The 57,671-nt window shown below is 37.9% G+C and carries 48 protein-coding genes (1 of these 48 cut by a window edge); 19 read left to right on the top strand and 29 right to left on the bottom strand.

Going from position 1 to position 57,671, the window contains the following annotated elements; genetic code table 11:
* Nucleotides 1-148: 148 nt before the first annotated feature.
* Both EGI26_RS20725 and EGI26_RS20720 read left to right on the top strand, forming a co-directional pair.
* A complete protein-coding gene (locus EGI26_RS20725) occupies nucleotides 149-1,573 on the top strand; it encodes a LuxR C-terminal-related transcriptional regulator (RefSeq protein ID WP_255080990.1) in 1,425 nt (474 codons plus the stop codon).
* 130 nt (nucleotides 1,574-1,703) lie between these two features.
* Entirely contained in the window at nucleotides 1,704-2,654 is a 951-nt protein-coding gene (locus EGI26_RS20720) for an ion channel (protein WP_255080989.1), read from the top strand.
* A gap of 154 nt (nucleotides 2,655-2,808) precedes the next feature.
* Here EGI26_RS20720 and EGI26_RS20715 read toward each other — a convergent pair whose 3' ends face one another.
* The 11 genes from EGI26_RS20715 to EGI26_RS20665 form a co-directional block, all read right to left on the bottom strand.
* Nucleotides 2,809-3,402: a 2OG-Fe(II) oxygenase gene (locus EGI26_RS20715; RefSeq protein ID WP_255080988.1), complete on the bottom strand. Its 594-nt coding sequence runs from the start codon at nucleotides 3,400-3,402 to the stop codon at nucleotides 2,809-2,811.
* A gap of 374 nt (nucleotides 3,403-3,776) precedes the next feature.
* Complete coding sequence (locus EGI26_RS20710; protein WP_255080987.1) at nucleotides 3,777-4,607, bottom strand: AraC family transcriptional regulator; 831 nt, start codon at nucleotides 4,605-4,607, stop codon at nucleotides 3,777-3,779.
* Nucleotides 4,608-4,646: 39 nt separating this feature from the next.
* Nucleotides 4,647-5,195, bottom strand: a complete 549-nt coding sequence (locus tag EGI26_RS20705) for a cupin domain-containing protein (protein WP_255080986.1) — start codon at nucleotides 5,193-5,195, stop codon at nucleotides 4,647-4,649.
* Nucleotides 5,196-5,404: 209 nt separating this feature from the next.
* On the bottom strand, nucleotides 5,405-6,439 hold the full coding sequence (locus tag EGI26_RS20700) for an IS110 family transposase (protein ID WP_255080985.1): 1,035 nt from the start codon (nucleotides 6,437-6,439) through the stop codon (nucleotides 5,405-5,407).
* 461 nt (nucleotides 6,440-6,900) lie between these two features.
* The gene (locus EGI26_RS20695; RefSeq protein ID WP_255080984.1) at nucleotides 6,901-8,391 is read right to left on the bottom strand and encodes an FMN-binding glutamate synthase family protein; all 1,491 of its coding nucleotides are present in this window, start codon (nucleotides 8,389-8,391) and stop codon (nucleotides 6,901-6,903) included.
* A complete protein-coding gene (locus tag EGI26_RS20690; RefSeq protein WP_255080983.1) occupies nucleotides 8,388-9,512 on the bottom strand; it encodes a glycoside hydrolase family 130 protein in 1,125 nt (374 codons plus the stop codon). Before EGI26_RS20690 ends, EGI26_RS20695 begins: the two co-directional genes overlap by 4 nt.
* A gap of 81 nt (nucleotides 9,513-9,593) precedes the next feature.
* Complete coding sequence (secDF, locus tag EGI26_RS20685) at nucleotides 9,594-12,533, bottom strand: protein translocase subunit SecDF (RefSeq protein ID WP_255080982.1); 2,940 nt, start codon at nucleotides 12,531-12,533, stop codon at nucleotides 9,594-9,596.
* A gap of 113 nt (nucleotides 12,534-12,646) precedes the next feature.
* Nucleotides 12,647-12,988 (bottom strand): hypothetical protein, encoded by a 342-nt coding sequence (locus tag EGI26_RS20680; protein WP_255080981.1) that lies wholly within the window; start codon nucleotides 12,986-12,988, stop codon nucleotides 12,647-12,649.
* A gap of 76 nt (nucleotides 12,989-13,064) precedes the next feature.
* Complete coding sequence (locus EGI26_RS20675; RefSeq protein WP_255080980.1) at nucleotides 13,065-13,550, bottom strand: hypothetical protein; 486 nt, start codon at nucleotides 13,548-13,550, stop codon at nucleotides 13,065-13,067.
* A gap of 3 nt (nucleotides 13,551-13,553) precedes the next feature.
* Nucleotides 13,554-14,750 carry a tRNA preQ1(34) S-adenosylmethionine ribosyltransferase-isomerase QueA gene (gene queA, locus EGI26_RS20670; RefSeq protein WP_255080979.1) on the bottom strand — a complete coding sequence of 399 codons (1,197 nt, stop codon included), beginning with the start codon at nucleotides 14,748-14,750 and terminating at the stop codon, nucleotides 13,554-13,556.
* Nucleotides 14,750-15,250, bottom strand: coding sequence for a hypothetical protein (locus EGI26_RS20665; RefSeq protein ID WP_255080978.1), 501 nt, complete (start codon nucleotides 15,248-15,250; stop codon nucleotides 14,750-14,752). The genes queA and EGI26_RS20665 overlap by 1 nt, the downstream gene beginning before the upstream one ends.
* Before the next feature lie 120 nt (nucleotides 15,251-15,370).
* On the opposite strand from EGI26_RS20665, the gene EGI26_RS20660 reads away from it, so the two are divergent.
* A complete protein-coding gene (locus EGI26_RS20660; protein ID WP_255080977.1) occupies nucleotides 15,371-15,919 on the top strand; it encodes a cob(I)yrinic acid a,c-diamide adenosyltransferase in 549 nt (182 codons plus the stop codon).
* A 195-nt stretch (nucleotides 15,920-16,114) separates the two neighbouring features.
* On the opposite strand, the gene EGI26_RS20655 is transcribed toward EGI26_RS20660, so the two are convergent.
* The 3 genes from EGI26_RS20655 to EGI26_RS20645 form a co-directional block, all read right to left on the bottom strand.
* Nucleotides 16,115-16,750 (bottom strand): carbohydrate-binding family 9-like protein, encoded by a 636-nt coding sequence (locus tag EGI26_RS20655; protein ID WP_255080976.1) that lies wholly within the window; start codon nucleotides 16,748-16,750, stop codon nucleotides 16,115-16,117.
* A gap of 97 nt (nucleotides 16,751-16,847) precedes the next feature.
* Nucleotides 16,848-17,000, bottom strand: a complete 153-nt coding sequence (locus EGI26_RS20650) for a hypothetical protein (protein WP_255080975.1) — start codon at nucleotides 16,998-17,000, stop codon at nucleotides 16,848-16,850.
* A 75-nt stretch (nucleotides 17,001-17,075) separates the two neighbouring features.
* Entirely contained in the window at nucleotides 17,076-17,708 is a 633-nt protein-coding gene (locus EGI26_RS20645; protein ID WP_255080974.1) for a hypothetical protein, read from the bottom strand.
* Nucleotides 17,709-17,964: 256 nt separating this feature from the next.
* Between EGI26_RS20645 and EGI26_RS20640 the strand changes: the two genes are divergently transcribed.
* From EGI26_RS20640 to tyrS, 4 genes are all read left to right on the top strand, one after another.
* The gene (locus EGI26_RS20640; protein WP_255080973.1) at nucleotides 17,965-18,543 is read left to right on the top strand and encodes a sigma-70 family RNA polymerase sigma factor; all 579 of its coding nucleotides are present in this window, start codon (nucleotides 17,965-17,967) and stop codon (nucleotides 18,541-18,543) included.
* The gene (locus EGI26_RS20635; RefSeq protein WP_255080972.1) at nucleotides 18,536-19,945 is read left to right on the top strand and encodes an outer membrane beta-barrel protein; all 1,410 of its coding nucleotides are present in this window, start codon (nucleotides 18,536-18,538) and stop codon (nucleotides 19,943-19,945) included. The genes EGI26_RS20640 and EGI26_RS20635 overlap by 8 nt, the downstream gene beginning before the upstream one ends.
* Before the next feature lie 142 nt (nucleotides 19,946-20,087).
* Complete coding sequence (locus EGI26_RS20630) at nucleotides 20,088-20,726, top strand: outer membrane beta-barrel protein (protein ID WP_255080971.1); 639 nt, start codon at nucleotides 20,088-20,090, stop codon at nucleotides 20,724-20,726.
* A 6-nt stretch (nucleotides 20,727-20,732) separates the two neighbouring features.
* Nucleotides 20,733-22,046, top strand: a complete 1,314-nt coding sequence (gene tyrS / locus EGI26_RS20625) for a tyrosine--tRNA ligase (protein ID WP_255080970.1) — start codon at nucleotides 20,733-20,735, stop codon at nucleotides 22,044-22,046.
* A gap of 136 nt (nucleotides 22,047-22,182) precedes the next feature.
* Here the strand turns inward: tyrS and EGI26_RS20620 are convergent, their stop codons facing one another.
* From EGI26_RS20620 to EGI26_RS20585, 8 genes are all read right to left on the bottom strand, one after another.
* The gene (locus tag EGI26_RS20620) at nucleotides 22,183-22,839 is read right to left on the bottom strand and encodes a hypothetical protein (protein ID WP_255080969.1); all 657 of its coding nucleotides are present in this window, start codon (nucleotides 22,837-22,839) and stop codon (nucleotides 22,183-22,185) included.
* 102 nt (nucleotides 22,840-22,941) lie between these two features.
* Nucleotides 22,942-23,739 (bottom strand): AAA family ATPase, encoded by a 798-nt coding sequence (locus EGI26_RS20615; RefSeq protein WP_255080968.1) that lies wholly within the window; start codon nucleotides 23,737-23,739, stop codon nucleotides 22,942-22,944.
* Nucleotides 23,736-25,664 (bottom strand): 1-deoxy-D-xylulose-5-phosphate synthase, encoded by a 1,929-nt coding sequence (dxs, locus tag EGI26_RS20610; RefSeq protein ID WP_255080967.1) that lies wholly within the window; start codon nucleotides 25,662-25,664, stop codon nucleotides 23,736-23,738. Before dxs ends, EGI26_RS20615 begins: the two co-directional genes overlap by 4 nt.
* Nucleotides 25,665-25,728: 64 nt before the next feature.
* Nucleotides 25,729-26,628: a rhomboid family intramembrane serine protease gene (locus EGI26_RS20605; protein ID WP_255080966.1), complete on the bottom strand. Its 900-nt coding sequence runs from the start codon at nucleotides 26,626-26,628 to the stop codon at nucleotides 25,729-25,731.
* A gap of 33 nt (nucleotides 26,629-26,661) precedes the next feature.
* Nucleotides 26,662-27,321 carry a rhomboid family intramembrane serine protease gene (locus EGI26_RS20600; RefSeq protein WP_255080965.1) on the bottom strand — a complete coding sequence of 220 codons (660 nt, stop codon included), beginning with the start codon at nucleotides 27,319-27,321 and terminating at the stop codon, nucleotides 26,662-26,664.
* Nucleotides 27,322-27,375: 54 nt separating this feature from the next.
* Nucleotides 27,376-29,232, bottom strand: coding sequence for a DNA mismatch repair endonuclease MutL (gene mutL / locus EGI26_RS20595; RefSeq protein ID WP_255080964.1), 1,857 nt, complete (start codon nucleotides 29,230-29,232; stop codon nucleotides 27,376-27,378).
* A 105-nt stretch (nucleotides 29,233-29,337) separates the two neighbouring features.
* On the bottom strand, nucleotides 29,338-29,802 hold the full coding sequence (locus EGI26_RS20590; protein ID WP_255080963.1) for a hypothetical protein: 465 nt from the start codon (nucleotides 29,800-29,802) through the stop codon (nucleotides 29,338-29,340).
* Nucleotides 29,803-29,873: 71 nt separating this feature from the next.
* The gene (locus EGI26_RS20585; protein ID WP_255080962.1) at nucleotides 29,874-31,265 is read right to left on the bottom strand and encodes a POTRA domain-containing protein; all 1,392 of its coding nucleotides are present in this window, start codon (nucleotides 31,263-31,265) and stop codon (nucleotides 29,874-29,876) included.
* A 132-nt stretch (nucleotides 31,266-31,397) separates the two neighbouring features.
* Here EGI26_RS20585 and EGI26_RS20580 point away from each other — a divergent pair, with 132 nt between their 5' ends.
* The 6 genes from EGI26_RS20580 (at nucleotide 31,398) to EGI26_RS20555 (ending at nucleotide 36,351) form a co-directional block, all read left to right on the top strand.
* A complete protein-coding gene (locus EGI26_RS20580; RefSeq protein WP_255080961.1) occupies nucleotides 31,398-32,732 on the top strand; it encodes an MFS transporter in 1,335 nt (444 codons plus the stop codon).
* Between the two features lie 153 nt (nucleotides 32,733-32,885).
* Nucleotides 32,886-33,710, top strand: coding sequence for a phosphosulfolactate synthase (locus EGI26_RS20575; protein WP_255080960.1), 825 nt, complete (start codon nucleotides 32,886-32,888; stop codon nucleotides 33,708-33,710).
* Nucleotides 33,711-33,713: 3 nt separating this feature from the next.
* A complete protein-coding gene (locus tag EGI26_RS20570) occupies nucleotides 33,714-34,361 on the top strand; it encodes a VTT domain-containing protein (protein ID WP_255080959.1) in 648 nt (215 codons plus the stop codon).
* Nucleotides 34,358-35,095 (top strand): shikimate dehydrogenase, encoded by a 738-nt coding sequence (locus tag EGI26_RS20565; protein ID WP_255080958.1) that lies wholly within the window; start codon nucleotides 34,358-34,360, stop codon nucleotides 35,093-35,095. Before EGI26_RS20570 ends, EGI26_RS20565 begins: the two co-directional genes overlap by 4 nt.
* Nucleotides 35,096-35,265: 170 nt before the next feature.
* Complete coding sequence (locus EGI26_RS20560) at nucleotides 35,266-35,568, top strand: ferredoxin (RefSeq protein ID WP_255080957.1); 303 nt, start codon at nucleotides 35,266-35,268, stop codon at nucleotides 35,566-35,568.
* Nucleotides 35,569-35,643: 75 nt separating this feature from the next.
* Nucleotides 35,644-36,351, top strand: coding sequence for a YjjG family noncanonical pyrimidine nucleotidase (locus EGI26_RS20555; RefSeq protein ID WP_255080956.1), 708 nt, complete (start codon nucleotides 35,644-35,646; stop codon nucleotides 36,349-36,351).
* Here the strand turns inward: EGI26_RS20555 and EGI26_RS20550 are convergent.
* Complete coding sequence (locus EGI26_RS20550; protein ID WP_255080955.1) at nucleotides 36,341-37,036, bottom strand: acetolactate decarboxylase; 696 nt, start codon at nucleotides 37,034-37,036, stop codon at nucleotides 36,341-36,343. The two genes, EGI26_RS20555 and EGI26_RS20550, sit on opposite strands and share 11 nt — an antisense overlap.
* A gap of 85 nt (nucleotides 37,037-37,121) precedes the next feature.
* Here EGI26_RS20550 and EGI26_RS20545 point away from each other — a divergent pair, with 85 nt between their 5' ends.
* A complete protein-coding gene (locus EGI26_RS20545) occupies nucleotides 37,122-37,739 on the top strand; it encodes a protein-tyrosine-phosphatase (protein WP_255080954.1) in 618 nt (205 codons plus the stop codon).
* A 115-nt stretch (nucleotides 37,740-37,854) separates the two neighbouring features.
* Here the strand turns inward: EGI26_RS20545 and EGI26_RS20540 are convergent, their stop codons facing one another.
* From EGI26_RS20540 to EGI26_RS20515, 6 genes are all read right to left on the bottom strand, one after another.
* Nucleotides 37,855-40,830 (bottom strand): PVC-type heme-binding CxxCH protein, encoded by a 2,976-nt coding sequence (locus EGI26_RS20540; protein ID WP_255080953.1) that lies wholly within the window; start codon nucleotides 40,828-40,830, stop codon nucleotides 37,855-37,857.
* Nucleotides 40,831-40,906: 76 nt separating this feature from the next.
* Nucleotides 40,907-43,588: a PQQ-dependent sugar dehydrogenase gene (locus tag EGI26_RS20535; RefSeq protein ID WP_255080952.1), complete on the bottom strand. Its 2,682-nt coding sequence runs from the start codon at nucleotides 43,586-43,588 to the stop codon at nucleotides 40,907-40,909.
* A 348-nt stretch (nucleotides 43,589-43,936) separates the two neighbouring features.
* Nucleotides 43,937-45,016 (bottom strand): phosphotransferase enzyme family protein, encoded by a 1,080-nt coding sequence (locus tag EGI26_RS20530; protein WP_255080951.1) that lies wholly within the window; start codon nucleotides 45,014-45,016, stop codon nucleotides 43,937-43,939.
* 24 nt (nucleotides 45,017-45,040) lie between these two features.
* Nucleotides 45,041-47,149, bottom strand: a complete 2,109-nt coding sequence (locus EGI26_RS20525) for an FN3 associated domain-containing protein (RefSeq protein WP_255080950.1) — start codon at nucleotides 47,147-47,149, stop codon at nucleotides 45,041-45,043.
* 8 nt (nucleotides 47,150-47,157) lie between these two features.
* Nucleotides 47,158-48,609 (bottom strand): DUF1501 domain-containing protein, encoded by a 1,452-nt coding sequence (locus EGI26_RS20520; protein WP_255080949.1) that lies wholly within the window; start codon nucleotides 48,607-48,609, stop codon nucleotides 47,158-47,160.
* Nucleotides 48,610-48,612: 3 nt separating this feature from the next.
* Nucleotides 48,613-50,940, bottom strand: a complete 2,328-nt coding sequence (locus tag EGI26_RS20515) for a PSD1 and planctomycete cytochrome C domain-containing protein (RefSeq protein WP_255080948.1) — start codon at nucleotides 50,938-50,940, stop codon at nucleotides 48,613-48,615.
* Between the two features lie 381 nt (nucleotides 50,941-51,321).
* Between EGI26_RS20515 and EGI26_RS20510 the strand changes: the two genes are divergently transcribed.
* The 5 genes from EGI26_RS20510 to EGI26_RS20490 form a co-directional block, all read left to right on the top strand.
* Nucleotides 51,322-51,801, top strand: a complete 480-nt coding sequence (locus tag EGI26_RS20510; RefSeq protein WP_255080947.1) for a biotin/lipoyl-containing protein — start codon at nucleotides 51,322-51,324, stop codon at nucleotides 51,799-51,801.
* 1 nt (nucleotide 51,802) lies between these two features.
* Nucleotides 51,803-52,807, top strand: a complete 1,005-nt coding sequence (locus EGI26_RS20505) for a methylmalonyl-CoA mutase family protein (protein ID WP_255080946.1) — start codon at nucleotides 51,803-51,805, stop codon at nucleotides 52,805-52,807.
* On the top strand, nucleotides 52,804-54,270 hold the full coding sequence (gene accC, locus EGI26_RS20500) for an acetyl-CoA carboxylase biotin carboxylase subunit (RefSeq protein ID WP_255080945.1): 1,467 nt from the start codon (nucleotides 52,804-52,806) through the stop codon (nucleotides 54,268-54,270). Before EGI26_RS20505 ends, accC begins: the two co-directional genes overlap by 4 nt.
* Nucleotides 54,267-56,390 carry a methylmalonyl-CoA mutase gene (gene scpA, locus EGI26_RS20495; protein WP_255080944.1) on the top strand — a complete coding sequence of 708 codons (2,124 nt, stop codon included), beginning with the start codon at nucleotides 54,267-54,269 and terminating at the stop codon, nucleotides 56,388-56,390. The genes accC and scpA overlap by 4 nt, the downstream gene beginning before the upstream one ends.
* 96 nt (nucleotides 56,391-56,486) lie before the next feature.
* On the top strand, nucleotides 56,487-57,671 hold the 5' portion of the coding sequence (locus EGI26_RS20490) for an acyl-CoA carboxylase subunit beta (protein ID WP_255080943.1). The gene runs 357 nt beyond the window's last position; only the first 1,185 of its 1,542 coding nucleotides appear in the window; its start codon is at nucleotides 56,487-56,489; its stop codon lies off the right edge, out of view.

Raw genomic sequence — 57,671 nt, 5'->3', positions numbered from 1 at the left:
CAATTAAAATTGTATTACAAAAGAACTCACGGAATGACCTTTTGTCAATACCTCAAATGCGGTATTTTAGTCGAAAAAATCTCAATTAATGCCTTTAATGAAGTTTTTTAAGATTATTTTATTTTTTTGGATGTTCTTTTTGTCGTCAATGACTGACGCACAAAAAGTATTTGAATTTCGAGATTTTCGAGGAACTTTAAAGTACACTGGAGAGGTGGCATATTTGATAGATACAACGTTTAAAATAAATTCTTGCCAAATAGATAAGCTATCGAATCTTCCAATATCAGAAAAAGTGATTCCTGATCTAGGCTGGGGGAAGTTTAGAGGTTGGATAAAATTGAATGCAAAGTCTAGTAAAAATCAGCAGCTTTTTCTTCAAATTCACAATCCGGTTTTTGACGAAATCAATGTCTATGTTTTTCAAAAGGGAAAGATAATTTCTGGTTCTCAAACCATCATGAAGGGAACACTTTTAAGGCCAAATTCGCTCAGACTTTTAACTGTCCCGATAGTTTTGGAGAAAGACAATGTTTACCAAATATATGTATCGGGCATCTCAAAGTTTAACCCCGTAAAATTTCCGATTAGGTTCTTGGATCAACGAGGCCTTGATGAGTTCAGAGATTCAGAAAACCTCTACAATGGGCTTATGTTGGGGTTTATGACTATTTTGATAATTCTGAATATACTGATTTTTATTTTTTTTAAAGTCCGAGTATTTCTCTTTTTTTCTTTATCCAATATTTCATTTCTCTTTTTGTATTTATACTTAGAGGGTTATCTTTTCGGTCAGAAATACTCGGAACTCTTTTTTGAAAATCCATATTTCAACTTTCAGTATCTTATTTATTATGGTTTTCAGTTATTCAATTTCTACTTTGTGTGGTCTATTTATAGGCTTTATTTTTTGAATAAATCTTCTTGGGTCTTGACCTATAATATTCTTATTTCGGTGTGTTTAATACAGGTTTTTTTGATGTTTTTTTCTCCTCTTTGGGAGGTTTATCTTTGTCACAACCAAATAGTAGATATTGGCTCATTTACTCGCTTAGGTGCTTTACTACTCAATATATTCATGCTGGCTTTGATCTTAAAAACGTGGCGTGAAAAACCTTTTTCTGCATGGATGCTCATCGCAATTTTGCCGGGTTGGCTTAGTTATGTTGTTCCAAGGTTTGCCGCAGTTTTTTTGCACGATAGTTGGGTAACTTTGCCGTTTTTGTACTCTGTAAGTTCTATCTGGAATGTACTTTTCATTACGATAGGCTTATTTTTGGAGCTTTCTAAAAACTATAAATCAAAAATAGAACAAGAGTCTGCAGGAAAAGTTGAAGTTTTGACAGAACCAATTTCACAGCCAAAATCACAACATGTTTTGCAATTGTCAAAACGCGAAACTGAAATTCTCAAAGCATTTGCAAATGGCTTTTCTTATCAAGAAATTTCTGATGCCATGTTCATAAGTCCACATACTGTTCGGACGCATATCAAAAACATTTATAATAAGTTGGAAATCAATTCCAAAGCAGAGGCTGTTCGATGGGTAATTGAGCATCTAGAGGTTTTATAAAACTTAATTGTCGAGTTATTTGTTGGTCAAACTATACGCAAATAATCCATTTGAAAAAAAAGCATTTCCTTTTTTGGCAATATACCAGCCCCGAATGGATTTCATCTTAAAGCCATTGCATTAAATATATATGAAGAAAATAGACCTAGTAGAAAAAGAGAAACAAAGAGAAGATACTGGATTTGGAACCACGGCAACTTCAACTTCAGCACGTTTGGTTAATAATGAAGGCAATTTTAACGTCAAAAAAATCGGACAGTCCTTTGAAGCCCGTGTAAATCTTTACCATAAGCTCATTACGATGTCGTGGGGCAAATTTGCGTTCATGTCTTTGGGTTTTTATTTGACGGTCAATCTTTCTTTTGGTATTGTTTACTACCTCATTGGTATTGAAAACCTCATGGGAGTAAACAAGGACCATGGCTTATCGGATTTTTGGGAAGCATTTTTCTTTTCGAGTCAGACGCTCACTACGGTGGGCTATGGCAGGGTCAGTCCTGTGGGTTACATTACCAACATCATAGCTTCTGTGGAAGCATTTATGGGTCTATTGTCTTTTTCGGTTCTTACGGGTCTGCTTTATGGTAGATTTTCGAAACCAATTCCTCGCATTCAATATTCTGAAAGAGCTATAATTGCACCATATTTGGATATTAATGGCCTCATGATTCGTTTGGCTAATGAAAAAAGTAATCAATTGATTAATGTAGAAGCGAGTGTGATTTTTTCAAGAAACGAAACCGTTGATGGATTTGTAAAACGAAAATATTATGGCTTAGATTTAGAGAGAAGTAAGGTGAAATTTTTTGCCATGGCCTGGACTTTGGTGCATCCCATTACAGAGAAGAGCGTACTTTTTGGTGAAACTTTGGATAGTTTGCAAGCTGCCGATGCCGAGATTTTAGTGGCCGTTGAAGGAACCAACGATACATTTGCCGACCCTATTTACAGCCGAAGGTCGTTTTTATACAATGAAATAGAAATAGGCAAGAAGTTTTTGCCAATGGTAGAGCCGCAGGAGGATTATTACCTTTTAGATCTCAACAAGCTATCGGATACTGAAAATGCAAAATTGAATTAAGAAAGGTTATAGAACCTGTGAAAAAGTAAAAATCGAAGAGGACTGTATTCGAAAAAGTAAAAAATAATTACAGACCACCCAAATAACCCACTTCGGCTTTACTTAGTGTCACACTACCACTAGTAATCAACCAATAACCATTAAACACTCCACATTAATCCACCCTAAACCAGCCAGTTATGCTCATTCTTTGTGAATGACTAAGAAGGACTTCATGTTCCAGTTCGCTGCTTTTAAAGAATACGCTTTTGCCGTTGGTAGGGGAAATTTTTTGAGAAGAATCTTGAAAATAAACGCACAATTCACCGCCATCGGCGAGTTTCCAATTGGTGTTTAGATAGAAAATCATCGTGAATTGTCGGCTGGCGTTTGACTTAAATTGGTCGAGATGTTTTTTGTAGAAACTGCCTTTTTCGTATAGGGCGTAATGGAACTCATAGCTTGTAATGCCTGTGAAGCAGGTTTGATTTAGAAATATCACAAAAGCATCCATGATGTCAAAGAAAGCATTTTCGTGTTGGTTGTCATGCATTCTATCTAGCCAAAAAATTTTGTCGGAGCGTACGGCTGTGTTGAGATTTGTCTCACTTCCACTGCCAGTTTTGGCCGAAATGAGTTGGTTGTCATTAAAAAGTTTAACAAGATTGGCTTTAAGGTTTTTGGACAATGCCAGACTCAGAAAGTTTTCTGAAATACCCACTTTGTCAATCAAATAACCATCAATAAGGGCATCAAAAACCTTCTGCATACTATTAAACCTTAAAAGAGCGATATTGGCAGGATTGCCATTGGTAAAGGTAGGTGGAATATTAGTTTTTTTGTGTTTTTTGGAGATATATTGCTAGAAATGTGTTTAGGTTTCATTTTTGTTGCTCATCAGAGAAATTACTTTCGGTAGACCAAATATCCAAAGGTAATTAGGTTTACAATTTGAATAGAATAAATAGCTTTCAAATGTCAATTCTCAAAAATTACCTTTATAAGTTTCTGTATGCAAATGAGTGTTTGAATAATCGGACATCTTCATTTTTTCAAGCGGTATTGTAGCGGTTAACAGGTGGAGTTTTATATTTTCAAACTCCTTCTGCACTATACGTAGGGTTTTTTGATGATATTTACTTTTCAAACTTCTACTATTCCAAACTTCCTTTCCGGCGATTGGGTGTCTTGCAGGTAAAAATTTGCGGGAGTCATTCCGGTGAATTCTTTATAGTCTCTTACCAAATGTTGGTAGTCGTAATAACCGCAATCTAAGGCAATACTTAGCCAATCCTTATTTGGGAAAGCATTTTTCATTCTAAATGCCTTGTCGAATCGGATGATTCGGGCAAAGGATTTGGGGTTAATACCTATACGTTCATTAAAATTTCGTTCAAATTGTTTTGAGCTCAAACAGGATTCTTTTGCCAACCAATCTAGCGAATAGTGGTTTTTGGATTCGAGCATGGCTATGCCAACTTTATCAATGGGTCGGATGTCATAAGAAGATTTCCTGACCATATTTATCAGGAAATCTTCTACCAAATCAATCATTTTTGGATAATCCTCTATATCACTAAGTCTTTGATTTAGGTTTCTTACTTCATTTCCTAAAACCGCCTCTGCATCGAAATATTGATTGTTCAAGTCTATAGTTGGAATACCTGTCATACGATACAAACCACCAGGTTGAAAAACCACTTGAACCATCAAAAACTCTTTGCCTACATGTCTGTGACTGACCACATTTTGCTGCCCAATGAGGGCTGACCGTACAGGTGAAGGCTTTCTTCCATCTTCGTAGCTCACTTTTTCGGTGTCTCTCGGATAAAAGCTCAACGTAACTTCTGGCCTTGGTGGATAGGCTTTTGCAGGAGGCAAAGTACTGTCGGTAAACAATAAATGCATAAACCTATAAAGTCTTACGTAAGGTTTCAAAGCTAAACTGGGCTGTAAATCATAAAAGAAAGGCATAAGATATGATTTTCAATTGATTATCAAATTTAACTTTTTTTAGATAGAAATAGGTGGGCCGACTACTTTCATTCCATGAGCCTGATGAATTTCCTGAATAAGGGCTTCAGTTGGTGGGCCTTTGAGTTCATTCATTTTCTTAAAAAACTCCTCCATTTGCCCTGAAGGTTGGAGGAAATACACCAATTTGCCTTTGTCAGAAACTTGTATCCATGTATGCGGAACTGCCCTTGGCAAAAATATAGTATCTCCAGCTTTGAGGATCATTCTTTCAGAATCTAACTGAAAAATGTATTCGCCTTCAACTACATAGAATATTTCGTCTTGCTCATAATGTACGTGTAGAGGCGGCCCAATCTTCTCAAAACCCACATATTCCAATACCGTCAGTTGACCGTCGGTATCTTTGGATGATATTTTGACGTCGTTTGGATTTACTCCTCGGTATTTTATTGGCTGGTTAAATCTATCCTTGCCAGAATCAACTTTAAAACCCTTTTTGTTTCGGGTTTTTGCATTTGCTTTACCTGTTGCCAGCACTATGGGCAAATAAACCAAAGTGTTCTGAATAAAATTTCTGCGTTTCATGTCTTTGTAAATTAAATTGGTTTAAATAATTCTTCTTTACAAAGTTTGGGCTTTGGCTGAATAGTTTAGTGGTAAAAAATGGACATGTTTTCGGGGGTGTTATTTTTTAAACACATAGCACATAGATTCTGTGTTAATTTCCGAAGAAATAATTATTTTTTTATCTTTGTTTTATAAAGTCGGTCACTGAACCAGACTGTGTAGCGTGTTCAAACTATAGCAGTTTGCACGCTATTTTTATGGTACTCTTTATCATACACCGTTCCGTTTTTAAATAATACATAAATTAGCTCTAGTATTTTTCTTTGTATTGCCACTAAGGCTTTCATTTTTATTCCATGCTTTCCGACCAATCTGGCATATACATTTTTAAAATGCTCATCCCATCTAACCGCTGACAATGCTGGTAAATAGACAGATTTTCGCAAATTACGGTTACCTTTTTTGGATATCCTTGGTTTACCCTTGACCGAAGTTCCAGACTGCTTCTCTTTTACATCAAGTCCTGCATAACTCGCTAGCTGCGACTTGTTTCGAATCAATTCAAACCCATTCGTTTCGGCCAAAACAGTCACTGCCGTTAAACTACCAACTCCAGGTATTGTGGTTATTCTTTCAATTGTTTTTTGTATTTCAATGTCAGTTTTTGTGATTTCTTCAATATCTATTTTAATCTCTTTTTCTTGAGTGCTTAAAAACTTAATCCTTGACTCCATCCGTTCTAAGCTTCTTTGATTTGGCTCAGCTTCCGACTTTTCTGCATGAATCTGATTTTTAATAATGCTTCTTTCTTGTACGATTTGGTCTCTTTCTCTGGTTAATTGTTGCAATTTTTTATACACTTTATTGGGTTTAGTCCATAAATCCAATTTCCTTTCCAATCCAAACTGTGAAATTGCCTGTGAACAGCTTTTATCAGTTACTGTTTTTGATTCCAAAGTTCGCATGTAATTGCTGATTTTATTTGGTAATACTACACATACTTCATACTGTTTTTCATCCAAATGATATGCCAATTTTTCATGGTAAACTCCAGTTGCTTCCATTATATATTGAATAGATACTTGACTATCTGCCAATTTCTCTACCCAACTTAATAATGCCAAAATTCCAGAATTACTATTCTTAAAAACCTTGTAACCAGTAAATTCTATTGACAAATCCCCAAATAACTGCCCAAATGTCACTACCAATTCATCTAATGCTACGTCAATTCCTACTGCTTGTTTTAATACTTTTTTCATTATTCTAAATTTTAATAAATATCATAGTGAAAATCTCCCTTCGTCTTTTCTCCTAGTTGGATATTCTGGATATTAAGCATGGCCCAATTCCTTACATTCTGTTCAGACTCTAAAAGATAAAAAAGAATGAGGTAATTTCTATGTGAGAATATGTTTCAATGAACTATTTAGACATATATTTACTCTCATCCTTTTTCACTATAATTGCACAAATTTATAAATTGAAAAATTATATCTTTGACGCTACAAACATAGGAGTTCTCATAGATTTTTGGGTTTAGATAATAATTTTTAGCATGCGATTGATAGTTTTACCACAGAGGCTTCAGAGTTTTTCACAGAGTTCCACGGATCATTTTAGATGATTAAAACTGAAATGCATACAAGCAATTCGTCACTAATGCGAATAAACTTATATTCTCTATGCTCCCTATGCCTCTATGTGTTTTAATAAAAAAACCTCAAAATCCCCCAAACGCCACCTCCGTCTTCTGATATCCATAGGCTTGGCTGAGTGGGATGGTGCGGTTGTTGTCGCCCATCGATATTTCGATGTCTTCCATCGTAAACTGTGAAGGGTGTTCGTATCCGCAGGCGTGGGAAAGCTCTAAGATTTCTTTATTGATGGTTTTGAGGTAATTATAAAAACGCACACTTTTCAGTTCGGGATTCAAGCCTGATTCTAGCCATTTGTTGTTGGTGGCTATACCAACTGGGCAAGTATTGGTATGACATTTTTGAGCCTGAATACAACCAATGCTCATCATGGCTTCTCTGGCTACATTTATCATATCAACCCCCATCGCAAACGCCATGATGGCTTTTTCTGGTAGTCCAAGTTTGCCAGAGCCTATGAAAACTATCTTTTTTTCTAATCCGTATTTTTGAAATATCTTGTAAATATGAGAAAATGCATACACCCAAGGCAAAGAAACATGGTCGGCAAATGCTCTTGGAGCGGCACCTGTGCCACCTTCGCCGCCATCAATTGTTATAAAATCTGGTCCTTTACCGGTTTCATTCATTTTTTGAGCGAGCGTTTCCCACATATCCAATTTTCCAACAGCCGACTTCAATCCAACAGGTAGGCCAGTTGCGTTGGCCATGGTTTCTATAAAATCTACCATTTGCGGAATATCCATAAAGGCCGTGTGATATGCAGGTGAAATCACGTCTTTTCCTATTGCTACTCCTCTAATGTCTGCTATTTCTTTTGTCACTTTTTTGCCGGGCAACATCCCGCCTTTACCAGGTTTTGCTCCTTGCGAAAGTTTTAGTTCCAACATTTTTATGCACGGATTATTGGTTGTGAGTGTCTTTAGCTTTTCCAAGCTGAAATTCCCATTTTCATCTCTTACGCCAAAATACCCTGTACCGATATTCAGTACTACGTCACCACCTTTGGCGTGATACGAGGAGAATCCGCCTTCGCCTGTATTGTGGTAACAGCCTGACATTTCAGCTCCCAAATTGAGCGAAGTGATGGCAGCACCCGATAAGGAACCATAGCTCATGGCACTGATATTGACCACCGATTGAGGATGATATGGCTTTTGTCTGTGAGGTCCCACTATTTTGGCAGAAGGGCAATAGGATGTTTTTTTGAAAGACGGATGCTTGTCGTCCAGTCGAAACGGCATCATGGCGGGTTTGATGAAAACATAGCCCGGCTCATGAATATCTTGATCCGTACCAAAGCCTTGCATGTTGTTTTCGGTCTTGGATGAAGCATAAATCCAAGTTCGTTGTTGGCGGTTAAAAGGTAATTCTTCTCGGTTGTTGGCTACTATGTACTGTCGCAATTCCGGGCCAAAACTCTCCAAAAAGTATCTAATATGCCCTACCAATGGGAAATTATGTTGAATTGTGTGTGTTTTTTGAAAAATATCTCGAAGGAAAATCAAGAATAAAACTACCAAAACATAGCCCCACCAAGGAAAATCGAAATTCATTGTTTTTTGTTTTTTTGTGATGAAATAGCCAAACCTACGAAGGAATCAGCTGTGCCGTAATAAAGATACCACTTGTTTTTAAAGAAAACCAAACCCTCTGCAAAAGTAGTTCCCGCTTTGTATTGTCCAGTGACTTCATGTGGCAAACTTGGAACTAAAAACGGTTTATCCGAACGTTTAAGTACGGTTTTCAGGTCTTTTGGGTCAAAAACAACTCTCCCGACTGTATAAGTTCCGAGTGGAAATTCAGACGATGCATTTTCTGCAAAATCACTATTTTTTCCATTGTAAACCAATACCACACCTTCGTCGGTTATCATAGCCGGCGGACCGCATTCTGTTAGATTGCTGTCAAAAAAGCCCTTTCTGGTTTGTATTACAAAGCTCAATTTTTCTGAATTATCTAGTTCTGGATACCAGTCATATAGATTTTCCGACCACGCCAAGTTTACGCCATGTTCACCCCAGTACATCCAATATTTGCCATTGATTTTGGCTGCAACATAGTTCTTTCCTTCAAGTTTGGTTAATATAGAACCAGATTTTGAAGCCATGTTTTTGAATTTCCCCTCATAAGCTGTAGCAAATGCTGGCCCTTTTTTCTCCCAAGTGATTAAATCTTTAGAGAAGGCGATAGAAAGTCTTGGGGTGTCATAATTCCAAGCTGTATAGGCCATCACATACATTCCATCGACGGTCTGTACTACTCTTGGGTCTTCACAACCACCGGGCGAATCGTAAATAGAAAAATCGTCGTTTGTAGGATATAAAACAGGTTTAGGGTATTTTTTAAAATTTACACCATCTGTACTTTCGGCCAAGCCAATTCGGGAAGTTCTGCCACCCAAATGTGCTTTTGGATTATCTTCAGCTCTATACAGCAGCATTATTTTCCCATCTTTCACAACCGCTGCTGGGTTAAAAACATCGGCTCTTTGCCATTTTATACTTGTTTTTTTAATTGGGCAATCAAACTCAAAAGTAGAGTCCGCTTTTAATATAGGATTGATTTCTGTTTTTTTGAAAGCATCAAAATCAATGTGTGAAATGCTCGTTTGTGAAGTTTTGCAAGACCCAATTGCGAAAAACAAGGCCAGCAGCATGAAGTTTTTGAGTTTCATAAGGTTTTTTTTTGAAACCTCTAAAAAACAAAAAAAGCTCGGCATAACCGAGCTTTCTCTGAAAAAATAAGTTTCTTAATCTTATTTCTTTATATCTACAGATGGAACCGCTTTCATTGATTCGCCATCACTTTCAAGGCGTCTTTGCATGGCATCAACCACTATTGGAGCAGCAATAAACAACGATGAATAAGTACCTACAATTACACCAATAAACATGGCGAATATAAAGCCTCTGATGGTTTCACCACCGAATATCAATAGTATCAACAATACTAACAACGTAGCCACACCAGTTACGGCCGTTCTACTTAAAGTACTGTTCAAGGCGTTATTGATAGTTGTTTCGATTGGCTCTTTACTTGAACCTTTCTCACGAAGGTATTCACGAATACGGTCAAAAATCACGACAGTATCACTCATTGAGTAACCCATCAAGGTCAGCACCGCTCCCACAAATGCTTGGTCAATGTCAAGCGAGAATGGCAAAATACCGTTCAGGATAGAGAAGATACCCAATATAACCAATACGTCGTGGAATAGGGCTACTACTGCACCAAATCCAAAGGCTACGCTTCTAAATCTGATATAGATATATATAAATGTTAATATCAAAGCATAAAGAATCGCTTTCAATGATGACCAAATGGTGTCATTGGCGATGGTTGCACCTACTTTAGAGAAGGACATTACTTTGCCTTTGTTGCCATTTACTGAGGCCACTGCTTTATTCAAATCAGCAGAGATTTGTTTTTCTACTTCAGGCTCAGTGTTGTCTATTTTAAATGCCGATGTTACCATTACTTGGTCAAATCCTCCATAAGTTTTCACTTCAGCGTTAGAGCCTGGGAACACGCCTTCTACTACTGTTCTTACTTCTTCAGTGTTTACCGTTTTTTCAAACTTCACAACGAAAGTTCTACCGCCTTTAAAGTCAACACCCAATCCAAATCCTCTTATGCCGATAGAAACAGCACCTGCCAAAATAATAGCAGCAGAAATGATATAGAATATTTTTCTTTTCTTGATAAAATCAATGTTAGAATCTTTGAAAAGTTTCTCTGTCCACGCAGTTTTGAAGTTGATGGTTTTACCTTTCTTGATGTTGTAATCAAACAACAATCTCGAAACAAATACCGCACAGAATAACGAAGTAAATATACCGATCAACAAAGTCGTAGCAAATCCTTTTACTAGACCAGTTCCGAATATCATTAAAATAACGGCTGTTATCAAGTTGGTTACGTTAGAGTCAATGATAGATGGCATAGCGTTTTTGAAACCATCACCTACAGCAGTAATAAAGCTTTTTCCCGAAGTCAATTCTTCTTTGATACGCTCATAAATAAGTACGTTGGCATCTACCGACATACCCACCGAAAGTACCAAACCTGCAATTCCTGGTAAAGTCATAGTTGCACCAAAAGATGCCATAACACCTAAAAGCAATATCAAGTTGACCAAGAGTGCAGCATTAGCAATCCATCCAGCTTTGCTATAGTACACCATTACGAAAATCAAAACGGCTACAAGGCCCAAAAGTGATGACAAAACACCCGCACTCACTGCCTTAGCACCTACCGAAGCACCTACAGTGGCTTCTTCTATAATGTTAGTTGGGGCTGGTAATTTACCGGCTTTCAATACGTTGGCCAAATCCTGTGCTTGTTCTACGCTAAATCCACCTGAAATACTTGAGCTACCACCACTGATTTCTTGATTGACATTTGGTGCAGAATATACATAATTATCCAAAATGATAGCAATACTGTTTCCAACATTAGCACCTGTCATAGTTTTCCACTTTCTGGCACCAAGGGCGTTCATTTGCATGGTTACGTCTGGTTTTCCAGTCATTGGGTCATAATCTTGTTTTGCGTTTGTAATCACATCGCCTTCAATTGGAGCGTTTCCGTGATCTTTAACAGCATAAACAGGTACAACTTCTTCTTTTGTAACAGGATTTTCAACTGGGCTAACATCATACATGAAAGTCAAGTTGGAAGGGAAAATTCCTTGAGCATCTGGACGTTTTAAAACGTCGTTTAGTCTTGAAGTATCTTTTGATCTTACAGCCAAACCACCTGTTGGCGATGCTACGAAGATGTTAGCCAATGAGTTAGCATTTGCTAATGAATCTGTTCCGGTAGAATCAGTTTTGGTTTTCAAAGCCGAAGCCAAACTGCTTTTTGAAGTATCTTTGGCAGCTATTTTGTTCTCAGCAGACTTTATTTTTGACTCAAGGTCTATTTTGTTCAACAAAGCTGACAATGCCTCCATAGAAGGATTGATTTCTTGCAGGCTGTACACCTCACAAAACTCAAGTTTTGCAGCTCCCGATAATAATTTTCTTACCCTTTCTGGGTTGTCAATACCTGGAAGTTCTACCTGAATACGGTTAGTTCCTGGAATTTTAGAAAGATTAGGGTTGGCTACACCAAATTTGTCAACCCTAGTTTGAATAACTTTGTATGAGCGGTCAAAAGCTCCGTGAACCTCAGCTTTTACATATCTGATAACTTCTGCATCAGATGAGTTGAGGTTTAGAACGTCTCTGTTTGAAGTATTAGAGAAAATAGAGGCTAATTTGGTGTCTTTGGCTAATTTTCTATATTCGGTTACAAACAAATCCACGAAGTTTGTACTGCTGGTTACGGCTGCCTTTTTGGCTGCATCAACTGCAATGGCTACTCTTGGGTCACGTGAACCTTTGGCCAATGTTTTTATGATTTCGGTAGGAGAAACCTCCAATATCACGTGCATACCACCTTGAAGGTCAAGTCCAAGTCCAAGCTCTTGCTTGCTCAGTTCCTCTAGCGTTGACCCCAAGAACACATCTTGTTTCCACAATGAGTCTAAGTATCTCTGTTTTTTGCTAGCGTCTAATTTGCCATCTTTGCCTGTTGCATAAGCCGAGGCCTCTTTTCTGATGTCGTTAACTTTCCATGTTCTTACCAAGTAATAAACACTTATTAGAGAGAAAACAACAAATAGTACTAATATACCTAATCTGTTTTTCATAAATAATGATTGTATCCTTTTCCCAAAAGAGGATGTTTAATTGAAAATATAGCACACAGGGACATTGTGCTTTTTATGGTTTAAAAGCTAAGAATTACTATGAAAGATGAATTTCAGGGTGCGTTTATGGCAATATGATGCTCAAAAAGCTTGTCGAAATAAGAATTTCTAAAAAATAAGAAGAATGGCTTTACAAACGGAGCATTTTGCTCGTAGCCAATTATAAAGTTTTGATCAAATACCAACTGGAATTCTTCAAAAGAGAAATCGTAAGAAGGAACTACTGATTCGTGGCTGATTTGCTGAATTACAGGAGTTTCTTTCTCTTTTTTATCCTTTTCGGAAGATGCGGACTGAGGTTGAGGAACATAACTAGCCGAAGCCACGTGTGCTGAAAACACACTCACGAGCATTAAAAGCCCGATAATCTTCGATATGATGTTGTTTTTTCTCATTTTGGAAGCACAAAAGTACAAAACCTTCAAAGAAAAAGTCAAGAAATGTGCCAAAAATTAATATTTCTTAGGTGGTTTACTTTTTTATTGACTTTACCAAAGCTTTTTTGGGCATCATTATGAGGCCCAAGTCTTTGCGACAGTTTTTATAAACCAATGAACTTACCTGAATAGGGAAACTGTATAAATAAAGTGTATCGTTGACTTTCTGGATATTGTCTCCAATGGTCTGTTTTTGTTCTTTACTGTATTTATAGGCTTCTAATATTTCTCCTATTTTACCATTTTTCAGGGTTTCGGCGGTTACTAAACTTAGGTCTATAAGTTCAACCTCAGTACCGTCCACGCTGATTTTGTCGCCACATTCTATATTGAGGTTGCCATTGAATTTCTCAGAAATGGATTTTCCCAATGTATTGGCCATATCAATAATTTCTTCTTGGTTGACTTTTTTTATTTTGTAGTCCGCCATCAGCTGTTTCACCTCAGCGGTGTCCACACGTTTTACTTGTCCGCAAGAGAAAAGGCCAAAAATCAAAAACAAGGTGACTATATTTTTCATAAACTATGGTATTAAAAGACTTGAATCTCCAAAACTCAAGAATCTGTAATCGTTATTTAGTGCTTCAGTGTATATTTTCTTCCAGTTGTTTTCTCCCACAAAGGCCGCCACCAACATCAGAAGAGTGGAAGACGGCTGGTGAAAGTTGGTAATTAGTCCTTTGCAAATCTTGAATTTATAGCTCGGAAAAATCATGATTTCGGTTTGACCAATTATCTCTTTCAAATCGTTCATTACAAAGTATGAAAGTACGGTTTTTAAAGCATCTAATGTTGATATTTCTGTTCTTTCTTCATAAGGAAATAATTTTTCTATAAAGAAATTGCTCTTTGGGTTTTCAATGAGTTTTACACCAAACCAATACAAACTTTCCAGCGACCGCATGGAAGTTGTACCGACTGGAACCACGAACGAATGGTTTTCTATTAAAGTCTCCACGAATTCACGAGAAAACACCAACTGCTCGTTGTGCATAGGGTGCTCCAGGGCGTTTTCGGTTTTTACGGGCATAAAAGTTCCTGCTCCAACATGCAAGGTAAGAAAGCTCTTTTGGATACCTTTATTACTAATTTTTTCGAAAACGGCATCTGTAAAATGTAATCCCGCCGTGGGAGCCGCCACCGCACCTTTGTTTTTTGAATATACGGTCTGGTAGTTTTCTATATCGGTTTCTTCTGAATCTCTATTTAGGTAGGGCGGCAGTGGAATTTTGCCAAAAGCCTCTACCAAGTCACTAAAGTTATCTTCCGAATTCCAGCTAATTTTGACTTCTTTTTGCTCTCTATCAGCAAATGAGGCATTTATCTCAACATTCCGATTGTTTATTTCTACTTCGGAATTGAGTATCTCGTCAGTTTTCCACTTTTTTTTGTTGCCAATCACACATTCCCAAACACTCTCATAGTTGGCCTCCATGGCCAGTGAAATCACATTGCTTGGGCTTATTGGATTTAGAAGGAATACCTCGATAACTGCCCCAGTTTCTCTTTTGAAAAACATTCTGGCCGGTATAACTTTTGTATTGTTGAGTACCAAATGGGTGTTTTCTGGCAATAAATCTACAATGTCGGTAAATCGACTGTGAGCGATTTTTTCCCGGTTATAAAACAAAAGCTTCGAACTGTCCCGTGGTTCAGCAGGATATTTGGCTATGCGTTCGTCGTTTAGTTCGTAAGTATAATCTGAGATTTTGACCTGCATCAATCCTCTGGAGTTGGGTTAGAAAAGAGAAGTCGGAGTGGAACGAAAAACAACAGAATCATCAATACAAAGACACCGAAAATCAACAACCAGTTATAATTAAAGTCCAGCATTTGGCCTTTTCTCGAGTTTATGTTGTTTAAACCCAAAATTACAAATATCAAATATGTATTGACAAACGCTAAAAATGCTGAAAACCAGCCAGTAATTAGGTTTTTTAACGCAGTTGGTTCATTGGCCCAAGCACTGTTTGAATTTAATCCTTTAAAATCAATTTTCAACAAAAGTCCTTTGAGTAAGTCCATCAGAATATTTATAGAAAATACAATGCCTACTGTCCAGTAAAAAAACTGTTGTTTATTGATAAATCGGTTTGGATAACCTTGGTCATCGTGGCCAATGGCGATAGAATCGGGTAAATTTGTATAACAAAAAAGAATAACTGCGGTGATGATAACAACGGAAGCAACCCTCCAGAACTTAAAAAATATATTTGTCATATTGAGACTTTCGAATAAATGTATCTAATTTTATTCTTTTATAATTAAACTTTTGTCTTGTCGAAATGTTTCACAAAGGTAGGGGAGAAGGCCTTGCATATTTATTAAATTGAAGAAAAAATGTCAAAAATTTATACAAAAACAGGTGATAAAGGTACGACTTCACTCATAGGAGGAACAAGATTGCCCAAAGACGATATAAAAATTGAAGCCTACGGAAGTGTGGATGAACTCAATGCTTGGATTGGCGTTTTGGCAGATGCTCCTGAAAATAAAAATCGCAATGCTTTTTTGAAAGAAATTCAAGATAGGCTCTTTACGATTGGAGCAGAGTTGGCCTCTGAACCTGAGCAAAATAAGAAAAAATTACCCGAACTTTTTGAGAGCGACATTGAAGTCTTAGAAAAGGAAATGGATTTGTATAATGAGGTCATTCCTACTTTAAGAGCATTTGTACTTCCGGGTGGATATCCTCTGGTTTCTTTCGCACATGTGGCTCGTACAGTTTGTCGAAGGTCTGAGCGTCAAGTGATAAAATTGTCGCACAACGAGGAAGTCAATGCCTTGATTATTAAATATCTGAATCGTTTGTCTGATTATCTTTTTGTACTTTCAAGGAAAATCACGCAAGAACAAAATGCACCAGAGATTGCTTGGAAACCTAGGTGAGTTTGTATTGTTAATTGAACACGGATTTTATGGATGAGACATGGATTTTTTTACATTTATATCGTTTGAATCCATTAAGGTAAATTTAACTAAGTCTTAATCTAAGGCTGTTGAGTATATCTAGTCCATGATTTTAAAGTAAAATCTGTGCGGCCGCTGCTGCGATCTAATCCGTGTTCATCTGTGTGCCATTGCTCACTCCACCGTCAAGAATCCAAATCTTTTTGGTCTATGAAATGCAGGTGATTCGCCCGAAAGTGTAGAACTCCAGCAAACAAAATCGCAAGTTTCGGCATCGCAGGTCCAGTTTGCATCTTCATGACTTTGATTTGAGCGTATTCTATAGAAGTTAATTCGGTATTGTCCATTTGCATCTTTTCCAATCAATTTCCAAGGAATAGACAATTTGCCGTTCCAAGAATTTTCTGATTTTATTGCGTCATGAACAATTTCAGCATCTTCGTGAGCTACCATCCCTTCCAAAGTTTGGGTTTCTTCTCCCAATGTTGGGTTGTTTATGGTACCTACCCAAAGTGCATTGTTTGGATTTATTTCTATTTCTAGGTAATGTTTAGAATCTTCGTTTCCGGGGCTAATAAATACCTCAAAAACCTCTTGATTGTACAATGGATTATTGTGAATCGCCATGTTGTTTTGATTCACGAAATCGTCTTGAAGACATTCGAAAGCTATATGAAGGTATTCGTTATCAGATTTTATGGAAACATTGGTTAGGTAATCAACAGCTTGACCATCAGTAGAATGCTTGAAATGTGAGTCTAGTATTACCGACTCTCCGTTGTTTTTTAGGTTTATCTCGTGGTTGGGCATTGTAGTCTTTTCTTTGCTTAAATCAATTTTTAGAAAACTGGTTTGCAAAACTATAAAAAAAACTAAGGAATGGCTAAAAGCCATAAAATTCAATTTTCTAAAGTACGATAGACAAGTTTTTGTTGCCAAACTGAAGCTTCAAAACATTTCCTTTACTTATCTGGAGTTTGGTCAACTCAAATTTACCGTTATTATCAACCAATTCCCTCAAGTTTTTCTTCGTATTTTTTTCTTTTATGAGTATTTTCACGAGTGGTATGTCTTTGTAATATCAGGAAAAATAACTTCTGGAAATTTCACCTTCCAGAAGTCATGTTTTTTATGCTCATTTGCCTTTACCCTTTCCTTTACCTTTGCCACCTTTTTCTTTCATGGTGAGCTCGTTAAGGAAAACACCCGCAGCGTCAAAACCTAACATTACTTTCGATCCGTCTGCCTTTGTTACCAATACACCATATTTGCCATCGCTTGATTTTCTGGCACTGCTCACCGTAGAACCGGCATAAGTAGTAGATATGTAGGTAGTTATGCTTGTCGGAAGCGTAGCTATATCTATTTTTTCGCCACCGTGGCCTTTGCCTGACACTTCTTTCACAAATACGCCAGCTGCATCAAACAACAAGCCTTTGTGGGTACTGTCGGTCAAAACAATATGCACTGCATATTTGCCAGAATCAGAATGAGCCGCACGCTTGATGGTAGAGCCTACATAGTTAGTTGAAATGTAAGAAGTTACATTTGCTGGTAAAGCGGTTACGGCTATTTCGGTCATGTTGTGTTTTTTGCCATGGCCATGTTTGCCACCCGTACCTGAACTATCGGTAGTAGCCAAAAACATAAAATCGGCATAAGCAGAATCGTCAGTTGTTTCTGTTGGAGACAATCCAAGGTTTTCGCAAGATGTAAAACCCACCACTGCACTAAATAGAGCAAGAACTAATACTTTTAAATTTTTCATAAGAAATAGATAATAATTTGATTTAAACGTTGTAAGAACTTCCTACAAGTAAATTTTTTCCATGGAATACTTGTTTGATTTAAAAAATCCTAAAAGGTTTATTGGCCTTTCAGAAATACTATACGATTTGCTTTTTTTTTATGTTGCCTAGGTTTTAAAAAAAATATTTTAAATGTCTAAGGCAACGATTTCTCTCGACAATTACGTATACTTTTGTATAAATAAGAATTCCAGTATAATATAAAAGAAAGCCTTTGTGATATTTAAAAGAAACAAATCTTTTGACTTGGTAAAAGTTTTGGAAGGATGTAGGGCAGACAGCGGCTCGGCCCAAGAGCGTCTTTTCGAACATTACTACGGCTTGGCCAAAAGGATATGTTTGCGATATGCCGGATCGAGCGACGAAGTCGACGAAATGGTGAACGATGGTTTCTTGAAGATTTTTGCCAAAATAAAAATGTACGATGCCAATCAGTCTTTTGAGGCTTGGTTTCGGACGGTTTTGGTGAGGACTTGTATAGATTATTATCGGCGTAACAGTCCAAAAGTGAGTTTGATAGACATCCAAAATGCTCCACAAATCGAAAGTAATGATGGGCTTATTGAGCGGATGTCGGCAGAAGATATATTGGAATTGGTCCAAAAACTTCCTCCTTCCTATCGAATGGTTTTTTCGCTCTACGTGGTTGAAGGGTACTCGCACGCTGAAATAGCTGAGATGCTCAACATCAATGAAGGTACGTCAAGGTCAAATCTTGTAAAAGCTAGACACAAAATGCAAGAATGGGTAACGCTATATTTAGATGAAAATATAAATCAAAATAATCATGTCTGAGAGTAATTTTGATGATGACATAAGAAAAAAGCTCGAATCTATACAGCCGATGTATAGTGAGGCAGCTTGGCAGAAGCTCAAACGCTCTCTGCCGATACCGTGGTATATGAGTTTTCTGCGAGATTATGGTAGCTGGGTGTTCGGAGGCCTAGCAACGGTGGCTTTTTTAGGCTCACAATACAATAATCAAACCATTAGAAAAGAAAACAAATTACTGAATGACAAAATCTCTACTATAAACAATTCGCCCGAAACAAAAACAATAACCGACACTATATATGTTCGGCAGAATGATACTGTATTTACCACTCGTTATGTCACAAGATATGTGCAAGTAGGTGATGCGTATGAGGAAGACGTTACTTTGAGAGCACGGAATAAAAATCAAGTTTTGGCAGAAAGAACAAAAGCGAAAGAAGAGGAAAGTGCAGAGCGTAAGCTAGAGCAGGATTCAAAGTCTAAAACTGACAGGAGCAAATCAATCAGTTTGGATTTGTCAGAAAAAAAGACCACAATTAATTCTGACAATGATAGAGTTTTGGTAGAAAAACTTACTGACAAGACAAGCTCGGGCAACAGTGCAGCAGAAACTAATTTGTCTTTTCAGCCGAACCAACAAGTGGATAAGGTGGGGGTAGAGGTTTCGGACGATAAGCTCAAATTAGCCAAAGTAGAAGATGTTTCTGCTGAAAAAGTAGAAGAAGAACCTAAAAAGGAGCAAAAGCAAGTTGAAGAATTGATTATTCCAGAAAACAAGGCAATGCTTCCTGCCGACCAAAAGAAACCTAAGAAGATAGATTTGAGCAGGATAAATGCTAGATTTGGAATAACGGGTGACTACATGGGTAAGCATTTTAATAGCCTTGGGCCTGCAGTGGAGGTATTTTTGGGAGAAAGATTTGCTTTGAATACGGGATTGTTGATTACCGGCAAAAACGAGTTTGAGTATAAACTCTCCAAGGATTTTAATATGTTTACTGGTAAGAAGTTTGAAGACCGTTACAAACCTTATATTCCTAATAAACCTGATAAAATTCAAGATATCGAAATCGAAACCTCGAGTATAAAGTTGCCGATATATTTTAGCTATTATGTGCCGGTGAGGTACAATTGGGCCTTTATGCTCAGCACGGGAACTAAGTTAGATCTTTCAGTAATGGAAACTGTGAAGTTTAACGGTCAAAATTTTGATGGCTCGTTGGATTACAACAAATTCGAGAATCAGTATAAGCCTAAGATTTTCAGTAATTTATATTATGGAATGGGTGTTCAGTATCAGTACAAACGATTTGTTGGTCAAATGACACCATATTTTGAGTTTCCATTTAGACAAGCTTCTTATCTGGTGCCACCAAAGAGGTTTGGCATGAGTGCTTCATTGAAGTTTTCTTTGAAAAAATAAAAAATAAACAAACCTAAAATCCTGCTTTTTGAATATCGAAAGCAGGATTTTTTTATTCTAAACTCAAATAACGCCTTAAAATTTAGTAGATTTGCAGACTTTTTGGCGTCGTTGAGACGTTTCAAACATAAACAAAACAAAAATGCACTCCATTCGTATAATTATTCTTTCTTTTTTGTGTCTTCCAGTTTTAGGTCAAATAAAGCCAAGGTTGTTCGAGTTTGGACCCAAAGCAGGTGTTTTGGTTAACGGCATTGCAACACTCGATACCGTAACATTTAAGAAAAAGATTTCAGTGGGTTATCAAGGAGGTATTTTTACAAGATTTAATTTTGGGCCTCTAAGCTTACAACCTGAGCTGGTGTATCAACTCAAGGGAGCCAGTACAACCTCGCCTGCACAAGCCAAATATTCTTATAAGTATATTTCTACGCCTATAATTGTGGGTATTACGCCTATTAAAGGTATCTATTTAGAGGCAGGTTACGAGCCAAGTTGGGCGTTGAATAAAGGATATAAAAAGGACGGATTAACCATTTATGGACCAGACGTAGCCACTGACAAAAGTTTGATAGTAGGAACAAGAATCAATATGTTAGATATGTTTTCGCTGTTTAGTTTAAATATTCGCTACACGCATGGCCTTCAAAATGTGAGTACTTCAAAACAAGGATTTACTCCCCTTGACTTTAGAAACAGAAGCGTTCAGGTATCTGCAACTTACACGTTTTCAGAATATTATCTCTGGAAAAGGAAATACGGCGTAAAGAAAAAGAATTAATAAGAAATGAGTTTTATAGAAGAATTACAGTGGCGGGGCATGCTTCATCAGATGATGCCTGGTACAGCTGAGCAACTGGACAAAGAAATGACCTCGGCCTACATAGGTTTCGATCCTACGGCCAAATCTCTGCATATCGGCAACTTAGCCACTATTATGCTTTTGGTGCATTTGCAAAGAGCTGGCCACAAGCCTTATGCATTGGTTGGCGGAGCTACAGGTATGGTGGGTGATCCATCGGGCAAATCTGCTGAAAGACAATTTTTGGATGAAAATATCCTAAGAGAAAATCAGGAAGGAATTCGTAAGCAACTCGAAAAGTTTCTAGACTTCAATTCCGGAGCCAACAGTGCCGAAATGGTCAATAATTACGACTGGTTCAAAGATTTTGGCTTCTTGCAGTTTTTGAGAGAAGTGGGTAAGTATTTGACAATCAATTATATGTCAAGTAAAGATTCTGTAAAAAACAGAATCACTACAGGTATTTCTTACACTGAGTTTACATACCAATTGCTACAAGGCTACGATTTTTACCATTTGTACAAGCATAAAGGTGTGAGGATTCAAATGGGAGGTTCTGATCAATGGGGAAACATCACCACTGGAACAGAACTTATACGTAGAAAAGAAAACAACGATGGCTCAGATGCAGACGGTGAGGTGGAATATTCAGCTTATGCACTCACCACGCCATTGGTTACGAAGGCAGACGGCACAAAATTCGGTAAGTCAGAGGGTGGAAACGTTTGGTTAGACCCAAACATGACGAGCCCTTATGAATTTTACCAGTTTTGGATAAACCAAGCAGACGAAGACTGTAAAAGACTCATCAGAGTATTTACACTTTTGAGCAAAGAAGAAATAGAAAGACTGGAAGCTGAGCATGCCCAAGCTCCACATTTGAGATTAGTACAAAAAGCTATTGCAGAAGACGTTACCACTCGTGTACACGGTAAAGAGCAATATGAATTGGCCGTAAAAGCTTCTGAAGTATTGTATGGGAAGGCAACGCTAGAAACACTCCAAAGCTTGGACGAAAATACTTTCAAAAAGATATTCGACGGAGTACCTCAAACAACCATCTCCAAGGCTGAGTTTGATGCTTGTCCTTCATTGTTAGATTTGATTTCAGTGACTACCAATGGAGAAATATATGCCTCAAAAGGCGAAGCTAAACGAGCTTTACAAGGAAATGCCGTGAGTATAAACAAAGTAAAAACCCAGGACGAAAAATTGGCTGTTTCGGAAATTAGCCTCCTTTCAGGCAAGTATATTTTGGTAGGAAAAGGGAAAAAGAATCATATTGTGGAGGTGGGGTGAAAACCTTCTGACCATCTTTTATAAATGAAGCCATTCAGTATTGAGTGGCTTTTTTTGTGAGGAGGGAATGGGGATTTGCAAATTCTTTTTCCTTTATTTTTTTAAAATGCAAATGAACATCACAAACGATACGCTGCTATTTTTTAAAATTCTCCCGCCAAAATTCAATCCCATTTTTAGTTTTGAAATAGATAAGTCCTAATTGCGGAGCCATCACCATAAGCTTTATGTCGTTGTCTTCTATAGTGCCATCATTCAGCTCGAAAATCAAAACTTGGGGAATCGTTTCGTTTTTTATTTTGAAATTATACTCATATTTTACTGCTGACTGAATTTTCGTTCCACCCCCACCTGAGTAATTGGGATTTGTAAAGTATGCGTTATGATTACTGACATTGAATAATTCAAGACTGGATATTTTTAGAGAAAAATTTATTTTGTCTAAATGAACATTTACTAGGTTTCCTAAAGGCAAATTAAAGCTATTCATTATTAGGCCAAAGCTCCGCCCTTCACCATTATACATTTGGGTTAGTTGCTCATATTTGTCAATTTTGGTCGGAATGCCTGCCACAGTAGTTTTCGATGGCGAAAACTCTTCTCTTACATAACTTAATAGGAGTACTAATTTTTCATTTTTAGAGTTTACAAAACTCAACTCATTGTATTTTTCGGTATCTACTTTCCAGTTTCTTGTAATAGGCAGCAAATAGAAAGTCTCTTTTTTGAAGGCAAATTCTTCTTTGCAGCCGAATAGTATTAATATAAATACGAAAATAGAAAATTTCTTCATTGTGGTGCTTTGTTATGATTGAACATTAACGGTCAAAATTGCAAAATATTTAGACCTCTTTTTGGACAAACCAAATCTTTTGTGATTTTCAAATCGCAAATATCACCCCTCCAACTCTCTCAAATACCGCTCAGGATTGTCCATAAATGCCTTGGTGAGTTGATAATGAGGAGTTTCGGTGTAGTTGATTTCGGTAATGGCGTTGTTTTCAAAATGTAGAATTTGGGCTTCTTGCATAGCCATGATGATGGGCGAATGCGTGGCTATGATAAATTGTGAGCCTTTGTTTTTTACAGCTTCTTGGATCAAAACAATCAAGCTCAATTGTCGGGCAGGGGATAGGGCGGCTTCGGGTTCGTCTATGAGGTATAGGCCTTTGCCAGTAATTCGGGTATTGAAAAACTTCAAAAAACCTTCTCCATGGCTCATAGCATCAAGGTTTTCGGAGTAGCGGTCGGTTATTTCTTTTCTTTCGCTTAGCAATGGACTCAGAGCCCTACTGATATCTCCACCTGTCCAAGTTTCTTTAATGTCCTTAATTTCAGCATCTAATTCGGCAATGCTCCTAAGGATATTTTTCACAAAACCAATGAAATCTTCGGCCCTGGCAAAGAAACCTCGGCTGCTTTTTTCAACGTATCTCAGCGATAGCATTTTGCCCAATTCCCTTGCTGCCTGCATCAACGGATCGTCGGAGATACTAATTCCACCAGCGGTCGGTACGGCTGAAGCGTAGGCAATTGCCTCCAGAAGTGTTGATTTTCCGGAGCCGTTTTCTCCTACAAAAAACGTAACAGGCTTTTTAAGAGATATATAAGGAAGGTTTTTTACAAGTTCCAGATTAAAGGGGAATTCCTCCGTTTCGGGCAGATTTCTTAATCCAAAACTTTGTAATATCATGCCAAGTGACCTTGAATCTGTAAAGAACGGACAGTTTCTACAATGCCAGCAGCATCATAGCCACATTCGGCATAAAGCTGATACTGCTCGCCATGTTCCACCAATCTGTCAGGAATTCCTAAACGTTTTACTTTTGCAGTATAATTGTGGTCCACCATAAACTCCAAAATGGCTGAGCCAATTCCTCCTTGTAGGCAACCATCTTCTACGGTAATTACATGAGTAAATTTCTCAAAAACCTCGTGAAGTAGGGCCTCGTCCAGCGGTTTTGCAAAACGCATATCGTAATGTCCTACGCTGAACTCAGGTTCAAGTATTTCAATCGCCTTGGTGACTTCGTTGCCGGTTGGACCGAAACTAAGAATTGCCAAATCCTCCCCATCTTTCAGTTTACGGCCTTCGCCTACTTTTATTTCAGAAAAAGGTGTTCTCCAATCTGGCATAACACCTTCACCTCTTGGATATCTGAGTGTGATGGCTTCTGTTCCCGCCTGAAAACTATCAGATTGAGCTAAAAACATGAGATTTCGGAGTTCTTCTTCGTTCATTGGTGATGCTACTACCATGTTGGGTATGCAACGCATAAATGCTATGTCATAAGCACCGTGATGTGTTGGGCCGTCTGCACCTGCAAAGCCAGCTCTGTCTAAGCAGAAAATTACCGGTAAATTTTGAATGCAAACATCATGAATGACTTGGTCATAAGCCCTTTGCATAAAAGAAGAATAGATGTTACAGTATACTGCCAAACCTCTAGTAGCCATTCCGGCAGAAAGTGTAACTGCATGTTGTTCTGCAATGCCCACATCAAAAGCCCTGTCTGGCATTGCTTTCATCATGATGTTCAAGGAGGATCCTGAAGGCATAGCTGGTGTAATTCCAACTATTTTTGGGTTCTTTTCAGCCAACTCCACTATGGTGTGACCAAAAACGTCTTGATACTTTGGTGCTGTTGGCTGCGTAATAATTTTTTTCTTGATTTCTCCAGTTACTTTATCGAAAAGACCAGGAGCGTGCCACTTGGTTTGGTCGAGTTCTGCTGGTGCATAGCCTTTACCTTTAACGGTAAGTACATGCAATATTTTAGGGCCTGGGATATTTTTCATATCCTTTAATACGGCTACCAGATGATCTATGTCATGCCCATCAATCGGCCCGAAATATCTAAGATTAAGTGCCTCAAAGAAATTACTTTGGCTAAGTAGAGCACCTTTCATGGCGTTTTCTACTTTGGCCACAATATCTCTTGCACTTTTGCCAAACTTGCTCATTTTGCCCAACAAATTCCAGACTTCGTCTTTTACTTTGTTGTAGGTTTTTGAGGTAGTTATATCGGTCAAATATTCTTTTAACGCACCAACATTTGGGTCTATTGCCATGCAGTTGTCATTGAGAATAATCAAAAGATTGGCGTCGTTTATAGATCCAGCGTGGTTCATCCCTTCAAATGCCAATCCTGCTGTAAGAGCTCCGTCACCAATTACAGCCACATGCTGGCGGTGTTTTTCGCCGTTGTGCAACGACCCCATGGCCATACCCAAAGCAGCAGATATAGAGGTGGAAGAGTGTCCTACCCCGAAAGAGTCATATTCGCTTTCTTTTCTTTTTGGAAACCCTGAAATGCCTCCATAAATACGATTGGTATAGAATTTGTCTTTTCTGCCAGTAAGGATCTTATGACCGTATGCCTGATGTCCGACATCCCAAATCAGTTGATCGTCTGGCGTATTTAGCACATAGTGCAGGGCTACTGTAAGCTCTACAACTCCCAAGCTTGCCCCAAAATGCCCACCATGAACAGACACCATGTCAATTATGAATTGTCTTAGTTCTTGGCAGACCTGATGCATCTGGTCAGGTCTTAGTTTCTTTAAGTCCTTGGGTAGATTTATACCTTTTAGTAGTTCGCCCTGGGTTATTAGCATATTGCGTTTAATTATTTCATTCTAACTTTCTGCAAAGCCAAAATGTTTTATTTGTTTCCATTGACTAGTCTTTTCGCTGACTGGCCTTGTACAATCTGTTTTTTTCTTCTTTGGTAAGGCTCTCATAGCCACCACCTTTGTTTATTTTATCTAAAAGAAAGTCTACTTCTTCCTGATTAGGAACATTCGTATCATCAAAGAAATGTCTACTACTATATTCTCCAACTGAACTATATTTTTTTATAATCACTTTCTTTTGAGGTTGCTTAAGTTTGGAAACCCAAACAAAGAAGTTTTCAATCGGTTGCGTAATGTTAAGGCCAGTTCTGAGAAATTTAACCTGAAGATATCCGAAAGTAGCAGCTCCTAAGTTTAAAACTCCAGCATGGGGGTTGAGCAACAGTGAGAGTACCAAGAATACTATGGCTACAATTCTAAGTTTAATAAAAAATCTAAAAAACATGAGCTCGTATTCAGGGAGCAGGGCCACAGCTGCAAACATTACAGCATATATGCCAGCAGAGGCCCCATAAAGCACTGATGGGTTAGCTGTATTTCGGTTTAAAATATTCAATACTGTCCAAATTCCTAAATAAAAGAATACTGAGAAAATGGCTCCAGTGATGTAAATTATTATTGTTTTTCGGCCTCCAAGAAAATCAACTAAGATACTTCCAAACCAAAACAAAGCCAACCCATTAAATAAAACATCCAATATACTAGCGTTGGTGAAAGGAAACATAAGCAGAGTCCAAGGCCTTCGGATTAGCTCTAAAAATGAAGAATTGAGATAAATGTTTTTTTGAACAAATTCGACGTAGAAATTTGGATCGGCAAAGAATCTAAAGCTGAATTTTAGAAGTGCTATAGACAAGAATACAAAGGCGTTAATCAAAACCAACTGAATGATTTGATTATTGTTTTTCCTAAAAGCATTCAATATGTCCGAAAATACACTTCTCATCAGCTATGGTATTGAACGAAAACGAACACGAATTTAATAATAATTTCTATTCGAAAAGCCAAAAAACTTCAATAAAATAAATCCAGTGAGCAATCCACCCAAATGTGCAAAATGTGCTATGCCTGATTGTAAGCCTGCGGTGCCCTGTACAAGTTCATAAATACCATACATTGCAACGAAATATTTGGCTTTAATGGGAAACGGAAAAAAAAGAAGCATCATTTCTATATTAGGAAAAAGAAACCCAAAGGCCATTAAGATTCCGAATATAGCTCCCGAAGCTCCCACCATCGGAATCTGGGCTTGCCTTAAATATTCTATGCTATCTACAGACATATTTGACATTTCAAAGAAATCCAAAGCTGAATTTAGAACCGCCGCTCCCACACCACATATTAAATAGTAAATAAGAAACTTCTTCGAACCCATAAATGTTTCGAGAGCCGAACCAAATATAAACAAACCGAACATATTACTAAAAAGGTGACCAATGCCGCCATGCAAAAATTGATAACTTATAAACTGCCAAGGTTTAAAAAGGGGATTGAGCAATTCTGGAGAGTTGGGTAAAAGGGGATTAAAAAAAGCAAAATATTGATGGATGAAGTCAATGGAGTAAAGCATAGAGAAAATCTGCACTCCCACATTTATTATCAAAAGGTTTTTCACCATCGGTGTTATTCTATCAAACATATTTTTTGGTTTTGATATTTAAAGAATTTTTGTGAGTAATTGGTTCAAAATAGTTCAATTCAGCAACAAGTTAGCTATTTTTTCTAAACTTAGGATACTCATCACAGGTTTGCCATCAGGGCTCACAGAAGGCATGGATGTTTCAAAAAGTTGATTGATAAGGCTCGATATTTCCAACTTTGATAACGATTTGGCCATTTTACTAGCATTTCGTTTGGCCAACGTCTTAGCTAAAGCCTCTTTTTTGTCGACTTTCTGATTATTTTCGTTGATTTTGTATTGTTCTATGATGCTTTTAAATAACACGCCCTCGTCTTCGTCCATAAACTGGCTCGGCACACCGTTGATGAGATAAGTGTTCTGCCCGAATTCTTCGACGTTGAAGCCGATGTTTCTTATCATATCTATGATTTCGAAACTCATTGCATAGTCTATGGCGGTTAAAGTTACCGTTTTGGGGAACAAAAGTTGCTGTGAGGCATTTGGGTGGGTGTTAATTTCTTTGAGATATTTTTCGTAGAAAATGCGTTCATAGGCATGTTGCTGATCAATAAGCATAAGACCGCTTTTAACCTGAGTTATAATGTATTGAAAATGAACCTGTATCGCGTTGATGTCGCTGCCATCTTTGGGCAATTGCACCAAGTCTTCCACTCTGTTGGCCTTGCTACTAAAGATAACTTGCTGGGTTTCGTCTTCATCGTGATTTATTTTTGAACCAAAACCCTCAAATAACTTTTCCCAGTTGCCCCGGTTATTTTTTTCATTTATTTCGCCCAAACTTCTTGGCTCTCTTTCGAAACTCGATATCGCCGCTCTGGCATCTGGTCGGATATTTTGCGAATCGAAATTTGACAAAGGTGGTTTCTGGTTGATAAAGTTGGCGATGTTTATATCTGCCTCAAAATCAATACTTGGTGTAAGATTATACACGCCAATGGCCTGTTTTACAGCTGACCGTAAAATAGCATAAATGGCTTTTTCATCATCAAACTTTATCTCTGTTTTAGTTGGGTGTATATTTATGTCGATATGGCTAGGGTCAATTTCTATAAAAAGTGCATAGAAAGGATGCGAACCTTGAGGAATAGTAGACTCAAACGCCCCAGTAACGGCATGGTGCAAGTAACTACTTTTTATAAAACGCTTGTTTACAAAAAAATACTGTTCACCTCGGGCTTTTTTTGCTGTTTGTGGATTGCCTACGTAACCATTTATTTTTATAAAACTGGAGTCTATTTGGCACTGGGCTAACTGGTCACGGTAGCTTTTGTCTAGAACATCTACTATACGTTTGCTCAGTTTGGCTTCGGGAAGGTTATAGATTTCTATTTCGTTGTGAAAAAGCGAAAACTGAACCTCTGGGTGTGCGAGGGCAATTCTTTGAAACTCTTCGATGATGTGTTTCATTTCTACAGGATTGCTCTTTAGGAAATTTCGTCTGGCAGGAACATTGAAAAAAAGATTTTTAATGGCCAAATTTGTTCCTTGGGGGCTTTGGGTAAATTCTTGACTCTTAACTTCTGAGCCTTCAATTTTTATTATGGTGGCAAGTTCGTCGTCAACCCTTTTTGTTTTAAGTTCTACCTGAGCTACAGCAGCAATAGAGGCCAGGGCTTCACCCCGAAAGCCCATCGTGCGGATATTAAATAAGTCGGCAGACTCTTTTATTTTTGAAGTAGCGTGCCTTTCAAAGCACATACGAGCGTCTGTTGGCGACATGCCCTGACCATTGTCAATCACCTGAATAAGTATTTTGCCAGACTCTTTTATGATAAGTTGGATAGAGGTTGCTTTTGCATCGATGGAGTTTTCCAGGAGTTCTTTCACTACCGAAGCAGGTCTTTGCACAACCTCGCCCGCGGCTATTTGGTTGGCTATTGAGTCAGAAAGAAGTCTTATTACGTCCATTTAGTTTTTTTGCTGAAAAAATTAAATGGCAAAGGTCAGGAATTTGAGAGGAAATTCCGAATAGCATTTCAAAAGATATTTCTTATTGTTCGAAAAAAACGGAGCCTAGGCTTCTAATATCAACAATACGCCGTATTCTATTTTGTTGTTTACTTTTGAGAGTGATATTTTGGGTTCGTTTAGTCTATTCCAAGAGTAGCCAAGTTTAATCGGAATGGGAAACCCTTGCTTTTCAAATATTTGATGAAAGATATGGTCAAAAAGTTCATTGCTATCATGTTCGGTATTTAAGAAAACGTCTACTTGTATTTTTTCAAGTTTATTGAAAGAGTTTTTGTAATACAAGATATCAATGGTTTCCATCTTGGAGTTGGTAAAGGACACTCCAACGTAGTCTTTTTCTCTTTCAAATACTTTAAATCTCTCTTTGGCGATTATATCATCGATATCTTGTCCAAATTTAAATCCTCGAAAAATACCTTCTGAATTATCGAAAATTTTGTTTGCAAATTTACTAATTGAAGAGTTTGTACTTCTTTTTTTTGGGTAAGTTAAGGCTAATGTGCTCAATTTTTTTGTAAAGGTTGGTATGAAAAATGAACGCTAAGGTACTAATAAAAAGGTATTTAAAAAAAAATTTATTAAATATCTCTTGAAATACCAAAGAAGAATTTTTTTTCTCCCATTTGGTTTATCGAATAATACATTTTGACGTTACTATTGTACCAAGTCACAATATCAAGTCCCAAACCACCACCTTTTAGTAATTTATTTGATAATTTAGAATTGCTATAAATTGGATAATAGTTTTTGATGTATCCAAAGTCAAGATATGCATTGGGGTATATGGCCAAAGGTAATGTGCTGAATTGTGAAAGTTTTATGAATTTTTTTAGATTGAATTCTTTTTTTAATAATTCGTATTTCAAAGTATTTTTCCATAAACCGTAGTGCTGCCCATCTATTACGTATAGTTCATACCCCCTCACTAGATTATTCGAAAACCCTAATCCAGTAATTAACGGGTAGTATTGTTTTCTGGGACTAGAAAACTTTATCCTTGCACTACTTTCAAAAAATAACGATTTGTGGAGAGGCCTAAAGTATGAGTAGAGTCCGAAAAGATTTGTTTGGTTATAACCACCTCTGACATAAAAATTGCTAAGTTGGGTATACAGCAGTTTTCCAGAAAGAGGGTATTGCCTATTGTCTCGATGGTCAAAACGATATTCGTAAGTAAAGTTAAAAACTTCTTGTTTAGTGGTATTTTTTCCGAAGTAATTAGGATTGAGCTTAATAATTGTATCTGCTAAGGAAGTATTTGTATAGCTTAAGTTTATAGAATGAAAATGATATAGAGCATTTCGAAGTCTAAATTCAAAAACGGCACCTTTCCGTTCTCTCATCTGTTTCTCACTAATAAAAAAATCAAGTTTGTCATTCCAAGTACGAAAAGCCATCGTTCTTTGAGTGGAATAAAATATGCCTGCTCGTATACCAATTCGTTTGCGTTTATCGATATAAGGTTTAGCATAAGAAAGTTCGAAATATGGAATAAACCCACCCATAGCTTTTAGCTTTAATTGGTCATTGTTTCCACTTAAGTTAAAGTGTTTTGCACTTATACCGTAAGTAAGTCTGGTAAGATCTCTATTTCTTTCATACCACCATTCGTTAAAACTTCTGTCTGCTAAATATACTTCTGGTAAAACTACCAAGTACCATCTCTCTTTTACCACTATAAAAATGTCCGTAGTCTGATCATCGGTATTGTAAAGAATCGAAAGGGTTAAAAACAGGTTGGTGTTGGTGAGATTTTGTTTGCTTTTCTCAATTGCTTTTTCGATTTCAGCTGCCGATAATGTATCGCCAAGCTTGAAAGTTAACTCTCTAAGTATGATTCCTTCTTTTGTTTTAGAGTTGCCAGTAACTTCAATTTTGTTTATTTTTGAAATACTTTGGGCACAAACATTCCTTCCAGCGAAGAGAAATATTAAAATACTAAAATATATAATTACATCACCAATCTTCATTCTCCAAATTATTCCAATCCTGCCAAACCGCAATATTAGTTATTTTAATTTTAATAAATATTCAAAATAAAAGTCTAGAATATAATTTTTTTAATTTGTTTTGTAAAAATACTAACATTTGAACCTATGAATATGAACTTTAAACCCAAATTGACCTTTGCCAATATTATCAACATGAACGTTGGTTTTTTTGGCATACAATACAGCTTTGGCTTGCAACAAAGTGCAGTGAATCCCATTTATGATATGCTTGGAGCCAGTCCTGACCAAATTCCGATTCTGAATCTTGCAGGACCAATGACCGGTCTTTTGATACAGCCCATCATAGGAGCTATGTCTGACAAAACCTGGTCGCCGAAGTTTGGTAGACGTAAACCGTACTTTTTTATAGGTGCCGTTATGTGTAGCTTGGCTTTGTTTCTATATCCTTTTAGTAGTTCGCTTTGGATGGCCGCCGGCCTTCTGTGGCTTTTAGATGTTGGTAATAACACTGCTATGGAGCCATATAGAGCATTTATAGCTGATAAACTTGACTCTTCTCAGCAGCCAACGGGTTTTCAAGCTCAAAGCTTTTTTACTGGATTGGGCCAAACGCTGGTGAACCTCTCGATATTCGTTTTTCCTATGATATTTCTTGGCACAAAAGGCTCATTACCCACTTGGGTATATGCTTCGTTTTTTTTAGGGGCAATATGTTCCGTTGGTTCGGTTTGGTGGAGTATGCGAACCACTGCCGAAATACCACCGACGGATGAAGAATTGGCCGAAATGAAATCTTCGCCGCTGAGTCTTCTGACCCCATTCAAAGAAATACCAAAAGCAATCATGGAAATGCCCAAAGTAATGTGGCAACTGGCCTTAGTGTATCTTTTTCAATGGTATGCCTTGTTTTGTTATTGGCAAAATTCAGCCAAAAGTATTGCCCAGTCGGTTTGGAAAACCAATGTTTATCAGGATAATCCGGTTTACAACGAGGCCGTGAGTTGGTCGGGATTGGTAAATGGTTGGTACAATATCGTAATGTTTTTGGTAGCCTTTAGTTTGGTTTATTTTGCAAAAAAATATTCTCCAAAAATGGTACATGCCTTCTGTTTGGTTTTGGCCGGAATTGGCTTTTTGGCCTTCCCGATGATTGAGAATAAATACTTGCTGTTTCCAGCCATTACGGGCTTTGGTATAGGCTGGGCGAGTATGATGGGTATTCCGTATTTGATTGTGGTGGGTGCTATCCCAAAGGAAAGATATGGGGTGTATATGGGTATAATAAACATGATGATAGTTATACCGATGCTCATTCAAACACTGTCTTTCGGATATATTTTAAAGAATTTCCTGAACAATGATCCCGGAAAAGCAATAACCTTTGCAGGTGTCTTACTGTTGATTTCTGCCCTAGCTACTTTACTTATAAAATCTGACAATAAAGTGGAGATTGGTAACATTCCGATGGCTGGTGGTGGCCACTAAAAAGGAATTATATTATAGGAAAAAACCGTGATTCTATGGTGTAATCACGGTTTTTATGTTTAAAAGGTCATTAAATTGTCGTAAGTAATAAATACAACGGTGCATTTTTGTACTTTTGCATTTTATTTTAGAATATAAAAATATACAGAAAAAATGAATTACTCGCTTTCGCAAGTGCCCGAGCGTACGGTTCAACCTCGAAATGAGGGTCTTACCATGGTTATGGATAAAGGCTTGAGTATCAGAGAGACCGAAGACATGCTGAGCATCTCATCAAACTACATTGATATAGTAAAACTAGGCTGGGCCACTTCTTTTGTTACGCCTAATGTACATGAAAAACTAGCCGTTTATAAAGCTGCCAATATTCCAGTTTATTTCGGAGGAACTCTTTTCGAAGCATTCGTAGTACGTGGTCAGTTTGAAGATTATATGCGTGTTTTGGACAAGTTCGGTTTGGAGCATGCTGAGGTTTCTGATGGCTCTATTACCTTGCCTCATGACGAAAAATGCCACTATATCAAAGAGTTAGCTAAGAGAGGCAAAGTGCTTTCGGAGGTTGGTTCTAAAGATGCCGAGAAGATTTTTGCTCCATACAAATGGATAGAAATGATGAAGGCCGAACTAGAAGCTGGTGCTTGGAAAGTAATCGGCGAAGCTCGTGAAGGAGGTAATATAGGCCTTTACAGAAGTTCAGGTGAAGTGAGACAAGGCTTGGTAGATGAAATAATACATGCCATTTCTGCCGAAAATATCATTTGGGAAGCTCCACAAAAATCGCAACAAGTGTATTTTGTGAAATTGGTGGGTACCAACGTAAATCTTGGAAATATTGCTCCAAATGAAATCATTCCGCTGGAAACCATCCGTTTGGGCTTGAGAGGAGATACTTTTGCCACTTTCTTAACAGATGACGTAAAACAGAAGTACAAATTAGGCAGATATTATCAAGACGACCGCATCAGACAAGACGACTAATTTATGGAATTGATACATTTTTTGTTGGAGTTTTTAAAAGATCCACTTACGACGCTGGAAGGATTCTTGCGAGAGTATGACAAGCTAACTTATGCTTTACTTTTTTTAGTGATTTTTGTAGAAACGGGCTTAATAGTGATGCCATTTCTGCCTGGTGATTCCTTGCTTTTTGCGGTGGGGCTGTTGGCGGCCACTACAGGTCAGTTAGACGTGGCGGTGGTTATTCCATTGCTGATTTTAGCAGCACTTTTGGGCGACAATGTCAACTATTTTATAGGAAGGCGATTTAGTGATTTCGTAAAATCCAGAGAAAAAATACTTTTTCTTAAACGAGAATACATTACGCAAACGGAAGATTTTTACACTAAACATGGTTCAAAAGCAGTAATAATTGCCAGATTTATGCCTATTATACGTACTATCGCTCCGTTTGTAGCAGGTGCGGCCAGTATGAAATATTCTAGATACATCTTATTTTGTTTGATAGGTGCTGTGCTATGGGTTACCAGCATCAGCATGATAGGTTACTTGTTAGGAAATAACGAGTGGGTAAAAGCAAATTTTGAAAAAGTGGTATTAGGAATTGTATTCGTATCCATTTTGCCAATGCTTTGGGGTATCATCAAAGTTAAATTTCTGAATAAAGCATGAAAAAATTTGGTTTATTGGGTTTCCCACTTTCGCACTCTTTTTCAAAAAAATATTTTACAGAGAAATTTGTAAAGTTGGGCATTGCAGATACACACCAGTATGATTTATATGAAATAGAGCATATAGATGAGCTGAAAGAAATTATAAATAAAACAGAGGGAATTACAGGCTTTAATGTAACCATTCCTCACAAGCTCAATGTTCTACCACATCTTTCGGACATTGAGCCGAATGCCCAAAGAATAGGAGCTGTAAATGTATTAAAGGTCCAAGAAAATAAAACACTCAAGGGTTATAACTCTGATTATTATGGTTTTAGCAAGTCATTAGCGGAGTTTTTGGGCGATACTAGGAAATTGAAAGCTTTGGTTTTGGGAAATGGTGGAGCTGCCAAGGCAGTATGTGTGTCATTAGAAGATATGGGAATACCCTATCAATTGGTTTCAAGAAGAGCCTCAGATGATACCATCAATTATAGGAAAGCAAATGAGCTATTGGCTGAATATAAGCTGATTGTGAATTGTACACCACTTGGCACTTATCCCAACGTTAGCACTTTTCCAGATCTGGATTATGAGAACATTGGAAGCGGACATTTCTGTTTCGACTTGGTTTATAATCCTTCAGAAACAAAATTTTTGCAGAAATCAAAGGAAAATGGAGCCAAAACTATCAATGGCTACGACATGTTGGTGTATCAAGCAGAGAAATCTTGGGAAATTTGGAATTCGTGAGGTAGTTATTAGTGGATTAGTTACTGGTGGACTGGTTATTAGTGGACTGGTTACTGAAAGACTGGTTTACGGCCACTTAGCGAAGTCAAAGCGGGTTAACGGCCGCTGAGCGAAGCCGAAGTGGGTTGTTAGTGAGAATAGTTAAAAAAAATAAGATCTCTTTTAGAAAAATGAAATATACAAAACACGTATTTGTTTGTACAAACGATAAGGAAGCTCCCAAAAAATGCTGTGGAAGTGAGCGAGGAATGGAGTTGGTGAATGCATTTAAAGAAGGTTTGAAAGCGAAAGGATTAGATATTGAAATTAGAGCTCAAAGAGCGGGTTGTTTAGATACTTGTGGTAAAGGACCGTCGGTGGTGGTTTATCCTGAGGGTGTCTTTTACGGTTTTGTTACACCTGAAGACGTGAACGAAATTATTGAGAAGCATTTGGTAGGAAACGAACCAGTAGAACGCTTGGTGATTGCCTAATTTCATAGATTTTATTTTGGTGCCTGATTTTTCTATTCTATTTTGCAAATCTTTAAAAATGTAAAATATAATAATTTGGAAATCAGGCATTTGTTTTTTGATCTCGACCACACACTTTGGGATTTTGAGAAAAACTCCGAGATTTGTATCAGGCAAATATATGAGCAACATTTGGCCATTTTTCCTGAAAATATAGGTTTTGATGCGTTCTTTCAAAAGTTCTCTACCATAAACTCTACAATGTGGAATCAGCTGGATTTGAGTTTGATAACCCATGAATATCTCCGAATTTTTAGATTTCAGAAAGTACTTTATGCCCTAGATATTGAAATTGACGAGTCGTTTTCTTTAGAACTCAATCAGATGCTTTTGGATCTTTTACCACATCAGCATCACCTAATGGACGATGCCTTTGATACTTTGGAAGTTTTGGTTCAGAGAGGTTACAAAATGCACATTATCAGCAATGGCTACCAAGATATTCAGATTAGGAAAATGAAAAGTGGTGGTATATATCATTTTTTCGACCAAATCATTACTAACGATATTGCAGGAGCCAGGAAACCAGAAAAAGCGATTTTTGATTTTGCCTTACAAATGGCCAATGCAATATTGGAAAATAGCATTATGATAGGAGATAACCTTATCGCCGATATCGAAGGAGCAAGAAATGCTGGTTTGAGAGCCATTTATTTTAACCCCGAAAATGATGTAAATGACACCGAAAATATTTCAGAGTTGAAGTATTTGTTGGAAATACTCAAGGGTCACATTATTCTATAGAAAAGCTCATCTCCACTTTGCCGTTCGACTTTATTTTGTCAATATGTCCCATCGTTTTCTTGTCTTTACTCAAAAAATGGGCGTGAATAAAGCTATCCTTGTGGGTATAAACTCCTTGGTGTTTTTGAGAGTAGAAAACCAGAATTTCGCCTTCGATTTGCTCAAAATTATAATCAGCTTGCTTTTTATTTGCTTGATAACCTGGTATTTCCGTAGAGCGGGGCATTACAATGTGGGTAGTAAGTTGATCAAAATTTCCTTTTATTTTTATCACGAAAGGGTTCTCAGTAACATGCCCTTTTTCTTTTGCAAGGTTTTCAATGGCTTTTTGAAGCTCATCTAAGTTTTGGAAGCTTAAGTTGAGTTTATACTTTTGCCATTTAGTTACATTGGCATAAACAAAAAATGGAGATTCTATTGCCCAATTTGCTGACACTATACCTCTGCCTTTTTCATCAACCGAACTGAAAAAAGGTTTTCCATCAAAGACGCTAATTTCCCCTTGCATTTTTCCATAAGGTCCCATACCGAAAAGATGTTTTTTATTGGAAATTGTATCCAGTTTTATATGTGGTGCAAAGTTTTCTTTGCCCATTGAATACATGGAGCCTATATTTTTAACATTTTGACCAAAAGCTTTGGTACAGATAAAAAGCAATGAAACAAGACTTAGCGTTTTTAACATGGTTTTGATAGAAAATAAATTTGCGTATCGTAATGTTACGATATATTTTTGTTTTTTTGAAACACTATTTTAATATTTGGCGAGAATGTATAAAGAGGTATTTGATTATATAAAAACTGCGGAGCAAAATTTCGATTTGATAGCAGCTAAGAGAAAGGCTGAGTTGGAACAAATTGCGGTTTTTGTTTCTCAGAAAGTTGCTTTGGGTGAAGATGCAAAATTGATTTATATTTGTACACACAATTCACGCAGAAGCCATTTTGGTCAAATCTGGGCAGCTACAGCCGCAACATATTACGGCATTTCTAATGTAAAAACCTACTCCGGTGGCACAGAGGCAACGGCTTTTAATCCTAGGTCTGTGGCAGCTGTGGAGCGTGTGGGTTTTGAACTTCTTAAAATCACCGAAGGTGAGAATCCCGTTTATCATGTTAAATTTGATGAGAATGAAAGTGGGATTGTAGCTTTTTCGAAAAAGTATGATGATGCTTCAAATCCGCAAAATGATTTTTGTGCCATAATGACCTGTAACAGTGCAGACCAAGCTTGTCCGGTGGTATTTGGAGCTAGTTTGCGTGTTGCCACACAGTACGAAGATCCCAAAGCTTTCGATGATACAGCAGACGAAGCCAAAATGTATGATGAGCGTTGCAATCAAATTGCTACAGAAACACTTTATTTATTTTCGAAAGTGGGGAGATGAGATGATAATGAATGATGTCTTAATCTTGTAACAGAAAAAGATAAAAGGCGAATTTTTCTGTTAACTAATAATGTTTTGTGGTAAGGTCGGTTTATAGAAAGCATAATTCAAAACCTCATTTCAGCCCCTCCAAATACCCAATCAAATCTAAATATTCGCTTTCTTTCAAAGGAAACGCAGGCATAAGTGAGGTTTCCATTTTAGTTACTGACTTTACTTGAGCCTTTTTATAGGGCACAATTTGGGATTGGCCGGGCATTTTTACCAGATATTCGTCATTGGTTTTGCTAGTGATGATTCCTTGAAATGCAGAACCGTCGGTAAGTGTAATATTGTAGCCTTCATAGCCAAAACTTACGCCCTGACTTGGGTTGATGATGGCATTATAAAGACTCTCTTTGGTTAGTTTTTTGCCAATTTGACTCAAAGCTGGGCCAAAATCCATACCGTTTCCATTGACTACATGGCAGGTGGCACAATACATTCCGAATAGTTCTTTTCCTTTAGCTGCATTGCCTTTTTTACTCAGGAAATCTACTTTTAATATTATTTGTGGTTCATCAGGTTTACCAAATTTCTGTTCAAATTGGACTTTGAGGTCGCTGTGGAAGGTTTTGGTAAACACAACTTTGGATGCAGGAATGAGTTCTTTTGGTACTTTATTTATTTTTACCAAATTCCAAAGTTTGACGTCGCTTTGGTAGCCTTCCATAGCCAATACAGCGGCCTCCCTAATTTTGAATGGATATTTTTTGTTCGAAAATATCAAAATCAATTGCTTGGTGATGGTTTCATTGTCTACCAAACCGATTCTTTGTATGGCATTTATGGCCTTTGCCTCAATAAGTGGTTTGGCTGAAATGGCTTCCTTAAGTGGCATAACACCAAAAAGTTGGGATAGTACCAAGGCCGCCTTTTCATAAACCTCTTGATTTGTGCTTTCCAAAACTATGTTTTCAAGCCTAGTTCTTTGATTTCGTAAATTATATTTCGACACGATGTCTATAAAATCAGTGTCGTTTTTGATATTGTCAAGAACATGAGGAAGAATGGCATTGAATTCAGCATCTTTTACGATAGATTCTGCATCAAAATGTTTGAATATCAGTAAACTAAGTTCTTCCGATTTAGAGTTTTTCAATAGGCTCAAAAGAGCCTTGTTTTTAGTATTTTTTTCCTGAAAATCAAATGCTCTAAAGTATCTATTACTATTTGTGATTTTCGATGAAGTGATAATTTCTGCAAGATATCCTGGTGTATTTTTTGCTCTACTTCTCCAGATAATATCTTTGACGGCCTCATCGTTCATCCAGTTTTTATCTTTCATAAACGCCTCCAAGTATTTATCCCATTGGCCATCAGCACCAATCCCGATGGCCTCGAGAAACCATTTATCACCTGATTTATAGCTATTTGCCAGGTTAAGCCAGGCCGATTGATTTTCAGTTTTATAAATAGCCGAACCTACCGCCTGTTTCACTTGATAGGAATTGTCTGTAGCCATCTGAGTCAGAAAAATGCTGTTGTTTTTTCTGTGAGCCATTCTTACAGCAGCTGCTCTTACCTGTTCGTTGGCGTTTTTACTGGCTTCCAAAATATACTTTTCGTCTATTTTTGAAAGCAACCAATAGGCTCGTGCCTGAAAAACTGGGTTAGCGGACTTTGATAATTTTACAAGTTCATTTTCTGCTTTTTTGCCCATTTTTGACAAAGTCGTATAAGCCAAATATCTAACAGAATTGGATGGATTCTGCAAGGCCTCTACACAAGATGAAAGAGATTTAAAATCGTAAGTTGGTATTTTGTAGTCAGGCTTATTGCTTGACAATCGGTAGATTCTACCTTTTTCTAAATCACCAATAAAATGCCCACCAACGCCCGAATCATACCAGTCCGCCACGAAAATGGAGCCGTCGGGAGCTGTACAAATATCAGACGGCCGAAACCACATGTCTTTTTGGGTGGCGTCTAAAATCAAGTTTTGTTTTATGGTATAACCCGCTCCATCATTTATTCTTTCGTAACTCGAAACATCGTTGGTGCCAGCGTCAGCCAAAAAAAGTGTATTTCTGTATTTTTCGGGAAGGAGTGAACCCTCGTAAATAAAGATTCCTGTGGGTGAGCCGTACCCTGTAACTTTAAGATTTGGAATCACCCCAGGGTCGTTTTGGTGCCAGTGTTGATTGAAAACTGAATCTTCCAAGTTTGTGCGGTTTACTCGCCAATCGGCTCCGGTCATTTCATCTTTGTAGCCATAATTGCCGCCCGGCATTAGGTAGTTTATTCGGTTCGCTTTTTTTCCGTCATCGTCATTATCCGATTGCCAAATTCTGCCGTAGGAATCGATACAGAGCTCGTAGTTGTTTCTAAAATTCCAGGCCAAAACCTCGAAATTTTTACCATCCACATCACATCTCAGTGCCATGCCGTCTTGAAAAGGGGCTTTCGTTTGGCCAATTACCCTTCCGTAAATATCCTTGATGGGTTGGTTGTTTTTATCCAAAAGACCTTCTCCAAAGTTTCCGAAATTGAAGTACAATTTACCATCAGGTCCAAAAACACAAGAATGTACGCCATGGTCACTTTGTAAGCCTGCTACTGTTTTAAATAAGATTTCTTTTTTATCAGGAATATCGTCACCGTTTTCATCGGTAAAAACAAAAACATTTGGGCTACAAGAAACGATGGTTTTATTGCCTAGAACGGTTATGCCAAGAGCTGAGTTGATATCTTCGCCTTGGTAAAAAATTTTGGTTTTATCTGATTTTCCATCTCCGTTTGAATCTTCTAAAATCAGAATTTTATCTCCTTTTTTATCGTAGGGGACATTATTTACATCATTTCGGTAGTTATAAGCCTCGCAAATCCAGATTCTACCTTTGTGGTCAATGTCCATATTGGTTGGATTGAAAAGGTCGGGCTCGGAGGCAAAAAGAGTAAGTTGAAGTTGTTCGTCCCTTACATCAATACCCTCTTTATTGATATTTTCTTTGGTTTTGCCTTCAGGAAATCTATCGAAAGAGGATTCTCTATTTTTTTGACAAGAAAAAAATAAGGCAAGAATTAGTAAAAAAAAGGTCCTTGTCGGCATCTGCAGATTTTTCAACAAAATTTACTCCAAAGATAGGTAAATGTAAGTTTGTAAATAAAATATTTTTTAAGACTCATTAGTTTGGGCATCCAACTAGAAGGCTTTCAAAAACGGCTCCCTGTTTTACTTCAAAGCCAGGTGAAAAATTTATTTCCTTTCCGGCGTTATAAACCAACTTGGTATGAGCTTCTACTTTTGATGTGGTGTTGATTACATTTTTTGCGGTCACTAGTTTTAATATTTCGCTGTCTGTTACTTTGTGAATCTCATTGATTGATATTTCATTAGGACAAATATAAAAACTTTGGTCACGGTAAGCTCCGTTGGTGTCCGAATCACCAGAGTTGAATGCCCTAACCGTCGCCCAACCAGGTTCTCCATTGGGTACTATTTGAGCTCCTACAATATTTATGGGTCCTGAAATCCAAACATAATTTATTGGTTTTCCTAAACTTGAAAATGCAACGGGGTTGATGGCCAAGTATGGTTCCATTTGCGTGGTTATTGTTTCAAATGTTATTATTTGATTGTTGCGATTCTTTAGATAATCAAAGGTGACCTCCTGAAATTTGGCTTGGTCAAAAACAGCGTCTCCATGTTGTGTAGCCCTCAAGGTGACAGCACCTGGAATCCCTAGAAATTGTAAGTTGTTATCGACTAAATTGACCAGACCATTCATGACATAGTAGGAAATACTCAGGCCTGAGCTCGTCGAGGCCTCTAGAGTCAAATAGTTGTTTGCAGTTGTTTGGGTAGGTATGGCAGGGAAAACTATGTTTTGGGTAAGAAGCCCGCATGAGGGAGAGAATATCAACTCTTTTGAAGACTCTAGACCATATTGGTCTGTAATGGTAAGTTTGATTTTTGCCCAGTAACTTTCTAATGGAGGGCTGCACACCGTAGTGGGAATTGTGAGTTGGGAGGGGTTTCCTATCGCGGTATGAACCAAGTGCTCATGTCCATTGTGTACTTCAAAAGTCTGCCAGGTGTAGGTAACGTTATTTGGATTCTCATCGTTAATAGTAGCAGAAAAACTGGCCGTATTTGAACTTCCAGATACAATAAACTCAGCAATGGTAGGCTCAATCGTGGTTTCTAAAATTAAAGGTGCATTATTGTTTAGTTGTACAGTCTTACTGGCGGTGCCTGTAGAACCATGATTGTCGGTGACAGTGAGTGTAGCGGTAATTGTAACGACAGCTGTACTGGTGGTGGAGAGTGTGACAAATGGAGAAAGTCCGCTGGAAGACTGCCCATCGCTAAATGACCAAGAGTAGGTGAGGGTATCGCCGTCTGGGTCGTAAGAATACTTACCATCAAATTGAACTGTTAATTTTGAACCACCACCCGTGGCATTCGAGACAATTTTACTTACGGGCGGATTGTTTGAGGTTAAATAGCTGATTTTGTGTAATTCTCCTTCTCCACCATAAGGGTTGTCGCTGCTTACGTAGTATATGCTTCCGTCGATAGGAGAGACTTTGATTCCGAATATATACTTGCCAGTTGAAACGAACTTGAAAACAAAAAGGGGGTTGTAGTTTAGGTCAAATTTTACTCTATAAATATTTTTTCCGGTATAATCTCCAAAATAAAGATTCTCACGATAGTCTGCTGGAAAGCTGAGACTTTTGTTGAAATCACCCAGTAAAATACTTCCATTTCCTCCTACATTATCTCCAGGTAATTCTGGGCTTCCACTTACATATTTTTGGTTGTTTATAAGTCCAAAGATTTCATCTCTCATTACAACTTTAGGTTTTTCCCAAATATCGGGGGTATACTGTATGGGTCTAAGCCAATGAATCGCATCTATCCCTTCGTATTTTGGCCATCCAAAATTAAGGTTACTTTCATGTACCAAATTGAGTTCTTCGTCAATGCCAGTACCGACATCCCCAACAAAAAACTTTCCTGGGTAATCACTGCCTCCTGAATTAGGTATTTTCAACATTGTCCATGGGTTTCTAAATCCTTTACTCCAAATTTTGGAAACTGTGGAGTTAGGTTCTGCAGGATTGTACAAAGGGTTTGTCGAAATTCCTTCTCCCGAAATGGGGTTTATTCTTAACAATTTGCCGCTTATAGATTCGTTCAGTTGACTTCTGTTAGCCCCGATGTTTTCTTCCAAACTCATTATCCCAAGATTAATAGCCGCATTATGGTAGGTACTTGGACTGTCGCCATCATCTGAATCGTCAAAAAAACCGCCGTCTCCTGCCGTTATCATTAATGTTCCATCTTCACCAAAGGCCAATGCTCCGCCCATATGACCGAGATAGGTTATGGGTATTCCTTTGTTATTTTGTCCTAAGAGTATAAGTTCACTATTGGGGTTTACTGAAGGGCTGTTAGAAAGGTGGTTATCTACCGTAAATCTAGAAACAATGCCATAAGTAGCAGGCTCCAAACTAGAATGATTCGGTATTAAACTTGGATTCAGACTATATGAAACATAGACAAAGCCATTTGATGTAAAATTTGGGTCAAGAATAAAACTTATTAAGCCTAAGTCGCCCACTCCGTACGTTTTTTCTGTGATATCCAAAACCGGCAAACTGCTTTTTATGCCGTTTTGTATCATCCATACCATACCCTCTTTTTCCCAAACAAAAATCCTTCCCACATTGTCGATAACTAAACCTATAAAGGTTTTTGGAGAAGAATAGACTGTTTCATCTACGAAGTCCGGGGGTAGTACTTGTGCAGTTGCTATTTTATTGGAAAGCAGAAGCAGCCCAAAAAGAAATATTTTCATCACCCAATACTTTGAATGGTGCAGAAACATCGGATTCGTTTTTTTTGTCAATTTCTAAATCGCTACAGTTTACTATTCAAAAAAATGAAAAGTGAGTTGTATTTGCTTTTTTTGAAAAACTTTAGGGCCTAAACCCGAATTCACCTAGTACATGACCAATAATTAGGTTATTTCTCATTGGATTCGTTTTTTTAGTTTGCCAAAAAACGCAATAAAAATATTACAATCTAGCCACTCTGTTCATCTTACGAAACTCAAAAAAGTAACTTTAAGATTAGCGAAGTTTTAAGTCACAAAATTAATATTTTTTCGACAACATGTTAAGTGGTAGGTACTTTTGATAGCTTATTAAACAATTTTGTTGATAAGTTCCACATATAAAGCCTCTTTAGATAATAAATCATCTAACAAAATCCGTTGGTTTTTAGCTCTATTGAGGTTGTCTTCGGGATGTTTTATGGGATAATATATGTCATTGTTAAGGTAATCTGTCAAAAAACGAAGCCCTTGCATATAAATCATGAATGGCCCAGCAAAAAACAAATTTTCTTTTTCGGCAGCAGTGATGAGGGCTTTCATTTGACTCAAATAACCATCCATAAGAGCCTCGAAGTATTCTGGTCTAACTTTTATATTTTCAAAATTCGTACTTTCTTCAGATTCTTCACAAGTGTAGGTACGCACCATATCACCCAGGTCAGAGATTATTTTCCCTGGCATGAGGGTGTCTAAATCACAGACGCAGAGACTTTTGTTGGTGGTTTGGTCAAACAATACATTATTGATTTTAGTATCATGGTGAATCATCCTTGTTGGATAGTCGATGTTCGAAATGATCTCTTGGTAGGTATCGACAAGATGTTTTTGGTTAATAACAAAATCAATTTCCTTGGGAATGGATTTTATTCTCTCTTGGTTGCCATTTTTCAAGGCATCTTCAAACTGTTGATATCTCCACGCTAAGTCATGAAAACCCTGAATACTCGGTTGCAAGCCATCCAGCGGCATAGAGTGCAGATTTTTGGTGAGTAAACCAAAGGCTTTGGCAGCTTCAAAAGCCATTTTAGGGTCTGAAACGGTATTGATTGAGTAGGAGTTAGAAATAAAAGGGCTTAATCTCCAATACTCCTGTTCTACGACAGCCAAATCTTGTGCATCTTTGGTTCTGATTTGGTGTATGAAAAGGTAGTCGGGATGATTTCGCGATAGAAATTCGGATGTATTGCCAATATTTTGGGCAATTACCCATGGTTTTGGAAATACATGGGTATTTATTTTTTGTAAAACGAATTTCTGGTCGGTTCTTAACGATTCTAATAAAAAGGTGGAATTGATATGGCCCGAACCAAAAGGTTTATAATTATAATCGTTTAGATTTAATCCAAAGGCCTCTAATATTTGCTCCAAGTCGAAGTTTTTTTTAGTCAAAGGTAATATTTTTTGATTTGCTTCTCAATAGAAAAACACCTCATCCACAAAAAACCAACCTTTATCACCCTTGCCAGGATGCCAAGATGGGAGTTTTGAAATCGGCTGAACTATGATTTTTATCTGCTCAATATTGGTTTTATTCACAGGAATATCTATCCCTTTCGTGCCATTTAAGGTCATTTTGGTCAATTGGGCTACACTTACTTTTTTAAAGTGAGTCAGGTTTTTTCCTATTTCTTTTATATAGACATCAACGAAAACTGGCGGCATAATAAATTGTCCCGTATTTTCCGCGTAACTAATTGTCAAGCCATTCAGGGTGCTTGGTTTTTCAAAATCAAACAACGCCTCCATGGGATTTTCTCTAAAACCTAGCCAGTTTTTATCTTTAAAATTTACGGCATCTCCTTGTTTTCTGTCTATCAGCGTGCTTTCACCATTTCCGGGGTATTGTGGGTTAGGTTTGGTCAGAAGTTTCAAGCTTTTTGCTTTAAGATTTGACTTGAAGAAATAGAATTCCTTGATATCAGAGGCCAACCAACCATTTTTAGTAGCAACGGTTTTTATAGAACCATAGTTTTTTATAGAAATAGGCGATTTGTAAATAGCTGACTTCGTAGAATCTGGATTTGTTCCATCTAAAGTATATCGAATATCCACATTTTGAAGGGTGTGTTTTAGCGTAATCTTAGTGTTTCCTTCCAAAATCTGGTTTTCGTTTACTAAAATTGGCGGATTAAGTTTTAGCGTTTCTGATTCGTCGGGAACGTACCCTAATTCGATTATTTTCTTAGATTTCTTTAATTGCTCATACTGCTCTTTGGTAAACTTTGTTTCCCACAAATACATCTCCTTCAACGAAGGCATATCCATGATTTTTTGTAAGTTATCAAAGCTGATTTTGGTATTTGCCACAGCTAAAACTTCCAAGTTTTTACAATTTTTGAGCTTTTCTATTCCTTTTCCCGTGATGTTGGTTTGGTTAAGATTCAGATATTCAAGGTTTTGAAATTTCGATATTTCTCCAAAACTTTCATCTGTAACGGGCATTTTAGAAAGATTCAAACTCACAATTTGCTCCCCAATTTTCGAAAGTGAACTCAGGGTTTTCGGGTCAAATTTTGAACTCACATAAAAGTTTACTTTTATGGCAGGAGAATTATTTGCAATGGGTTTTATGGTACAAAATGGTGTAGTAAGTTCATTAATGGTATTTTCAGATGCTGCAGAGAAACTGTAAACTTTGGCCTCAACTTTTACTTCTTGGTTGCTTGCCAAAGTGTAAAAAAACGAGGAAGGTTTTAAGTCCGAGAGTTTCTGGTCATATTTGGCACCTTCTTGAATCCATCTTTTTAGAATCAATAATTCTTGGGCAGTCAATTGCGGCTTTCCTTTCGGTGGCATGTGTTTCTTGTCTTCCAAATCCAAATAAGCTCTTTTCAGGATGTGGCTGTTCAAAGTGTCATTTCCCACCCAAAGCTGCCCATTTTTACCTCCTTTTTTTATTTTTTCAATAGTACTCATGTTAAGCTGGCCTTTGGTTTTTTGGTCGTTGTGGCAGCTTTTGCATTTTTGGTCCAGAATTGGATAAACAAACTTGTCAAAGGTAGTTTCTGGAGCTTTGGTTTCTTTTTCACCCAATAAAAAATCTTCTCCATGGGTGATGTTTCCGCCCAAATGACCAACTATTGATACCACAATGATGGTAAGTATCAAGGTAATGTTTGTGAAAACCTTAGAGGCGAAAATTCTTTCTCGAAACTCATAAATTAGATAAACCAGTAAACTCAAACCAATACCCGTGTACTTATGGTTTTTGATGGTTTCGGCCTCATAGCCATTTTCAAAAGACAACACCAAGCCCGCAAATGCACTTAATACACTCGTAAATGCTAAAATAAGAAGTAGAAAATCTAATATTACATCGAAAGATTGCTCGTCGACTTTGGGTTTTAAACTATTGAACAAAAGCAACGCTACGGTAAGACCAATAGGTAAATGTAAAACCAATGGATGAACACGTCCTATAAATGAAAACCAGTTTGGGATTTCAACTTGATTTTCAAAAAACGCCACAAAAAGCAATAGAACATTTAGCCCAAGACAAGAATAAGAAAGGATTTTTTTCATAAATAGTTTTAAGCCAAAAGTCCTGGGATTACTTTTCCTGCAATGTCTGTAAGTCTGTATCGTCTACCCAAATGTTTATAGTTAAGTTGCTCATGGTTAAGCCCCATGGTGTGCATAACCGTAGCATGAAAATCGTGAATATGAACGGGGTCTTTAATGATATTATAGCCCAATTCGTCGGTTTCGCCATAAACTGTACCGCCTTTTATACCGCCTCCAGCCATCCAAATGCTGTAAGCTCTTGGGTGATGGTCTCTGCCGTAATTGTCCACTCCAAACTTGCCTTGAGAATAATTTGTTCTTCCAAATTCGCCACCCCAAATCACCAAAGTTTCGTCCAGTAAACCTCTTTGTTTTAAGTCAGTTACAAGTGCGGCTGAGGCTCTGTCTACATCTTGAGCCTGAAGTGGCATTTCACCTGTGAGGTTGCCATGCTGATCCCACCCTTGGTGATAAAGCTGTACAAATCTCACGCCTGATTCTGAGAGTTTTCGAGCCAAAAGTGCATTTGCGGCATAGGTTCCAGGAACCAAACAGTCAGGGCCATACATTTTTATGATGTGGTCAGGCTCTTTTGAAAGGTCAGTCAGTTCAGGCACAGCTGTTTGCATTCTGTAGGCCATTTCGTATTGTTTTATTTTGGCTTCTACCTCAGGGTCACGATTTTCTTCAAAGCCTAGATGATTGAGTTCTGCCAGTTTATCCAACATTCGTCTTCTGGAAGTTTTGTCTGTTCCTTCGGGGTTATTCAAATACAAAATCGGATCTTCACCGCTCGAAAACACCACACCTTGGTGGGTAGAATCTAAGAAACCGTTGGTCCAAAGTTTTGAATAAACGCCTTGGCCATTTCCCCTTCCACGAGAAAGCAGAACACAAAAAGCTGGAAGGTTTTGGTTTTCGCTACCCAAACCATAACTCAGCCATGCTCCCATACTCGGCCTGTTGCCGACTTGTGCTCCGGTTTGTAGAAAAGTAAGAGCCGGATCGTGGTTGATGGCCTCCGTATTCATCGTTTTTACGATACAAATATCATCGGCTATTTTGGCAATATTGGGGAAAAGTTCTGAGATCCAAGCTCCTGATTTGCCATGTTGAGCAAATTTAAAATAAGAACCCACCATCGGAAAATTTGTTTGACTTGCTGTCATACCTGTCAGTCTTTGTCCATTTCTGATTGACTCTGGCAGATCCTGACCTGCTAGTTTATTGAGCATGGGCTTATAATCAAAGCTCTCCAACTGCGACGGGGCACCGTTTTGAAATAGATAAATTACTCTTTTGGCTTTTGGAGCGAAATGCGGTAATCCCAAAGGCAATCCAGCTTCTGCCATATCGCCTTTGAACAAATTTGGCATTAGAAGTGAACCCAAACCCAAACTTCCAAGCCCTACTGCGGCTTTTCCTAGAAAATGTCTTCGGTTGACATTGAGTCTATTTTTTAAAAATTCATTTTCCATTTTCTATATTCTAATAAGGGTTTCTTCCATGTTAAACATCATCTGAAAAGTCTGGAGTAGGGCAGCCAAAGCCACAGGGTCTTTAACAGTTTTGTGTTCGTATTCGCCAATTTTCTGAAGGGATTTTATTTTTTGGGGTTGTTTTTTGAAAAATACCAGTTCTTCCTCAAAGTATTTCTTAAGAATATCAGATTCTTTTTTGGAGGGCATCCTACAAAGTATTTTTCTAAAACCATTATTTATGGCCAAGTCAATGCTGGTATTTTTTGACAGTTCTTCTTGAGCCATTACCCTCGCACTTTCCAACACGTGGGGGTCATTGAGCATCGCCAAGGCCTGTAGCGGAGTGTTTGTTCTGGTTCTTTGCACCTCACATTGGTCGCGATTGCTGGCATCAAAAATCAGCATGGCGGGCGGCGGAACGGTTCTTTTTATGAAAATATACATACCTCTGCGGTACAAATCTTTTCCATGGTCTTGCACATAAGTGGCGAGACTACCTCTGCCCGATGTCGCCACTTCCCACAAACCTTTCGGCTGATAAGGTTTCACACTCGGCCCGCCAATTTCAGGATTGAGCAAGCCAGAGGTTGCCAAAACATGGTCTCTGACATTTTCCGCAGGTATTCGCATTCTCGTGCTTCTTGCCAAATATTTGTTTTCAGGGTCAATTTTCTTGTGTTCGTCTTTTACAACTGAAGATTGCATATAAGTAGCCGAAGTAACGATTTGTTTTACAAGCCGTTTGATATTCCAACCATTCTGTTTGAAATCACTTGCCATCCAGTCCAATAATTCGGGATGAGTGGGCAATTCGCCTTGCATGCCAAAATCCCCTGTAGTTTTTACGATTCCTCTTCCAAAAAACTGCTCCCAAATTCTATTTACATAAACCCGAGAAGTTATAGGGTTTTTGTCGTCAAACAACCATCGGGTGAGACCGTATCTGTTTTTATCATATCCTTTAAAGTCCAAAATGGCTTTTGGAGTAGTAAAATCTACCACTTTGCCATGGGAATCATAATTTCCTCTTTCTAAAATATAAGTTGGTCGCACTTTAGAGGAGTCTTTCATGACCATCACCTCCAGTTTGGAGGTGTCTTTTTTGTTTATGAAATTAAAAATGCTTTTCACATCTTCGTCCTTAATACGCATGTTTGGCGGATCAGCAAATGAGGCATCGATGGTACCAAAAAGGCCTTTTTCGGGTACTTGGTTGAAAAACGCAAACGTGCCGTAATATTCTTCATGACTAATCGGGTCATATTTGTGCGTGTGGCATTTGGCACATTCCAATGTTAGAGCCAATACCGATTTTCCAAATGTATTCGTACGATCTGTTACATATTCCACCCGATATTCTTCGTCTATTACGCCACCTTCTTGGGTAATTTTGTGGTTTCGGTTAAAACCAGTAGCCAAAAGCATTTCTTTAGCCTTTGGATGCCACTTCATTTTGTCGGCAAGAATATCTCCAGCCAATTGCCAAGTAATAAATTTTTTGTAGGAATAATTAGAATTGAAAGCATGAATCACCCAGTCTCTCCATGGCCACATGGTTCGTAAGCCGTCGTCCTGATAACCGTGCGAATCGGCATATCTGGCCACATCCAGCCAGTTCAGAGCCATTTTTTCTCCAAAATGCTTACTTTTTAGCAACTGATTGACTACTTTTTCGTAGGCATTCGGGCTTTCGTCTTTTAAGAAGGCATCCTGCATTTCTACAGTTGGAGGTAAGCCTGTTAAATCAAAACTTACTCTTTTTAGCAGTGTTTCTTTGCTGGCTTGATCGGAGGGACTCAATCCCACAGATTTCATTTTATCAAAAGTGAAATAGTCAATTTCGTTTTTAACCCAATCCTTGTCAGCTTTGCGTAATTCAGATTTTTGAGGGGGAATAAAAGCCCAATGCTTCTTTATTTTAGCACCTTGAGCTATCCATTTTTTAATGATTTTGATTTCGTTCTCGGTTATAGTGAGATTGGAACTTGGCGGAGGCATCTTAATTGAAGTGTCAGTAGCAACTATTCTTTTATAAACTTCGGAGGCCTCCGGGTTGCCCTTTACAATGGCATGAGCTTTGGGATTGTCTTCGAGTGCTGCATAAGCTCCAGCTTCGGTATCAAGTCTGAGATTGGCCTCGCGTTTTTTTTCGTCTGGGCCATGACAAGCAAAGCAACGATCAGATAAAATGGGTCTAACATGAAAATTATAATCTACAACGTCGGGGATTTCTTGACCAACTGAGGGCGTGCATTTTATGTTGATGATTGCCAATGCCGCTACAGCAATAAAGGCAAAAAAACTTACTCTAATTACCTTCGAATTCATAAGATTGAAATAATGAATACAATAATAATAATTTTTTTTAATAATTAAGATTGCTATCTTTCTTATATTTATTAATGAAATTATTCAACCAAAAATATCAAGCCTTGGTATTTGCATTATTCTAATATTTAGCTAATCGCTTAAAAGTTTATAAATTAAGTAAAAAACTTACTTGTTCAATATTTAGATTCCATAAATAGTTATATTTAAGGTAGATTAAATGGTACAGTAACCTTCTTTTTACTGGAGTATCGTTGTATTATTTTAATATCTTCAAAATATTAATTGTATTTTTCTAATTATTTTCTCTCAGTTTAAAAAAATATTAATTACCCTTGATTATATTGCATTTCAAAGTTTTTATATGTAGAATTTTATATTATGACGGATAAAAATATCATTGTAAATGCCGGAGGGTTTGAGTTTTTATTTACTGAAAGCGAGATTGCGGCCATCGATGTTTTGAACAATAAAGCAGAAGATTTTTGCATTTTGAGTGAACAGAAAACCCTAACTGGAGAGATACTTTCTGTAAAGGTTAAAGTCTATAATGTGGAAATAGATGGAGAGCGGTTTCAAGTTCAAATCAAAAATGAATTGGATCAGATTTTGGATAATATGGGCTTAAATAAGCCAAAAGTTTCGAAAATAAAATCTATAAAAGCTCCCATGCCCGGTTTGGTAATAGAAATAAACGTGGAAGAAGGTCAAACCGTGGCTGAGAATGATAAAATTTTGATTTTGGAGGCCATGAAAATGGAGAATGTCATTAAGATTCCACACGAGGCCGTTGTGAAGAAAATAAATATTGTGAAGGGACAAGCAGTAGACAAGGGTCAGGTTTTAATTGAATTAGAATAAAATGAGTAATTTTTTTTCGGAATTTAAAGAAGCCGACCAGCAAGAATGGTTGAAAATAGTTGAGAAAGAGTTAAAGACAAGTCTTGAGCCTTACGAAATTTCCAAAGACTTGTATGCCAATCCTTTCATTGGCAATTCTGGAAATTCTTCATTACCAAATATCAAAAAAAACAGTGTAGGTTGGACGGTTTTTCAACATATTCAAGGAAATACTTCTACTGAAGTTAATACTAAAACTTTAGAAGCTCTAGAAGGTGGTGCTTCGGGAATTAGCCTTGTAATAGCATCAGAAGATTTTGATTTTGAAGTGGTTTTTAAAGGAGTCATACTTTCTTACATCCAAGTGAGATTTTACTTTTCTGATGATTTCTTTGATTCTAAAACTTTTTTTCAAAACCTAAAAACCTATATAGAAGGCAAGGAAGCCTATTTTGTATTTGCTGGTCTTACCAAAGATGAAGCTAAATTAGCCGGTACTTTTGGGAAAATAGAAGTAGTTTGCAAAAACGAAGGTATTCTTATCGAAAACCTTTCTGACGTACTAAGAGAAGCTGAAAATTTAGTTTTTTCTGAAAATGTCGATGTAGTTATTAGTCTACCAGTCAAAGAAAATTTCTATTTGAATATTGCACAACACAAGGCTCTGAAAATCATTTGGAGTAAAATAGCGGAAGCTTATAATTTGCCTCAGAAGCAGATTTTTGTTATTTCAAATTTAAATTTTAGCCATTCCGATCCAAATTCTCAAGTTATTGCTGCCACCCAACAAACGGCTTCTTCGGTTTTTGGGGCTACTAATGCGGTTTTGGTGCAAGATATGCCTTTTGATGCCGAAAAATATCCTGAAAGTTTTGCTGCCAGAATAACCCGAAATATTCAAAATGTACTTTGGAATGAGAGTTTTCTCTACCGAGTAAATGATCCGTCGAAGGGCAGTTATTTCATAGACGACCTTTGCCAAAAAATGATAAATGAAGTTTGGACCTTATTTATAAAAGATAAATGAAGAAAATATTAGTGGCCAATAGGGGAGAGATAGCCCTCAGAATTATGCGAACCATAAAAAAAATGGGCATAAAAACGGTGGCGGTATATTCAGAACCCGATGTGAAAGCCTTGCATGTAAGATTTGCCGATGAGGCGGTTTGTTTGGGAGAAGCTGCATCGAGCAAGTCCTACCTCGACATGGACAAAATTATCCAATTTGCCAAAGAACTCGGTGTGGACGGAATTCACCCAGGCTACGGTTTTTTGAGTGAAAATGCCATTTTTGCCGAAAAAGTCACCAAAGCAGGCATCACTTTCATAGGCCCAGAGCCAGATTCCATAACGCTGATGGGTTCTAAATTAGCAGCCAAAGATTGTGTAAAAAAATATGATATTCCGATGGTTCCGGGAACCGACACGGCCATCACAGATATACGCGAAGCACAAAAGATAGCGGCAGGAATAGGATTTCCGATACTCATAAAAGCCTCAGCTGGCGGTGGTGGAAAAGGTATGAGGGTTGTAGAAAAAGCGGAGGATTTTGTGGAACAAATGGACCGAGCGATATCGGAGGCGAAATCTGCTTTTGGAGATGGCTCGGTGTTTATAGAAAAATATGTAGGCTCGCCACGACACATCGAAATACAGGTTTTGGGAGACAAGCACGGCAATATTGTCCATCTTTTTGAGAGAGAATGTAGCATTCAGCGTCGTCATCAAAAAGTGATTGAAGAAGCTCCGTCTGGCATTTTAACACCTGAAATCAGACAAAAAATTGGCGAAGCGGCTGTAAAAGTGGCCAAGTCTTGCAATTATGTAGGAGCCGGGACGGTGGAATTTCTTCTAGACGAAAACCTGAATTTCTATTTCTTGGAAATGAACACCCGTCTGCAAGTGGAACATCCTGTTACTGAGTATATTACAGGCATAGATTTGGTAGAAGAACAAATAAAAATAGCCCGAGGAGAGAAACTTTCGTTTAGCCAAGAGGACTTAAAAATCAAAGGTCATGCGGTGGAATTAAGGGTTTATGCCGAAGATCCATTAAATGACTTTTTGCCATCTATCGGGCAAATAACCAAATATCAAAGGCCAGAAGGAGAAGGAGTTAGGCTTGATGATGCTTATGAAGAAGGCATGGAGATTCCGATATACTATGACCCTATGATCGCCAAGTTGGTGACTTACGGAAAAGACCGAACCGAGGCTATTCAAAAAATGAAAGAGGCTATAAAAAGCTATAAAATAGAAGGTTTTGCCACCACATTGCCTTTTGGTTTGTTTGTGATGGATCACGACGCATTTCGGTCTGCACAGTTTGATACCCATTTTGTGAAGAATTATTTCTCAAAGGAACAAGCACAAGATTGGCAAAAAGCGAAAGCAAGAAATGCGGCACTTTTGGCTTTGGCTCATTGGAATACCAACCAAAGCAAACTGAAAGTCTCAGAAATTGAAAATTCCAATTGGAAAAAGAGATGAAAAGGCCAGATTTTTTAAAAATAACCTTCGATTCGGTTTCAGAGGTTCAAGAACCTGAACTGAAAGCCTATGCCACGGCTGAAGGCATTGAGGTTTTGAGTGATTTTCCTGCGGAAAGGCAATTGCATCAAGGTTTTTTGTCTGGCATTACTCCTTTTTTAGGTGGACCATACGCCAGCATGTATCTCAACAAACCTTGGACCATCCGCCAATATGCCGGTTTTTCGACCGCCCAAGAAAGTAATGCATTTTACAGAAAAAACTTGGCCCAAGGACAAAAAGGCTTATCTGTGGCGTTTGATTTGGCCACCCATCGAGGCTATGATTCTGACCATACACGTGTAGCAGGTGATGTCGGTATGGCAGGTGTAGCTATTGATTCTGTGGAGGATATGAAAATCCTGTTTGACCAGATTCCACTCGACCAAATGTCGGTTTCGATGACCATGAACGGTGCAGTCATTCCTATATTGGCCTTTTTCATTGTGGCCGCAGAAGAGCAGGGCGTACCGATGGAAAAACTTTCGGGTACTATTCAGAATGACATTTTGAAAGAATTCATGGTTCGCAATACCTATATTTATCCTCCCAAGCCTTCCATGCGGATTATTGCCGATATTTTTGAATTTACCTCAAAAAATATCCCTAAATTCAATTCAATTAGCATCAGCGGCTATCACATGCACGAGGCAGGAGCTCCCGCCCATGTAGAGTTGGCTTATACGCTGGCTGATGGACTCGAATATTTAAAAATTGGCGTAGAGAAAGGATTGGATATTGACGAGTTTGCTCCTAGACTTTCATTTTTCTGGGGTATTGGTATGAATTTTTTCATGGAAATAGCCAAAATGAGAGCGGCAAGGCTGATTTGGGCCAAAATTGTGAAGAGATTTAATCCAAAAAATCAGAAATCACTAGCTTTACGGACGCACTGTCAGACTTCTGGTTGGAGCTTAACCGCTCAAGATCCATTCAATAACATAGCCCGAACTACCATTGAAGCTATGGCGGCTGTTTTTGGTGGAACTCAATCTTTACATACCAATTCTTTAGACGAGGCCATTGCCCTTCCGACGGATTTTTCAGCCAAAATTGCCAGGGACACCCAAAAATACTTACAGTCGGAGGATGCAGGCATTACCAAAGCCATAGATCCTTGGGCTGGCTCACATTATGTCGAATATTTAACTGCCGAATTAGTTGAGAAAGCGTGGGAACTGATAGAAGAGACAGAAGCCGTCGGTGGAATGGCCAATGCGATAGAAAAGGGAATTCCAAAACTAAAAATAGAAGAAGCTGCAACTAGAAAACAGGCGGCCATTGACAGCGGAACTGAAATAATTGTAGGTGTAAACCAATTTTTGGTAAAAGAAGAAGTGGCACTGAGTACGCTGGAGGTAGATAACGAGGCGGTTAGAAATGGACAAATTGCTTTGATCAACAAGATAAAGGCTTCAAGAAAGACCGAAAAAGCACAAGCAGCATTGAATGAAATCACTGAAACTACCAGAACTGGAAATGGTAATTTATTGGAAAAAGCCATAATCGCTGCAAGAGAAAGGTGTACTTTAGGAGAAATTTCGGATGCTATGGAAGTGGTTTTTGGAAGATATAAAGCTGATATTCAATCTGTAAAAGGCGTGTATTCTAAAGCTATGCAAGACAATAAAGTTTTTGAAGAAGCTCAAAAATTGAGCAATGAATTTCTGGAATTGGATGGTCGGAGACCAAGGATTTTGGTGGCGAAATTGGGTCAAGACGGTCATGACCGAGGTGCCAAGGTAATCGCCACAGGTTTCGCCGACATTGGTTTTGATGTTGACATAGGGCCTTTGTTTCAAACTCCACAAGAGGCTGCCAATCAGGCTATTGAGAATGACGTCCATGTGGTGGGTATTAGCTCTTTGGCTGCTGGACATAAAACGTTGGTTCCAGAGGTTATAAAAGCTTTGGCCGAACTTGGAAGACCTGATATCAAGGTAGTGGTAGGTGGTGTAATTCCTCCTCAAGACTATGACTTTTTGTATAAAAATGGTGTAATAGCTGTTTTTGGGCCAGGAACACCCATTGCGAAAGCTGGAAAGGAAATTATTGAAATATTGATGAAAGAAATTAATTAACCGCAAAGGCGGAAAGTTGCAAAGATTAGCTTTTACGAAATATCATTAGAATAATGACAAGAAACTTTGCGTCCTAGCGGTGAAAAAATATAGACAATGACGAATAAAGTAGAAACATTACAGAAAAAATTGGCCGAAGCCGCACTGGGCGGTGGCCAAAATAGGATAGATGCTCAGCACAAGAAAGGCAAACTTTCGGCTAGAGAAAGAGTAGAATTGCTGCTGGACGAAGGCTCTTTCGAAGAAATTGGAGCTTTGGTCACTCACCGAACCAAAGATTTCGACATGGAAAATCAGATTCTCCTGGGCGATGGAGTGGTTACAGGCTACGGAACAGTAAAAGGTAGATTGATCTATGTTTTTTCACAAGACTTTACGGTTTTTGGTGGCTCGCTTTCTGAAACACATGCTGAGAAAATCTGTAAAATCATGGATATGGCCATGAAAACGGGTGCTCCAGTTATCGGTTTGAACGATTCGGGTGGGGCTCGTATTCAGGAAGGTGTACGTTCTTTGGGTGGTTATGCCGATATTTTTTATAGAAATGTGCGTGCTTCTGGTGCTATTCCACAGATATCCGCCATTATGGGTCCATGTGCGGGTGGAGCGGTTTATTCACCTGCAATTACAGATTTTGTGATGATGGTTGAAAATACCAGTTATATGTTTGTTACAGGGCCAAACGTAGTAAAAACTGTTACGAATGAGGAAGTTAGCTCCGAAGAATTGGGCGGAGCCATGACCCATGCTACAAAGTCTGGAGTTACCCATTTAACTTCATCTAACGATTTCGAATGCATTCAGCAAATCAAAGCTTTATTGAGTTATATACCGCAAAACTGTGAGGAAACACCTGCCAAATTACCTTATGAATTGGGTGACGAAATCAGAGAAGTTTTAGAAAGCATTGTCCCAGAAAATGCCAATCAACCTTACGACATGCGAGAGGTAATTTCTGGTATTTGCGATGTAGATTCCTTCATGGAAATTCATAAAGATTATGCTGAGAATATTGTTGTAGGATTTGCAAGATTGGCAGGAAGAAGTGTTGGTATTGTAGCCAATCAACCTATTTGTCTTGCAGGAGTTTTGGATATCGAGAGTTCTAAAAAAGCCGCACGATTCACCCGTTTCTGCGATTGTTTCAATATTCCCCTTATGGTTTTAGTAGATGTACCGGGCTTTTTGCCAGGGACAGATCAGGAGTGGAAAGGAATCATCACGAATGGAGCCAAACTGCTTTACGCACTCAGCGAAGCCACAGTGCCAAGAGTAACCGTA

This window comes from Lacihabitans sp. CCS-44 (assembly GCF_024343735.1).
In the GTDB taxonomy this organism is placed as follows: Bacteria; Bacteroidota; Bacteroidia; order Cytophagales; family Spirosomataceae; genus Leadbetterella.
Note: the sequence above shows the minus strand (reverse complement) of the source record. Positions and strands in the feature narration are given on the sequence as shown.

Bases quoted from the DNA above. Each gene is read 5' to 3' on its own strand.
- EGI26_RS20725 (WP_255080990.1), top strand. From the start codon at position 149: ATGACTGACGCACAAAAAGTATTTGAATTTCGAGATTTTCGAGGAACT.
- EGI26_RS20720 (WP_255080989.1), top strand. From the start codon at position 1,704: ATGAAGAAAATAGACCTAGTAGAAAAAGAGAAACAAAGAGAAGATACT.
- EGI26_RS20715 (WP_255080988.1), bottom strand. From the start codon at position 3,402: ATGCAGAAGGTTTTTGATGCCCTTATTGATGGTTATTTGATTGACAAA.
- EGI26_RS20710 (WP_255080987.1), bottom strand. From the start codon at position 4,607: ATGCCTTTCTTTTATGATTTACAGCCCAGTTTAGCTTTGAAACCTTAC.
- EGI26_RS20705 (WP_255080986.1), bottom strand. From the start codon at position 5,195: ATGAAACGCAGAAATTTTATTCAGAACACTTTGGTTTATTTGCCCATA.
- EGI26_RS20700 (WP_255080985.1), bottom strand. From the start codon at position 6,439: ATGAAAAAAGTATTAAAACAAGCAGTAGGAATTGACGTAGCATTAGAT.
- EGI26_RS20695 (WP_255080984.1), bottom strand. From the start codon at position 8,391: ATGAATTTCGATTTTCCTTGGTGGGGCTATGTTTTGGTAGTTTTATTC.
- EGI26_RS20690 (WP_255080983.1), bottom strand. From the start codon at position 9,512: ATGAAACTCAAAAACTTCATGCTGCTGGCCTTGTTTTTCGCAATTGGG.
- secDF (WP_255080982.1), bottom strand. From the start codon at position 12,533: ATGAAAAACAGATTAGGTATATTAGTACTATTTGTTGTTTTCTCTCTA.
- EGI26_RS20680 (WP_255080981.1), bottom strand. From the start codon at position 12,988: ATGAGAAAAAACAACATCATATCGAAGATTATCGGGCTTTTAATGCTC.
- EGI26_RS20675 (WP_255080980.1), bottom strand. From the start codon at position 13,550: ATGAAAAATATAGTCACCTTGTTTTTGATTTTTGGCCTTTTCTCTTGC.
- queA (WP_255080979.1), bottom strand. From the start codon at position 14,750: ATGCAGGTCAAAATCTCAGATTATACTTACGAACTAAACGACGAACGC.
- EGI26_RS20665 (WP_255080978.1), bottom strand. From the start codon at position 15,250: ATGACAAATATATTTTTTAAGTTCTGGAGGGTTGCTTCCGTTGTTATC.
- EGI26_RS20660 (WP_255080977.1), top strand. From the start codon at position 15,371: ATGTCAAAAATTTATACAAAAACAGGTGATAAAGGTACGACTTCACTC.
- EGI26_RS20655 (WP_255080976.1), bottom strand. From the start codon at position 16,750: ATGCCCAACCACGAGATAAACCTAAAAAACAACGGAGAGTCGGTAATA.
- EGI26_RS20645 (WP_255080974.1), bottom strand. From the start codon at position 17,708: ATGAAAAATTTAAAAGTATTAGTTCTTGCTCTATTTAGTGCAGTGGTG.
- EGI26_RS20635 (WP_255080972.1), top strand. From the start codon at position 18,536: ATGTCTGAGAGTAATTTTGATGATGACATAAGAAAAAAGCTCGAATCT.
- EGI26_RS20630 (WP_255080971.1), top strand. From the start codon at position 20,088: ATGCACTCCATTCGTATAATTATTCTTTCTTTTTTGTGTCTTCCAGTT.
- tyrS (WP_255080970.1), top strand. From the start codon at position 20,733: ATGAGTTTTATAGAAGAATTACAGTGGCGGGGCATGCTTCATCAGATG.
- EGI26_RS20620 (WP_255080969.1), bottom strand. From the start codon at position 22,839: ATGAAGAAATTTTCTATTTTCGTATTTATATTAATACTATTCGGCTGC.
- EGI26_RS20615 (WP_255080968.1), bottom strand. From the start codon at position 23,739: ATGATATTACAAAGTTTTGGATTAAGAAATCTGCCCGAAACGGAGGAA.
- dxs (WP_255080967.1), bottom strand. From the start codon at position 25,664: ATGCTAATAACCCAGGGCGAACTACTAAAAGGTATAAATCTACCCAAG.
- EGI26_RS20605 (WP_255080966.1), bottom strand. From the start codon at position 26,628: ATGAGAAGTGTATTTTCGGACATATTGAATGCTTTTAGGAAAAACAAT.
- EGI26_RS20600 (WP_255080965.1), bottom strand. From the start codon at position 27,321: ATGTTTGATAGAATAACACCGATGGTGAAAAACCTTTTGATAATAAAT.
- mutL (WP_255080964.1), bottom strand. From the start codon at position 29,232: ATGGACGTAATAAGACTTCTTTCTGACTCAATAGCCAACCAAATAGCC.
- EGI26_RS20585 (WP_255080962.1), bottom strand. From the start codon at position 31,265: ATGAAGATTGGTGATGTAATTATATATTTTAGTATTTTAATATTTCTC.
- EGI26_RS20580 (WP_255080961.1), top strand. From the start codon at position 31,398: ATGAACTTTAAACCCAAATTGACCTTTGCCAATATTATCAACATGAAC.
- EGI26_RS20575 (WP_255080960.1), top strand. From the start codon at position 32,886: ATGAATTACTCGCTTTCGCAAGTGCCCGAGCGTACGGTTCAACCTCGA.
- EGI26_RS20570 (WP_255080959.1), top strand. From the start codon at position 33,714: ATGGAATTGATACATTTTTTGTTGGAGTTTTTAAAAGATCCACTTACG.
- EGI26_RS20565 (WP_255080958.1), top strand. From the start codon at position 34,358: ATGAAAAAATTTGGTTTATTGGGTTTCCCACTTTCGCACTCTTTTTCA.
- EGI26_RS20560 (WP_255080957.1), top strand. From the start codon at position 35,266: ATGAAATATACAAAACACGTATTTGTTTGTACAAACGATAAGGAAGCT.
- EGI26_RS20550 (WP_255080955.1), bottom strand. From the start codon at position 37,036: ATGTTAAAAACGCTAAGTCTTGTTTCATTGCTTTTTATCTGTACCAAA.
- EGI26_RS20545 (WP_255080954.1), top strand. From the start codon at position 37,122: ATGTATAAAGAGGTATTTGATTATATAAAAACTGCGGAGCAAAATTTC.
- EGI26_RS20540 (WP_255080953.1), bottom strand. From the start codon at position 40,830: ATGCCGACAAGGACCTTTTTTTTACTAATTCTTGCCTTATTTTTTTCT.
- EGI26_RS20535 (WP_255080952.1), bottom strand. From the start codon at position 43,588: ATGAAAATATTTCTTTTTGGGCTGCTTCTGCTTTCCAATAAAATAGCA.
- EGI26_RS20525 (WP_255080950.1), bottom strand. From the start codon at position 47,149: ATGAAAAAAATCCTTTCTTATTCTTGTCTTGGGCTAAATGTTCTATTG.
- EGI26_RS20520 (WP_255080949.1), bottom strand. From the start codon at position 48,609: ATGGAAAATGAATTTTTAAAAAATAGACTCAATGTCAACCGAAGACAT.
- EGI26_RS20515 (WP_255080948.1), bottom strand. From the start codon at position 50,940: ATGAATTCGAAGGTAATTAGAGTAAGTTTTTTTGCCTTTATTGCTGTA.
- EGI26_RS20510 (WP_255080947.1), top strand. From the start codon at position 51,322: ATGACGGATAAAAATATCATTGTAAATGCCGGAGGGTTTGAGTTTTTA.
- EGI26_RS20505 (WP_255080946.1), top strand. From the start codon at position 51,803: ATGAGTAATTTTTTTTCGGAATTTAAAGAAGCCGACCAGCAAGAATGG.
- accC (WP_255080945.1), top strand. From the start codon at position 52,804: ATGAAGAAAATATTAGTGGCCAATAGGGGAGAGATAGCCCTCAGAATT.
- scpA (WP_255080944.1), top strand. From the start codon at position 54,267: ATGAAAAGGCCAGATTTTTTAAAAATAACCTTCGATTCGGTTTCAGAG.